Source organism: Cypionkella sp. (assembly GCF_030652235.1).
Lineage (GTDB): Bacteria > Pseudomonadota > Alphaproteobacteria > Rhodobacterales > Rhodobacteraceae > Cypionkella.
The window spans coordinates 1-56,886 of sequence record NZ_JAUSBA010000051.1; the positions used below are offsets into that span (position 1 = coordinate 1).

General features: G+C 59.5%; 53 protein-coding genes, 1 tRNA gene and 1 pseudogene (1 of these 55 only partly in view). 35 read left to right on the plus strand and 20 right to left on the minus strand.

Annotation, left to right across the window (positions count from 1 at the left end):
- The first annotated feature begins 503 nt into the window (after positions 1-503).
- From Q7V03_RS17840 to pgi, 4 genes are all read left to right on the plus strand, one after another.
- Positions 504-1,019, plus strand: coding sequence for an MgtC/SapB family protein (locus tag Q7V03_RS17840; protein WP_304926946.1), 516 nt, complete (start codon positions 504-506; stop codon positions 1,017-1,019).
- Between the two features lie 131 nt (positions 1,020-1,150).
- Positions 1,151-2,605, plus strand: a complete 1,455-nt coding sequence (zwf, locus tag Q7V03_RS17845; RefSeq protein WP_304926947.1) for a glucose-6-phosphate dehydrogenase — start codon at positions 1,151-1,153, stop codon at positions 2,603-2,605.
- Positions 2,602-3,273 carry a 6-phosphogluconolactonase gene (pgl, locus tag Q7V03_RS17850; protein WP_304926948.1) on the plus strand — a complete coding sequence of 224 codons (672 nt, stop codon included), beginning with the start codon at positions 2,602-2,604 and terminating at the stop codon, positions 3,271-3,273. Before zwf ends, pgl begins: the two co-directional genes overlap by 4 nt.
- A gap of 14 nt (positions 3,274-3,287) precedes the next feature.
- Positions 3,288-4,889 carry a glucose-6-phosphate isomerase gene (gene pgi / locus Q7V03_RS17855; RefSeq protein WP_304926949.1) on the plus strand — a complete coding sequence of 534 codons (1,602 nt, stop codon included), beginning with the start codon at positions 3,288-3,290 and terminating at the stop codon, positions 4,887-4,889.
- A 75-nt stretch (positions 4,890-4,964) separates the two neighbouring features.
- On the opposite strand, the gene Q7V03_RS17860 is transcribed toward pgi, so the two are convergent.
- Positions 4,965-5,315 carry a RidA family protein gene (locus tag Q7V03_RS17860; RefSeq protein WP_304926950.1) on the minus strand — a complete coding sequence of 117 codons (351 nt, stop codon included), beginning with the start codon at positions 5,313-5,315 and terminating at the stop codon, positions 4,965-4,967.
- Positions 5,316-5,481: 166 nt separating this feature from the next.
- On the opposite strand from Q7V03_RS17860, the gene Q7V03_RS17865 reads away from it, so the two are divergent.
- The 4 genes from Q7V03_RS17865 to Q7V03_RS23945 all read left to right on the plus strand — a co-directional run bounded on the left by Q7V03_RS17865 (position 5,482) and on the right by Q7V03_RS23945 (position 8,494).
- Positions 5,482-5,742 (plus strand): hypothetical protein, encoded by a 261-nt coding sequence (locus Q7V03_RS17865; protein ID WP_304926951.1) that lies wholly within the window; start codon positions 5,482-5,484, stop codon positions 5,740-5,742.
- A gap of 1 nt (position 5,743) precedes the next feature.
- The gene (locus Q7V03_RS17870; protein WP_304926952.1) at positions 5,744-7,000 is read left to right on the plus strand and encodes a sialate O-acetylesterase; all 1,257 of its coding nucleotides are present in this window, start codon (positions 5,744-5,746) and stop codon (positions 6,998-7,000) included.
- Between the two features lie 135 nt (positions 7,001-7,135).
- Positions 7,136-7,585, plus strand: a complete 450-nt coding sequence (locus Q7V03_RS17875; protein WP_304926953.1) for a hypothetical protein — start codon at positions 7,136-7,138, stop codon at positions 7,583-7,585.
- A 699-nt stretch (positions 7,586-8,284) separates the two neighbouring features.
- Complete coding sequence (locus Q7V03_RS23945) at positions 8,285-8,494, plus strand: HNH endonuclease (protein ID WP_370651164.1); 210 nt, start codon at positions 8,285-8,287, stop codon at positions 8,492-8,494.
- A gap of 113 nt (positions 8,495-8,607) precedes the next feature.
- On the opposite strand, the gene Q7V03_RS17880 is transcribed toward Q7V03_RS23945, so the two are convergent.
- The 3 genes from Q7V03_RS17880 to Q7V03_RS17890 form a co-directional block, all read right to left on the minus strand.
- A complete protein-coding gene (locus Q7V03_RS17880) occupies positions 8,608-9,579 on the minus strand; it encodes an ROK family protein (protein ID WP_304926954.1) in 972 nt (323 codons plus the stop codon).
- A 42-nt stretch (positions 9,580-9,621) separates the two neighbouring features.
- Complete coding sequence (locus Q7V03_RS17885) at positions 9,622-10,656, minus strand: LacI family DNA-binding transcriptional regulator (protein ID WP_304926955.1); 1,035 nt, start codon at positions 10,654-10,656, stop codon at positions 9,622-9,624.
- Positions 10,657-10,834: 178 nt separating this feature from the next.
- Positions 10,835-11,728 carry a LysR family transcriptional regulator gene (locus Q7V03_RS17890; RefSeq protein ID WP_304926956.1) on the minus strand — a complete coding sequence of 298 codons (894 nt, stop codon included), beginning with the start codon at positions 11,726-11,728 and terminating at the stop codon, positions 10,835-10,837.
- 87 nt (positions 11,729-11,815) lie between these two features.
- On the opposite strand from Q7V03_RS17890, the gene Q7V03_RS17895 reads away from it, so the two are divergent.
- Complete coding sequence (locus Q7V03_RS17895; protein WP_304926957.1) at positions 11,816-12,601, plus strand: phytanoyl-CoA dioxygenase family protein; 786 nt, start codon at positions 11,816-11,818, stop codon at positions 12,599-12,601.
- A 164-nt stretch (positions 12,602-12,765) separates the two neighbouring features.
- On the plus strand, positions 12,766-13,770 hold the full coding sequence (locus tag Q7V03_RS17900; protein ID WP_304926958.1) for a tellurium resistance protein: 1,005 nt from the start codon (positions 12,766-12,768) through the stop codon (positions 13,768-13,770).
- Between the two features lie 41 nt (positions 13,771-13,811).
- On the opposite strand, the gene Q7V03_RS17905 is transcribed toward Q7V03_RS17900, so the two are convergent.
- Positions 13,812-14,507, minus strand: a complete 696-nt coding sequence (locus tag Q7V03_RS17905) for a type 1 glutamine amidotransferase (RefSeq protein WP_304926959.1) — start codon at positions 14,505-14,507, stop codon at positions 13,812-13,814.
- Positions 14,508-14,645: 138 nt separating this feature from the next.
- Here Q7V03_RS17905 and guaB point away from each other — a divergent pair, with 138 nt between their 5' ends.
- Positions 14,646-16,094 (plus strand): IMP dehydrogenase, encoded by a 1,449-nt coding sequence (guaB, locus tag Q7V03_RS17910; RefSeq protein ID WP_304926960.1) that lies wholly within the window; start codon positions 14,646-14,648, stop codon positions 16,092-16,094.
- Between the two features lie 47 nt (positions 16,095-16,141).
- On the opposite strand, the gene Q7V03_RS17915 is transcribed toward guaB, so the two are convergent.
- Positions 16,142-16,750 (minus strand): exopolysaccharide biosynthesis protein, encoded by a 609-nt coding sequence (locus Q7V03_RS17915; RefSeq protein ID WP_304926961.1) that lies wholly within the window; start codon positions 16,748-16,750, stop codon positions 16,142-16,144.
- Positions 16,751-16,873: 123 nt separating this feature from the next.
- Between Q7V03_RS17915 and Q7V03_RS17920 the strand changes: the two genes are divergently transcribed.
- The 6 genes from Q7V03_RS17920 (at position 16,874) to Q7V03_RS17945 (ending at position 25,705) form a co-directional block, all read left to right on the plus strand.
- Positions 16,874-18,028 (plus strand): RsmB/NOP family class I SAM-dependent RNA methyltransferase, encoded by a 1,155-nt coding sequence (locus Q7V03_RS17920; RefSeq protein ID WP_304926962.1) that lies wholly within the window; start codon positions 16,874-16,876, stop codon positions 18,026-18,028.
- Between the two features lie 239 nt (positions 18,029-18,267).
- The gene (locus Q7V03_RS17925) at positions 18,268-20,439 is read left to right on the plus strand and encodes an ATP-binding protein (protein ID WP_370651167.1); all 2,172 of its coding nucleotides are present in this window, start codon (positions 18,268-18,270) and stop codon (positions 20,437-20,439) included.
- 212 nt (positions 20,440-20,651) lie between these two features.
- Positions 20,652-21,719, plus strand: coding sequence for a recombinase RecA (recA, locus tag Q7V03_RS17930; RefSeq protein WP_304926964.1), 1,068 nt, complete (start codon positions 20,652-20,654; stop codon positions 21,717-21,719).
- 135 nt (positions 21,720-21,854) lie between these two features.
- Positions 21,855-24,509, plus strand: coding sequence for an alanine--tRNA ligase (gene alaS / locus Q7V03_RS17935; RefSeq protein WP_304926965.1), 2,655 nt, complete (start codon positions 21,855-21,857; stop codon positions 24,507-24,509).
- Between the two features lies 1 nt (position 24,510).
- Positions 24,511-24,804 carry a DUF1330 domain-containing protein gene (locus tag Q7V03_RS17940; protein WP_304926966.1) on the plus strand — a complete coding sequence of 98 codons (294 nt, stop codon included), beginning with the start codon at positions 24,511-24,513 and terminating at the stop codon, positions 24,802-24,804.
- 106 nt (positions 24,805-24,910) lie between these two features.
- Entirely contained in the window at positions 24,911-25,705 is a 795-nt protein-coding gene (locus Q7V03_RS17945) for a class II glutamine amidotransferase (protein WP_304926967.1), read from the plus strand.
- Between the two features lie 51 nt (positions 25,706-25,756).
- Here Q7V03_RS17945 and typA read toward each other — a convergent pair whose 3' ends face one another.
- The 6 genes from typA to Q7V03_RS17975 form a co-directional block, all read right to left on the minus strand.
- The gene (typA, locus tag Q7V03_RS17950; protein ID WP_304926968.1) at positions 25,757-27,574 is read right to left on the minus strand and encodes a translational GTPase TypA; all 1,818 of its coding nucleotides are present in this window, start codon (positions 27,572-27,574) and stop codon (positions 25,757-25,759) included.
- Between the two features lie 75 nt (positions 27,575-27,649).
- Positions 27,650-28,252, minus strand: a complete 603-nt coding sequence (locus Q7V03_RS17955; protein WP_304926969.1) for a YitT family protein — start codon at positions 28,250-28,252, stop codon at positions 27,650-27,652.
- A 97-nt stretch (positions 28,253-28,349) separates the two neighbouring features.
- Positions 28,350-29,564 carry an NADP-dependent isocitrate dehydrogenase gene (locus Q7V03_RS17960; RefSeq protein ID WP_304926970.1) on the minus strand — a complete coding sequence of 405 codons (1,215 nt, stop codon included), beginning with the start codon at positions 29,562-29,564 and terminating at the stop codon, positions 28,350-28,352.
- A 96-nt stretch (positions 29,565-29,660) separates the two neighbouring features.
- Positions 29,661-30,245: an HD family hydrolase gene (locus Q7V03_RS17965; RefSeq protein ID WP_304926971.1), complete on the minus strand. Its 585-nt coding sequence runs from the start codon at positions 30,243-30,245 to the stop codon at positions 29,661-29,663.
- A complete protein-coding gene (locus tag Q7V03_RS17970) occupies positions 30,242-30,502 on the minus strand; it encodes a hypothetical protein (protein ID WP_304926972.1) in 261 nt (86 codons plus the stop codon). Before Q7V03_RS17970 ends, Q7V03_RS17965 begins: the two co-directional genes overlap by 4 nt.
- A complete protein-coding gene (locus tag Q7V03_RS17975; protein WP_304926973.1) occupies positions 30,503-31,162 on the minus strand; it encodes an alpha/beta hydrolase in 660 nt (219 codons plus the stop codon).
- A 159-nt stretch (positions 31,163-31,321) separates the two neighbouring features.
- Here Q7V03_RS17975 and Q7V03_RS17980 point away from each other — a divergent pair, with 159 nt between their 5' ends.
- From Q7V03_RS17980 to Q7V03_RS18030, 11 genes are all read left to right on the plus strand, one after another.
- Positions 31,322-31,798, plus strand: coding sequence for an Rrf2 family transcriptional regulator (locus tag Q7V03_RS17980; RefSeq protein ID WP_304926974.1), 477 nt, complete (start codon positions 31,322-31,324; stop codon positions 31,796-31,798).
- Complete coding sequence (locus Q7V03_RS17985; protein ID WP_304926975.1) at positions 31,795-32,838, plus strand: cysteine desulfurase family protein; 1,044 nt, start codon at positions 31,795-31,797, stop codon at positions 32,836-32,838. Before Q7V03_RS17980 ends, Q7V03_RS17985 begins: the two co-directional genes overlap by 4 nt.
- Before the next feature lie 40 nt (positions 32,839-32,878).
- Positions 32,879-34,393 carry a Fe-S cluster assembly protein SufB gene (gene sufB / locus Q7V03_RS17990; protein ID WP_304926976.1) on the plus strand — a complete coding sequence of 505 codons (1,515 nt, stop codon included), beginning with the start codon at positions 32,879-32,881 and terminating at the stop codon, positions 34,391-34,393.
- A 42-nt stretch (positions 34,394-34,435) separates the two neighbouring features.
- The gene (sufC, locus tag Q7V03_RS17995; RefSeq protein ID WP_304926977.1) at positions 34,436-35,191 is read left to right on the plus strand and encodes a Fe-S cluster assembly ATPase SufC; all 756 of its coding nucleotides are present in this window, start codon (positions 34,436-34,438) and stop codon (positions 35,189-35,191) included.
- Positions 35,191-36,477, plus strand: a complete 1,287-nt coding sequence (gene sufD, locus Q7V03_RS18000) for a Fe-S cluster assembly protein SufD (RefSeq protein WP_304926978.1) — start codon at positions 35,191-35,193, stop codon at positions 36,475-36,477. Before sufC ends, sufD begins: the two co-directional genes overlap by 1 nt.
- A complete protein-coding gene (locus Q7V03_RS18005) occupies positions 36,478-36,966 on the plus strand; it encodes a Yip1 family protein (protein WP_304926979.1) in 489 nt (162 codons plus the stop codon).
- Entirely contained in the window at positions 36,956-37,537 is a 582-nt protein-coding gene (locus Q7V03_RS18010) for a YIP1 family protein (protein ID WP_304926980.1), read from the plus strand. The genes Q7V03_RS18005 and Q7V03_RS18010 overlap by 11 nt, the downstream gene beginning before the upstream one ends.
- A 2-nt stretch (positions 37,538-37,539) precedes the next feature.
- Positions 37,540-38,760, plus strand: coding sequence for a cysteine desulfurase (locus Q7V03_RS18015; RefSeq protein WP_304926981.1), 1,221 nt, complete (start codon positions 37,540-37,542; stop codon positions 38,758-38,760).
- Between the two features lie 44 nt (positions 38,761-38,804).
- Positions 38,805-38,881, plus strand: a tRNA-Arg gene (locus tag Q7V03_RS18020).
- 153 nt (positions 38,882-39,034) lie between these two features.
- Positions 39,035-39,718 carry a ribulose-phosphate 3-epimerase gene (rpe, locus tag Q7V03_RS18025; RefSeq protein ID WP_304926982.1) on the plus strand — a complete coding sequence of 228 codons (684 nt, stop codon included), beginning with the start codon at positions 39,035-39,037 and terminating at the stop codon, positions 39,716-39,718.
- Between the two features lie 87 nt (positions 39,719-39,805).
- On the plus strand, positions 39,806-40,597 hold the full coding sequence (locus Q7V03_RS18030) for a LuxR family transcriptional regulator (RefSeq protein WP_304926983.1): 792 nt from the start codon (positions 39,806-39,808) through the stop codon (positions 40,595-40,597).
- Positions 40,598-41,030: 433 nt separating this feature from the next.
- Here Q7V03_RS18030 and tsf read toward each other — a convergent pair whose 3' ends face one another.
- Both tsf and rpsB read right to left on the minus strand, forming a co-directional pair.
- Positions 41,031-41,927, minus strand: coding sequence for a translation elongation factor Ts (gene tsf / locus Q7V03_RS18035; RefSeq protein ID WP_304926984.1), 897 nt, complete (start codon positions 41,925-41,927; stop codon positions 41,031-41,033).
- An 88-nt stretch (positions 41,928-42,015) separates the two neighbouring features.
- Positions 42,016-42,774 (minus strand): 30S ribosomal protein S2, encoded by a 759-nt coding sequence (gene rpsB, locus Q7V03_RS18040; RefSeq protein WP_304926985.1) that lies wholly within the window; start codon positions 42,772-42,774, stop codon positions 42,016-42,018.
- 283 nt (positions 42,775-43,057) lie between these two features.
- On the opposite strand from rpsB, the gene Q7V03_RS18045 reads away from it, so the two are divergent.
- Genes Q7V03_RS18045 through Q7V03_RS18055 form a run of 3 tightly spaced genes read left to right on the plus strand, consistent with a single transcriptional unit; the run spans position 43,058 to position 45,612 of the window.
- Positions 43,058-43,948: a PfkB family carbohydrate kinase gene (locus Q7V03_RS18045; RefSeq protein ID WP_304926986.1), complete on the plus strand. Its 891-nt coding sequence runs from the start codon at positions 43,058-43,060 to the stop codon at positions 43,946-43,948.
- The gene (locus Q7V03_RS18050; RefSeq protein WP_304926987.1) at positions 43,945-44,865 is read left to right on the plus strand and encodes a pseudouridine-5'-phosphate glycosidase; all 921 of its coding nucleotides are present in this window, start codon (positions 43,945-43,947) and stop codon (positions 44,863-44,865) included. The genes Q7V03_RS18045 and Q7V03_RS18050 overlap by 4 nt, the downstream gene beginning before the upstream one ends.
- 57 nt (positions 44,866-44,922) lie before the next feature.
- On the plus strand, positions 44,923-45,612 hold the full coding sequence (locus Q7V03_RS18055; protein WP_304926988.1) for a DUF502 domain-containing protein: 690 nt from the start codon (positions 44,923-44,925) through the stop codon (positions 45,610-45,612).
- Between the two features lie 91 nt (positions 45,613-45,703).
- Here Q7V03_RS18055 and Q7V03_RS18060 read toward each other — a convergent pair.
- Positions 45,704-45,856, minus strand: a pseudogene (locus Q7V03_RS18060) (3-hydroxybutyrate dehydrogenase); the annotation flags it as partial.
- 252 nt (positions 45,857-46,108) lie between these two features.
- Here Q7V03_RS18060 and Q7V03_RS18065 point away from each other — a divergent pair.
- A complete protein-coding gene (locus Q7V03_RS18065) occupies positions 46,109-47,935 on the plus strand; it encodes an extracellular solute-binding protein (protein WP_370651165.1) in 1,827 nt (608 codons plus the stop codon).
- A gap of 3 nt (positions 47,936-47,938) precedes the next feature.
- Positions 47,939-48,055, plus strand: a complete 117-nt coding sequence (locus Q7V03_RS18070) for an entericidin EcnA/B family protein (protein ID WP_304926989.1) — start codon at positions 47,939-47,941, stop codon at positions 48,053-48,055.
- Positions 48,056-48,058: 3 nt separating this feature from the next.
- Here the strand turns inward: Q7V03_RS18070 and Q7V03_RS18075 are convergent, their stop codons facing one another.
- The 3 genes from Q7V03_RS18075 to Q7V03_RS18085 form a co-directional block, all read right to left on the minus strand.
- On the minus strand, positions 48,059-49,471 hold the full coding sequence (locus Q7V03_RS18075; RefSeq protein ID WP_304926990.1) for a bifunctional serine/threonine-protein kinase/universal stress protein: 1,413 nt from the start codon (positions 49,469-49,471) through the stop codon (positions 48,059-48,061).
- Complete coding sequence (locus tag Q7V03_RS18080) at positions 49,472-50,212, minus strand: metallophosphoesterase (protein WP_304926991.1); 741 nt, start codon at positions 50,210-50,212, stop codon at positions 49,472-49,474.
- A 313-nt stretch (positions 50,213-50,525) separates the two neighbouring features.
- Positions 50,526-51,155, minus strand: coding sequence for a helix-turn-helix domain-containing protein (locus Q7V03_RS18085; RefSeq protein WP_304926992.1), 630 nt, complete (start codon positions 51,153-51,155; stop codon positions 50,526-50,528).
- Positions 51,156-51,291: 136 nt separating this feature from the next.
- Between Q7V03_RS18085 and Q7V03_RS18090 the strand changes: the two genes are divergently transcribed.
- Positions 51,292-51,939 (plus strand): DsbA family oxidoreductase, encoded by a 648-nt coding sequence (locus Q7V03_RS18090; RefSeq protein WP_304926993.1) that lies wholly within the window; start codon positions 51,292-51,294, stop codon positions 51,937-51,939.
- Between the two features lie 3 nt (positions 51,940-51,942).
- A complete protein-coding gene (locus Q7V03_RS18095; protein WP_304926994.1) occupies positions 51,943-53,139 on the plus strand; it encodes a multidrug effflux MFS transporter in 1,197 nt (398 codons plus the stop codon).
- Positions 53,140-53,200: 61 nt separating this feature from the next.
- Here Q7V03_RS18095 and mfd read toward each other — a convergent pair whose 3' ends face one another.
- Positions 53,201-56,647 carry a transcription-repair coupling factor gene (gene mfd / locus Q7V03_RS18100; RefSeq protein WP_304926995.1) on the minus strand — a complete coding sequence of 1,149 codons (3,447 nt, stop codon included), beginning with the start codon at positions 56,645-56,647 and terminating at the stop codon, positions 53,201-53,203.
- Positions 56,648-56,650: 3 nt separating this feature from the next.
- Positions 56,651-56,886 carry the 3' portion of a component of SufBCD complex gene (locus Q7V03_RS18105; RefSeq protein WP_304926996.1) on the minus strand. The gene runs 289 nt beyond the window's last position, so only the last 236 of its 525 coding nucleotides appear in the window; the start codon falls outside the window, past its right edge; the stop codon is at positions 56,651-56,653.

The window sequence follows — 56,886 nt, forward strand, 5'->3', positions numbered from 1 at the left end:
TTCAAGGCAAGCTCAGCCGCTGCAGCCCAAAAAAAGAAGGAGTGAAACTCGCCCTTGACCCAAGCATGACCCAAAATCCATAATCAAAGGTGGGTCAATTCTCGATGAAAAACCCGGGTCACTTCTCAGTGCAAATCAACAAACAAGGGGTTTTCGTGCCTCCGATGGACAAATTATGGCCGGCGCCACAGCTGTCACCACCAGCGCGCCCGAAAAAATCAGCGGAAATCATGCAGTTTCTGACCGGAAAGCATCGGATTTCAATGAAAATGGCCGATTTGGTGAATCCGAAGTGTCATATTGCTGGTTGGGCCACTCCGGTCCTTATATAATTCAATCACTTACGTCTCAAATTGTGCTTTTCAGGATGGTGACTACACTGATCGGTCGTTAACCACTTGTTACAGTGGTTAAAAATACGTCATAAAACAGTTACAAACAGGGTGTGCTGCGATAAACAGCCTTCACGCCATGACCCGAACGCGTTTGCAACAGTAGCACAGGTGGTGTCAGGCATTGGTTGTCTGGGCGCAGGTATCATCTACCGCGATGGCCTGAATGTGCAGGGGCTGAACACGGCGGCAACCTTGTGGTGCTCGGAGGGCGGTGGCTTGCTGGCGGGGATCGGGGCTTGGCCGTTTGCGCTGTTGCTGACCGGCATGGTGGTGTTTATGAACCTTGGGCTGCGGCCTTTGGTGCGGTTTCTCAAGCGGCATACCAAGGCCAGGGTGCCGTTGACGCGATCTTATCGGGTGATCTTAAGCTGTGCGCTCGATCAAGAGGCTGCGATGCGGGCGCTGTTGCTGCGCCGCCTCAGCTTGGGCGGGTTGCATGTGCATGAAATTGCTGTGCAAGCACAAGAGGCTGGGCTAGAGATTTCGGCGTTGGTCGGCGTTGGTCGGCGTTGGTCGGCGGCGAAGACGCGTCCGATCATGCGGTGGAACAGGCCGTGCAACGTGTGGCGGCAGAGGCTGGTGTGGTGCGGGTGCGGTGGATGGTCGCCGATGAGGTCTGAATAGCGCTGCTGCCATGCAGCAATGGCTTTCGGGCGGGGTGCAAGCAGTGCTAGACTTGCGGCGATCGCGGCGCTAAAAGGGCGTCGTTAGCGCTAACAGCGCTTCTGTTCTGACCCAAGCTGCGAGGTAAGCCAATGGTTTCGCGAGTCATTCCGGTAGATGCCTTTGATCTGGTGATCTTTGGCGGCACCGGCGATCTGGCCAAGCGCAAGATCCTGCCGGGGCTGTATCGCCGCTTTATGGCCGGGCAGATGACCGAAAACAGCCGGATCATTGGGGCGGCGCGCGCCGATCTGACCGACGAGTCGTTCCGGGCCTTGGTGGCGGAAGCGATTGCGGAATTCGTGCCGAAGGATCGGCAGGATGCGAAGGTCATCGCGCAATTTCTTGAAAAGATTGGTTATGTCTCGATTGACGCCACGGGCGAGGGCGGTTGGGTCAAGCTGAAGGGGCTGATGCGCGAAAATGTGGTACGGGCGTTTTACTTTTCGGTGGCGCCCAGTCTGTTCGGTGACCTTGCCGAGCGGTTGCATCTGCATGGGATTGCGGACGCCTGGAGCCGGATCGTGGTGGAAAAGCCGTTTGGCCGTGATCTGACCTCGGCCCGCGCACTGAACGCGGTGTTGGCTGCGCATTTCACCGAAGCGCAGATTTACCGGATCGACCATTACCTTGGTAAGGAAACCGTGCAGAATCTGATGGCGGTGCGGTTTGCCAATATTCTGTTCGAGCCGCTGTGGAAGTCGGAATACGTCGATCATGTGCAGATCACCGTGGCAGAAACCGTAAGCGTCGATGGCCGTGGGGCGTATTACGACAAATCGGGGGCGATGCGCGATATGGTGCAGAACCATATGATGCAGCTGTTGTGTCTGATCGCAATGGAGCCGCCGTATCACTTTGACCCCGATGCAGTGCGCGATGAAAAGCTGAAGGTGATCCGGGCGCTCGATCCTGTGAAGCCTGAGGATATCGTGCGCGGGCAGTATCTGGCGGGCAATGGCGAGGGCGGCTATCTGGAGCATAGCGAGAATCCGGCGAGCAAGACCGAAAGTTATATCGCGCTGAAGGTGAAAATCTCGAACTGGCGCTGGCAGGGCACGCCGTTTTATCTGCGCACCGGCAAGCGCTTGCGGGCGCGGGCGTCGGAGATTGCGATCACCTTCAAGCAGCCGCCGCATTCAATCTTTGACGATGCCAAGGGCTGGTTGGAAAACGTGCTGGTGATCCGGTTGCAGCCCGATGAAGGCATGAACCTGAAGGTGATGATCAAGGAACCGGGGCCGGGCGGTATGCGTTTGATGCAGGTGCCCTTGGATATGGCCTTCGCCGATGCTTTGGGGCCGGATGCCGAGGATGTACCCGATGCCTATGAGCGGCTGATCATGGATGTGATCCGCGGCAACCAGACCCTGTTCATGCGCGGCGATGAGGTGGAAGCGGCTTGGGCCTGGACCGATCCGCTGATTGAGGGCTGGGAGGCACGCGGGGATAAGCCACAGGGCTATGATCCGGGATCTTCGGGGCCGGAGGATGCATTGATGCTGATGCACCGCGATGGGCGGCGCTGGCGGGAGATTAAAGTTTGAATTTTATCGCATATCCAGACCGCGAATTCATGATGCTGGACGTGGCAGGCAAAATTGCGGGCCAGCTTTCAGAACAATTGAACATGTATGGCCGGGCGTCGCTTTCGGTGCCGGGCGGGACGACGCCGGGGCCGATTTTCGATATTCTGTCGGGAGTGAACCTTGACTGGGCCAATGTCGCGGTGATGCTGAATGATGAGCGCTGCGTGGGCGAAGACAGCCCTCGGTCTAACACGCGGTTGTTGAAGCAACGCTTGCTGGTCAACAAGGCGGCAGCCGCACAGCTTATTCCTTTATATGCAGAGGCTTCCGAGCCGGAGTTGATGTTGAAACACCTGGCGGAAGGCATCGCCCCGCATTTGCCATTGACGGTTTTGCTGCTGGGCATGGGCAATGATATGCACACCGCTAGCCTGTTTCCCGGCGCGGATTTGCTGGCCGAGGCTTTGGCCGCCAATGCGCCGATCCTGATGGCGCTGCGGGCCGAGGCGGCGGGTGAACCGCGTATCACGCTGACCGCCCCGGTGCTGCAAGAGGCGAAGAATATCCATATCTTGATCACCGGGCCGGAAAAACGCGCGGCGATTGAGGCTGCGGCTGGCTTGCCTGCGCTGGAGGCTCCGGTGCGGGTGGTGCTGGATAATGCAACGGTTCATTGGGCCGAATAAAAGCGGAGTAGGTCATGTCGGAAAAATGGCAAGCATTGAGAGATCACGCGCTAAGCGTGGCGCGGCGGCCGATCCTGTCGCTGTTCGAGCCCGCGGGGCGGGCGCAGGCGTTTAGCGTCGATGCGGGCGATGCGCGGTTGGATTACTCGAAAACCAACATCGACGAGCAGGCCAAGGCGATGCTGTTGACGCTGGCTGAGGTTTCCGGCGTGGCAGACAAGCGCGCGGCGATGTTTGGCGGCGAAAAGATCAACGTCACCGAAGGCCGCGCCGTGCTGCATACGGCGTTGCGCGGCGGCATTGAGGCCAAGGTGATGTGCGACGGCAGTGATGTGATGCCAGAGATTCGCAAGACCAAGGCGCGGATGGCGATTTTTGCGCGCGAGGTGCGGACAGGGAAATACACGGGTCAGGGCGGCAAGATCACCGATGTGATCAATATCGGCATTGGCGGATCTGACCTTGGGCCTGCGATGGTGACTTTGGCGCTGGCACCCTATCACGATGGGCCACGCGTGCACTACGTCAGCAATGTCGATGGCGCGCATATCGCCGATGTGGTGAAGGGGCTGAACCCGGAAACCACTTTGGTGATCGTGGCGTCAAAAACATTCACCACGATTGAGACGATGACCAATGCCGAAACCGCGCGGGCTTGGATGGCGACCAAGGTGAAAATCCCGGCGGCGCAGTTTGCAGCTGTGTCTACGGCTGCCGACAAAACCGCGGCGTTTGGCATTGATTCTGCCCGGGTGTTTGGCTTTGAAGACTGGGTCGGCGGGCGCTATTCGGTCTGGGGGCCGATTGGTTTTGCGGTGATGCTGGCGATTGGGCCTGAGGCATTTGAGAATTTCCTCGCCGGTGGTCGTGCGATGGATGAGCATTTTGTGGCCGCGCCGTTTGCACAGAATATGCCGGTGCTGCTGGCCTTGGTCGGCATCTGGCACAACCAGATTTGCGGTTATGCCTCGCGCGCGGTTTTGCCGTATGATCAACGGCTTAGCCGGGTGCCCGCCTATTTGCAGCAGTTGGAAATGGAAAGCAACGGCAAGTCAGTGGCGATGGATGGCTCGGACCTGCCCACCCATTCCGGCCCGGTGGTGTGGGGCGAACCCGGCACCAATGGTCAGCACGCGTTTTATCAGCTGATCCATCAAGGCACCCGCGTTGTGCCGTGCGAATTTATGATCGCCAAAGCCGGGCACGAGCCGGATTTGGCGCATCAGCATTTGCTGTTGGTGTCAAATTGTCTGGCGCAGTCGGAAGCCTTGATGCGGGGGCGGTCGTTGAATGAAGCCCGCGCGATCATGGAGAACAAGGGTGCTGTGGGCGAGGAACTAGAGCGGCAGGCGCGGCATCGGGTGTTCCCCGGCAATCGGCCTTCGACCACGCTGGTCTATCCAAAGCTGACTCCGTTCGTGCTGGGCCAGATCATCGCTTTGTATGAGCATCGGGTGTTTGTGGAAGGCGTGATTTTGGGGCTGAACTCGTTCGACCAATGGGGAGTCGAGCTGGGCAAGGAACTGGCTTTGGCGTTGCAGCCGATCCTTGAGGGTGGCGATGTTAGTGGCAAGGATGGCTCGACGCAGGCACTGGTGGCGTATTTGCGCTCTTAGGTCATCCTCTGCGCTCAAATATCCTCAGGGCATCAGCCTGATAAGGCGAGGGGGGCTGAATGCCCCCCTTACTTTTTACTTCAACGCAGCGGTGACGATGACTTCCACCAGATAATCGGGTGTCGCCAGTTTCGCTTCGCCGGTGGCGCGCGCCGGGGTATTGCCTGCGGGCACCCATGCATCCCAAACCGCATTCATCTCGCCAAAGGTTGCGATATCGGCCAGCCAGATCTGCACCGACAGGATGCGGGTTTTATCGGTACCAGCTTCGGCGAGGATGCGGTCAACCTCGGCCAGACAATCTTGGGTCTGCTGGGTGACCGACGCACCGGGGGTGCCAACCTGGCCCGCCAGCCAGACGATGCCGTTATAGGCCACGGCCTCGGACATCCGCGCGCCTACGCCGATACGTTTGATCTCGCTCATGGTGTTTCCTTTCCTGAAAGCTGCTGATTGCTAGCCTAGGTGGCGGCAAAGGGGAAGGGTTGCGCCATGCTGCGATGCAGCGTGCGGTTGGGTCAGGGGATGGCAAGGAATTGCTGGTGTTTTGAAGGCGGGCCCATGGCGGGCGTTCAAGGTTATGGAGTTTCTCATGCGCAATGATTTTTCCTCGCACGCACCCTCGGCGACGATGGCGGCGACGGGCAGTTTTGTGGTCGTGCCGAGTGCGACGCCGTTTGTCGCAGGCTCGATCCGGGCGGTGACGATTTCGGGGGCGGGCACGATCGCGTGGTTGGACAGTTTGGGGGTGCAGCAGGACACCTCGGTGCTGCCAGTGGGGACCTATACGATGACCGCCAGGGCGATTTTGGTGGCGGGCACCACCGCAACCGGGATCACGGGGTGGTTTTGAGATGCTGGGGTTGAGTGCGGCGCTGACGGTGCCTCGGGTGGCCTCAAAGCCGCTGAAGGTGATGCCGGCGGGGGTTTTCGCGGAGGAGCGGGTGAAGTTTTATGATGTGGGGCATGTGTCGGGCGTGGTGAATGCACCGGTTTATAGCCCTGGGGCGGGCCGTTACGATATGGGGTCGCTGGCGCAGGTGTCGTTGTCGGTACCTGCACTGGCGGGGCAGATCTGGGTCTATGTGACGCTGAACAAGGCAGATGAGGAAAACGGGATTGGCTGGCGGGTGCGGGGGATGGCACCGCCCTACGACCCTTTGGCGTCACGGGTGCGTTCGGGGCAACAGGTGTTCAAACTGCCCGCCAATATTGGCAGCACTTTGGTGAATGTGGTGGTTGGCACGGGCTTTGCGGGAAGCTTGCAGGCGGTGCAGGTTGTGGCGATCGAAACTGTTCTGGCGCAACCGTTTGATTTCTATGTCTGCTTGGGGCAAAGCCAGATGGCTGCGACCACCAATGCGTTGGGATTGGCTGCCGAGTTGGATCATTGCTCGGACCCGACATTGCTGTATTTTCCGGGCGCGACCTATGCGGGGCATGGCACTGTGATCGGGCAGGTCGAGGCATTGCGCGCGCCGTTGCAGGCCAATGCGGAGAGCCTTGGCGGCGGGACGGTAACAGCGGGGATGCGCTCGAACGGGGTGTCGCCGGCGATTGCCTTTGCCAAGCGCATACGGCAATCGACGGCCGCGGGCCGCAATGTGGTGATCGTGCAGGCGGCGGTGTCCTCGACTTCGCTTGTTGGAACGGCGGCGGCGTGGAATCCGGTAGGGAGCAATCCGTTTGCGTATAATCACGCGGTGAGTGTGATTGCGGGGGCGATGGCGGCCTCGCCTGTAGGGTCAAAAATCAGGGGCGTGCTTTGGGCGCAGGGCGAGAGTGATCTGGCCGCGCTTGCCGCTTATCCAGCGGCTTGGGCGGCGATGCGGGCAGCGTTTGAAGCGACGTGGAGCGCGAATAACTGGGTGACGGCCCCCGTGCCGTGGCTGATTGGCACCACACCGCCTGATGCGGTACATCCCAGTGTCCCGGCGTTCATTGATATGCAAAGCCAGATGGATGCCCTCAGTGGCCATGGCTATGCCCAACCGCGCTGCCGGGTGGTCAACCGTTTGCCGGGGATCGAGCCGGATGGGGTGCATGCCACGGCGCAAAGCAATCGCTGGTTGGGCCATGCGATGGCAGAGCGGTTTCTTGCGGCGCAGTAGATGCGCGGGCGGATGCGCAAATCGCGGTGAAGTCAAGCGGGGTGCGTTGCGTGGGGGCAAAGGATGGCTTAGGACGGCGCAAGCCGGATACTGCATTGACCTGCCGGATACTTCTTTGACTTGAAAGGAAAGCCCATGTCCCTGCGCGCCCTTGGCCTGTTCGCAACGCTCGCCCTGACCGCCTGCGGCTCGAGCAGCGATATGCAGCTTTATCCGACCGCCGGACCCTTTGCCTTGCAGACCCCACCGCCAGTGATCCATGCCAAGGCTGAGACGACCGAGGAAACCTCGGGCGCATTGAGATTTAAGCTACCGGACCGGACTAAATGCAACGGCACGTGGTCGGCCCTTGCGCCGAAAGTGGTCTCAAAGACGCGCGGCGTCTCGTTGACCCTGCGCGGCGGCCCGGGTGGAAAATACGACAACAGCACGGAATCGGTGGGCGGCATCAACACGGGTGAGATTTACGCAGTTTGCAAAGATGGCACTGTCGTGCAAGGCAGATTCGTGATGGGGTCTAGCACCACCAGCGGCACCGGCACAGCCACCGATACCCGTGGCAACACCTACAAACTGCTGTTTTGAGCCTTGGCGCTTTTTGACTGAATGTGGTGGTCCTATGGGGGCCGCCATTTTTATGCAGCGCTTTGGAACTTGCCACGAGACTCGATGGACCACAGTGCCCGCAATGTCCGTTTGCTTTGCAATTCAGCCAGTTGCAGAATTACGCAAACCTGTCGCAAGCCGTTGAAGTATATTATTTATTTTGCAGGTGATGTGAATCGGTTTGACATCACACCCCATTGTAATAATGGTATTTATCTTCTTGTATTCCGTCAAAATGACCCTGTCAGGCATAAAGTCGTACAAGAATTCGTACAGGGTAAGTTCGATTGCCCGGGCCAAAATAGCTGCTGTGCGGATGCACAGATACGCGTTGAACAACCGTGTTAAAATGGCAAGCCAAAGCCACTCCATGACGCGGGCCGTAATGTAGACGGGGGCGGCATCTTATCACCACCTCCCCCACCGCCACTCATGGGTCGATCGGTATCAGCTTCACCACAAAAATCATATATGGGCCTAGGCGGCTCTCAGTTTGCAGATGGAAGGCCAAAAACCGTCGCGTCCTGCGTGTCCTAGGGTCGAGGCGAACATCACGAATCATCAACAGGAGGCTCGTTCGCGGGCCTTTTCCTTGATCGCTGAAGGCACGAAGACAGACGCTGGCTGCATTGAGACGCCAACGCTCGACGCCCGAAAGTGCGGTTTCATGGGCGACAGATGGCGGCCTATCGCTTCGTCTTCTGCATCCTGAATGGGGTCTTGGCGGGTTATGACGATGTTGTTCGCCATCGCTGCAACAATCGCCGTTGCATCAATCCTGACCACCTGGAGGTTGGGTCGAGGGGCGATGGTTCCAGGCCGCGCTCGCAGCCGCCTGCCACAACCCAGTTCTCGGGCCAGTCGCAAGGCGACTCAAGGAGCGTGTAAAGCCGCACAAACTCATCATCATCGCAATCGCACGAAGGCTGATCACAATCGCTAACGCCATCGTCAAAACCTGCACACCTTGGCAGGTTCAGCCCAACGAATAGACACAGTTGCTAGCTCCGGCCATCGCTGGCAAGGTAGGCGGCACAACCGGTGAGGGCAGCAAAATCATCCTCGACGGCGAAGACCGCGAAGCTTTGCATGAATTCAGCGAAACGACCCTTGGTGCGGAAGGCGGCGCTTAGGTTCATCTCATCCATATAGGGCACCATGGCGCGGGCGACGCCGCCGATCAGGTAGATGCCACCGAAGGGCAGGTGGATCAGCGCGAGGTTGCCAAGCTCTTGGCCGAGCAAGTGCATGTAAAGCTTGGCGGTTTCGCGCGCCAAAGGCTCTCCCGCAGCCAGGGCGTCCATGATAGCGGCGGCTTTCAGGGTCTGCGGCTGGCCCGACTCAGAACAGATGAAGGCATGCACGCGCTCCAGCCCGCGACCGGCCAGAACGTCTTCGACCCCGGCGTAGCCATGCGCATGTGGGCCGTTGGTGGCAATAAAGCGCGACAGGCGGAAGTCTTGTTCGGTCTGCACCGGCATCGCGATATGGCCACATTCCGAGGGCGCGACCAGACGGCCCCAAGCGGTGTCATGCACCGGGGCTGCGTTCATGCCAGTGCCGACACCGACCACCAGCATCGCCGCGCCTGCGACTTGCGTGCCGGGGATCAGCGGACGCAGGAATTCGGGTGCTATGTGTCCCAAGGCGTGGCCCTGCGCTTGCAGATCGTTGAGGATGGCGGTTTGCGCCGCCCCCGTTGCGCGAATCAGCAGGGCGGCGTCGATCACCCAAGACAGGTTGGTCATCACCGCCACGCCGTCACGCACCGGGCCAGCGGCGGCGACGCAGGCGCCATCCACCGATTTCAGGCCTTCCTCGGCCATATAGCGGGTCAAAACCGGCTCCAGGCTGGTGAATTCGGCATTGGCATAGCGGCGGATGCTGGCTTGGCGCACGACTTTGCCGTCGGCCAAGGCGACGCGGGTGTTGGTGCCACCGATATCGGCAACGAGAGCGAGAGGGGTGGACATAAGTGACCTCATTGTCTTAACTTTGGCCCGCAGGCAATTGATTTAGATCGATTTACGCGGAGCAGGGCCGGTAGACTGGCCGATGATCAGATCAGCCTCTAGCAAACGATGCAGCGGGCCTTGGGTGGGGTCTGCGATCAGCGCCAGCAGCATCTCGGCGGCGATCCTTCCGGCATCGCGCACCGAAGACCGGGTGGCGGTGAAAATCGGCACGTCATCGCCATTGCGCAGATAGCTGAGTTCGTCGTCAAAGATGATCACCGAGACATCTCGCCCCAATTTCAGCCCCCGCCCTTCAATCGCGCGGCGCACCCCCATGCCCGACAACATCGAGGCTGCAACGAAAGAGGTCGGCGGATTTTCCAGCGCAAGCATACGCTTGGCGGCGCGGTAACCGGAAAGCTCGGTCATCTCATCGCTGGCCATCAACGCGGCATCGGGCGCAATCTCACGCCCGGCCAGCGCATCGACATAGCCGGTGCGGCGGCGGATGGCGAAATCCATATCCTCTTTGCCGTTGACCAAGGCGATGCGGGCATGGCCGAGATCGAGCAGAAATTCGGTGGCGCGCAGGAAGGCGCGGCGATTGTTGACATCGACCCAGGAATAATCGGACTCAATCCCAGTGGCGCGGCCATGGGTGACGAAGGGCAGACCCAAATCTTGCAGACTGGCGATGCGCGGATCATAGGTGCGCACGGCGTGGACGATGACGCCATCGACGGCCCCGCGGGATTTCAAATCGCGGTAAGCGGCGGATTCGGCCTCATCGGCGACCACCGAAAGCAGCATGTCATAGCCGTTGGCTGCGTAAATCTCGCCCGCGCCCGCGATGAAATCGGCAAAAATCGGGTTCATGATCTCAGATTTCGTCGCCACCGGAAACACATGGCCCACCGCCATCGCGCGGCCCGTCGCCAGCCGAATGGCGCGGGTGTTGGGGCGGTAATTGTAGCGCTTGGCAGCGGCGACGATACGCTCGCGCGTCACGTCGTTGACCTCGGGGTAGCCGTTCAGCGCGCGGCTGACGGTTGTGGGCGAGAGGTTCAGCTTTTGCGCCAGTTCTTTAAGATTCATCGGGGTTTGGGTGCCCATAGGGTCAGGTTGCGCAGGGACACTAACCGCGCGGGCCGGGGCGGTCAAAGTGTTTGAGGTTTGATTTGCGCAATCGTTGCATATTTTTAGGGCTACGATTATTTTTCAGTGGGTTGCAAGTAGGTTGAAAGCTTCAAAGCGGTATCAAATGCACGGGAGATTAGCCCTGTAACGCCGCTGGCAGCGCGTGTGGGATCAACGCGCTCAGTTGCTGCGCTGCGGCAGAGGGTGGGTTCTGCGCGAGATGGGCGAGGATCAGCGGCTCGGTCCCGGCATCGCGGATCGGGCGGGTGACCAGCGGTTTGCCATCGGGGCTGAGGCGGGCGGCGGGATTGGTGTAAGACAGCCCTAGCCCCAGACCATTGGCGGCATAGCTGCGCATCAGATCCATCGAGGCGGTGCGGTGGCGGATTTGCGGGGTGAGGCCCGCTTGCGCAAACAACCCGCGCATATGGCCCAGCGACAGGCCTTGATCGGTCAGGATCAGCGGTTCGGTCGCCAGTTGGGAGAGCGTCAAGCTGGCGTTTTGGGTGAGCGGGTGATCGGTCGGCAAGATGGCATGCGGGGCGATGCGGGCAAGGGTTTGGCGGGCGATGTCGGATTGCAGGCCAAGATCCCACGTCAAAGCGAGATCGACTTTTCCTTTGCGTAGAGCATCTGAAAGTGTTTCAAAATCCATCACTTGTGGAGTTATCTTAAGATGCGGTGCGAGCTTTTCTGTGTAAGTGAGGATGGGTGCCAAACAACTCGGCGCAAGGTCTTCGAACACCGCAATCCGGATATCCTCGGCGGCGGCATTGGGATCGGTGAGACGGGTGAGGGCGGTAAGTTGCGCCTCGGCCAGATCCAGCCAACCGCGCCCGAAGGCGGTGGGGGTCAAACGGCCTCCGGCGCGGCGCAGGAACAGCGGGCGTTGCAGCAGGGCTTCGAGTTGCGCGAGGGCGACGGAGAGTGCCGGCTGGCTGACATGCAGCGCCTCGGCTGCCGCCGTCATGCCGCCGTGACGGGCGACGGCGGTGGCATATTCCAACTGGCGCAGGGTAAGGGATAGCACTGGATTATGACCTGTATTGAAAGGTATTATTTGCGGCTATGATTATGTCGCGCCATTCTGCAAGCCAAGCGAAATCAGGAGGCCAGTATGGTAGACGTGACCGACGAGATGATTGAGGCGTATCAGCGCGACGGTGTGGTGCTGGTGAAGGGACTTTGGGCCGATTGGGTCGCGGAATTGCAGGCGGGTGTGGCGCGTAACATGGCCGAACCGGGGCCGTTTGCGGCGGAGAATTTGAAGCCGGGCGAGGCGGGGCGGTTTTTTGACGATTACTGCAACTGGGATCGGATTCCGGAATTTGAGCAGGTGATCAAGCAGTCTGAGGTGGCCGAGGTTGCGGCCAAGCTGATGGGGTCGGATCGGGTGCAGATGTTTCATGATCATGTGTTGGTCAAGGAGCCGGGAACCTCGCGGGCGACGCCTTGGCATACGGATGGGCCGTATTATTTTGTCGAAGGACGGCAGAATGTGTCGTTCTGGTCGCCACTGGATCCGGTGACACAGGCGTCGTTGCGGTGTGTCGCGGGGTCGCATCTGTGGCCGAAGGACGTGTTGCCGACGCGGTGGTTGGCGGAAACCTCGTTCTATCCGAACCCCGAGCTTTACATGCCGGTGCCGGACCCAGATGCCGAAGCGATGCCGATCAGGGAGTGGCAGATGGAACCCGGCGATGCGGTGGCGTTCAATTATCGCACCCTGCATGGCGCGCGGGGCAACGAGGCGGGGACGCGGCGGCGGGCGTTTTCGCTGCGGGTTTTGGGCGATGATGCAAGATATGTGGAGCGGCCGGGGCGGACTTCGCCGCCCTATCCGGGGCATGAGATGGTCGCGGGGCAGGTGTTGCGGGAGGATTGGTTTCCGTTTTTGAAGTGAGGGTTTGGGGTGGTCCCAACTCGGGACCATTTTCGAATACTGATAATTCAAAGGCTTGCGGGGCCGACTTCAGGATCTGTTAAGCTTTGACTGCGCTGATTGGTCTCTGCGATCAGGCTTGTGGGACGGGGGTGAGGGTGGGACAAGGGGGCAAGGAGATTGCCATGACCCAAAGCCCGAAAGTGCAGCGCCGCCCGAAGGCCTATCCGCCGCCAGAATTTCCGCCGCGCAAACCCAAGGTGTTCGCCAAAATGCCGCCTGCGGTGTTTCCGGTGGTGCTGGGGATGCTGGGGCTTGGGCTGGCATTGCGCCGCGCGGCGGAGGTTTTGGGGCTGCCGGGGGGCATGGTTGAGGCGGCTTTGGGCGCGGTGCTGGCGTTTTGGGCGTTTGCCACGCTCGCGCTGCTCTCGAAGATCGCGCGGCGGCCTGCGGTGTTGCTGGAGGATCTGAAGATATTGCCGGGGCGGGCCGGGATGGCGGCGTGCAGTATGAGCGCGATGCTGGCGGCGGCGGTGCTGGTGCCCTATGCGCCGCAGGTGGCTTATGGGCTAATGGTGGCAGCGCTTGCGGTGCATGGCGGGCTGGCGGGGCTGATCATCTTTAGCCTGCTGCGTTTGCCGAAAGAGCAACGCGTGGTCAATCCGGCGTGGCATCTGAGTTTCGTAGGCTCAATTGTGGCGGCGATTCCGGCGCTGGCTTTGGGGCGGATGGAACTGGCGCAGGGCCTGCTGTGGGGCGCGATGCCGATAGCGGCGCTGATCTGGGGGGCGTCGCTGGCGCAACTGATCGGGCGGATACCGCCTGCACCGCTGCGGCCTTTGCTGGCGATCCATCTGGCACCTGCGGCGTTGTTCACATTGGTGGCGACGGGCTTGGGGCAGCAGGTGCTGGCACAGAGTTTTGCCGCGTTTGGGGCGGTGATTTTTCTGGCGCTGTTGTTGGGGCTGCGCTGGGTGACGGCGGCGGGGTTTTCGGCATTGTGGGGCAGTTTTACCTTTCCGCTGGTCAGCTATGCTGCGGCGCTGATCGGGTTGGGTGGCCAGCTGGAGCAGATCGGGCTGGGGTTGCTGGCGGCTGCGGTGCCGGTGGTTGTGATGATTGCCGGGAAGGTGATTGCGATGTGGCCGACTGGGAAATTGGCGGCCAAGACCAACGCAGCCGAGGCGTGAGGTCGAGGCTTGGGGAAGCCTGCCGCCTAGGGCCCAGTCACCTAGATCAATGCGACCCAAGCCCGGGCGATGGCGAGGCCGTGGGCGTCTGCGGCAAGGCCGTGGCGCTCGGCTGCAGCGGCGAGGGCGGCGGTGGAGCCGGGGCTTTGCGCCTCGATCACCTCGGGGAAGCGGCGGGCCCAATCGGCGACGACGGCGCGGCTGGCCTCAAAATGAAACTGCGTGGCATAGCCTGCGCGACCGACTTTGTAGGCCTGAACCGTGGCGGCAGGGTTGGTGGCGAGATGCACGGCCTCGGGCGGCAGGGTGAAATGGTCAGCGTGCCATTCAAAGATCGGGAAACTGGTGGGCAACAGGCCTAACACTGGATCGGCGCGGCCTTGATCGGTCAATGCGATCTGACACCAGCCGAATTCCGGGTTTGTGCCGATGGTGTTTTCAGCGCCTGCGCCTCGGGCCATGGCTTGTGCGCCCAGACAGATGCCGAGAGTGGCTTTGCCGGAGAGTGCGGTGTCGTAGAGCAGGGCTGCGAGATCGGGCAGGTAGGGGTGGCTGTGATCGGATAAAGCGGTCTGTTCGCCGCCAAAAGAAATCAGCGCATCAAAGCTGTCGGGCTTGGGCAGTTTGCCATCCAGCCATGGCTTATACAGGTCGATCACGGCGGCGGCCTCGTGCAGGGCCACGCCGACTTGGCCGTGATGGGTGATGGCGGTGTTCTCAATAATGGCGACGCGCATGGATTTCCCCCGATTTGGCGCACCATGCCGAAGCGGGATTTTGGCCGCAAGGGTTGTTTCACCCTTGCCATTCCCGCTGACCCGTGAAAATGGGAACCGTCAAACGAACACTCCCCTTAGACCCCGTTGGAGGTGAACATGGAGATTCGCGAGGCGCTCACATTTGATGACGTTTTGCTGGTGCCGCAGGCGAGCTCGGTACTGCCATCGGAGGCGGATACGTCCACCTTTGTCACCCAAAGCATTCGGATGAACATTCCGCTGCTGTCGTCCGCAATGGACACGGTGACCGAAGGCCGGATGGCAATTGCGATGGCGCAGGCGGGCGGGATTGGGGTTATTCACCGCAATCTGGACCTTGAGGCGCAGGCGCGGGAAGTCAGCCGGGTTAAGCGGTTTGAGAGTGGCGTGGTGTATCAGCCGATCACGCTGACACCGGATCAGACCCTGGGCGATGCCAAGCTGCTGATGGAGCGCTATCAGATCACTGGCTTTCCGGTGGTAGACAAAGAAGGCCGGGTTTTAGGCATCGTGACCAACCGCGATATGCGGTTTGCCTCGGATGACAAGACGCCAGTGCATGCGATGATGTCGTTTGAAAATCTGGCGCTGCTGCGCGAGCCGATTGACCGCGACGAGGCGATCAGCCTGATGAAGGCGCGGCGGATTGAGAAGCTGCTGGTGACCGATGGCGCGGGCAAGTTGACCGGGCTGTTGACGCTGAAGGACACCGAGAAATCGGTGCTGAACCCGCAGGCTTGCAAGGACGAGTTGGGGCGGCTGCGGGTGGCTGCTGCGTCAACCACTGGCGATGCTGGGTTTGAGCGGTCGATGGCGCTGATTGAGGCCGGGGTGGATATGGTGGTGATTGACACCGCGCATGGCCACTCGGCGGGGGTTGCGCTGGCGGTGGAGCGGATCAAGAAAGCCTCAAATACGGTGCAGGTTGTGGCGGGAAATGTCGCCACGGCTGAGGCGACGCGGGCGCTGATCGGGGCTGGCGCGGATGCGGTGAAGGTTGGGATTGGTCCGGGATCAATCTGCACGACGCGGATTGTTGCGGGTGTGGGTGTGCCGCAACTGACGGCGATCATGGATGCAGCGGCCGCGGCGGGCAATGTGCCGGTTATTGCCGATGGTGGGATTAAATTCTCGGGCGATTTTGCCAAGGCGATTGCGGCGGGGGCGTCTTGTGCGATGGTTGGAAGCGCCATTGCGGGCACCGACGAGGCTCCGGGTGAGTTGATCTTGTTCAACGGGCGGTCTTATAAATCGTATCGTGGCATGGGGTCTTTGGGCGCAATGGCGCGCGGCTCGGCGGATCGGTATTTCCAGAAGGATGCCGCCAGCGACAAGCTGGTGCCGGAAGGCATCGAGGGTCAGGTGCCGTATAAGGGCACAGCAGCGCAGGTCATTCACCAGATGGTTGGCGGCCTGCGGGCGGCTATGGGTTATACCGGCTGTGCGACGGTGGCCGAGATGCGGGCGAACTGTACGTTCGTGCGGATCACCGGGGCGGGCTTGAAAGAAAGCCATGTGCATGATGTGCAGATCACCCGCGAAAGCCCGAACTACCGGGTGGGGTGAGGCGATAGGATCGACTGAAATGGCCCCGTTGCGGGGCCATTTTGCAGTCAGGTGCGGGTGCTGAACGCCATATAAATCACGGCGCTGATCACTGCCCAATAGACGCCCACCAAGACGATCACGGCACTTACCGCGATGACGGCGGCGGCGAGGATGAAAGCCCCGTCATTGCCAAGCAGACCCAGAGCGGCAATCAGGATCGCCAGGGCGGGCAGGAAGTTGCCCAAGGGGATCGGCAGCATCACCAACAGGCTTAGGAACATGCCGATGGCGCCGATGATCCGCTGGGCGTTCTCGCTGCTTAGGCTGAGCAGACGGGGGTGCAAGATACGCTCGACGCGGGCGAGGTGGGGCGCGGCACGGGTCAGCAGCGCCAAAAGGTTGGCGCGTAACAGCGAGCGGTCGGCGATGAAACCGGGCAGCCAAGCCGGGCGACCCAGCAGCATCTGCAAGGTGAGGTAAACCAAGGGCAGGCCAGTCACCGCCGAAGTGCCGGGCAGGCCGGGCAACAGGTTTGGCAGCGCGAACAGGATCAGCAGGGTGGCGCGGGCGTGGGTCTTGATCCCGTCCAGCAGATCGCCAAGGCTTACACGCTCGCTGTCGCCCGATTGGGCAAGGCGCAGCAGTTGTTGGGAAAGTGGGATGGGGGCTGTCATGTCACCTCTTAGCTCTGGCGGAAGATGGGGCGTGGGGGGCGAAATTGCCAGTGCACTTCGGCTTGGTTGCGGGATTTTCGCGCGCGCTGTAGGGAAGAGCGAACGGCGCAAAAAGGGCAGCATATGACACCGCAAGCAAGGCTTTCCGCCGCGATCGACGTGCTGGACCGAATTTTGGCGGGGGCTGTGGTCGAGCAGGCCTTGACCAACTGGGGCCGGGCGAGCCGCTTTGCAGGCTCGGGCGACCGCGCAGGCGTGCGCGATCTGGTGTTTGATGCATTGCGCTGCAAGCGGTCTTATGCGGCGCTTGGCGGGGCTTTGACGGGACGCGGGCTGGTGCTGGGGGGACTGCGGGATCGGGGCTTGGACCCGGCGGAGTGGTTTAGCGGAGAGGGCCATGCGCCCAGTGTTTTGACCGATGCCGATGCAGGCTTTACGCCCGCGGGCACTGTGGCCTTGGATTGCCCTGAATGGCTGGCGGGGCCGCTGCAAACTGCCTTGGGTGATGATTTTACGGCCGTGATGCAAGCGCTGCGGCACCGGGCTCCGGTGTTTTTGCGGGTGAATTTGGCGAAGGCCACGGTTGCGGTTGCCATAGAGGCTTTGGCGGCGGAAGGTATTCTTTGCAAGTTAAACCAACTTGCAAAGACTGCGCTGGAAGTCACTGAGAACGCAAGAAAAATTCAAAATTCACAGGCCTATCTCTCCGGCTTGGTGGAATTGCAGGATGCCGCCAGCCAAGCGGTGATTGCAGCCTTGCCTTTGGCGGATGGGCAGCGCGTGCTGGATTATTGCAGCGGCGGCGGTGGCAAGGCGTTGGCGATGGCGGCGCAAGCCCCGGTGACACTGGTGGCACATGATGTTGATCCCCGCCGGATGCGCGATATTCCGGCGCGGGCAGCGCGGGCGGGGGCGAAGATCACTGTGGTGGAAACTGCCGCGCTGGGAAAGGGTTACGATGTGATCCTGACTGATGTGCCCTGCTCGGGCTCGGGCAGCTGGCGGCGCGATCCGCAGGGAAAATGGGCGCTGACCGAGGCGCGGCTGACAGCGCTGTGTCAGATTCAGGCACAGATTTTGGACAGTGTAGCCGGGCTTTTGGCCCCCAATGGCACGCTGGCCTATGCCACCTGTTCGATGCTGAACGCCGAGAATGAGGATCAGATCACAGCGTTTCTGGCGCGACATCCCGGTTGGAGCAACCCGTTGCAGCGGCGGTTTTCTCCGCTGCAGGGCGCAGATGGGTTTTTCGTGGCACTGTTGACGCGTGACGTCTGAATTTGTACACAACTTAGGCGTGATTTTCGCTTTATATGTGAGGCGGTTAAGCCCCTCTTAACACTTTGCCCGCCAAATGAGGCGAAACGTATCCCGGATCGGAGGGCAAAGTGGCCAGTTCGACGACTAGTTTTGCCAAGGTGTTTGGACCCGGTAAGCTGCAACACTTTGGCCTTTGGGTGTTGATCGCCGCCGCCTGTGGTTGTGCGGTGGGCATCCTGTTGTCGGCGCAACTGGTGATGCAGCTGATGTTTCTCGCGGCAGGGTTGACCTTTGCGGTACTGGCGATGTTGCAACAAGGCTCTGGCTGGTGGGCGGCACGGGCACAAAGCCAGCTTGAGGTGCGGCTGATCGCACTGGTCGGATTGGATGCAACCCCCTGTTTTACCAGCGATCCCCATGGTCAAATCGGCTACCAGAACGCGGCCACTGGCGCGCGCTTTGGGGCTGTGACCGGTGGCAGCTTGATTTCGGTGCTGAAAGATCATTTTGCCGCCCCCTCGGCGGTGCTGTATCGGCTGCAGACCCGCGCCAGTCACAGTGGTTCTGCGCGCGAAGATGTGGCGACTCGGCGCGGTCATCTGCGACTGTCGGTGCATCGGCTGACCGAGGCGCGCTATTTGTGGCGGCTGGAAGAATTTCAGGATCGCGCGACGGCAGCGCGTGGCGCGGAAACCCTGAGCCTGCCGATGTTGACGGCCAATAAAGCCGGCGTGGTGCTGTTCACCAATGACGCGATGCGCAGGCTTTTGGGTGGGCGCCCCAAACGGCTGGACCGGGTGTTCACCTCGGCCACGCTACACTCGGGCGAGGAGGTTGAGGTTTCGGCGGCCACCGGCCCGGTGCGCGCAATTCTGGCCGAGGTTGATGGCTTGGGCGAGCGGCGCGAGATTTACTTGTTGCCGGTGGCGCGGCACCCCAATGACGCCAGTATGTCGGCGGATTTTGAACATGTGCCGGTGGCGCTGCTGAAATTTGAGGTGAACGGCGCGTTGCGGCAGGCCAATAAAGCAGCGCGCGATCTGCTGCATTTGGGGGACGCGCCCGAGATGCTGCACGATCTGTTCGAAGGGCTGGGCCGCCCGGTCTCGGATTGGCTGTCAGATGTGGTCAATGAGCGCATCCCTGGCGGGGCCGAAGTGCTGTGCGCGCGGCGTCTGGGCGGCGAGGTGTTTTTGCAGGTGACCCTGCGCCGCATCGTCGATCTGGGCCGCCCCGGCGTGCTGGCGGTATTGCAGGACGCAACCGAGTTGAAAACGCTGGAAGCGCAGTTTGTGCAAAGCCAGAAAATGCAGGCGATTGGTCAGCTTGCCGGTGGGGTTGCGCATGATTTCAACAACTTGCTGACCGCGATCTCAGGCCATTGCGATCTGCTGCTGTTGCGTCACAACAGCACTGATCCCGCCTATGCCGATCTGATCCAGATCCACCAAAACGCCAATCGCGCGGCGGCTTTGGTCGGGCAGTTGCTAGCGTTTTCACGCAAACAAACCCTGAAACCCGAACGGATTGAGCTGCAGGATGTGCTGTCGGATCTCGCACATCTGCTCAACCGTCTGGTCGGCGAGCGGGTGCGCTTGCGGCTGGCGCATGCGCCGGATTTGGCGGCGATCCGGGCCGACAAGCGACAGCTGGAACAGGTGATCATGAATCTGGTCGTCAATGCCCGCGATGCGATGCCCGACGGCGGCACCATCCGCATTGAGACCGAGGCGCTGACCCTGCGCGACGAGATGCGGCGGGATCGCGCGGTGGTGCCCGCGGGTGAATATGCGCTGATCCGGGTCAGCGATTCGGGCGTGGGGATGCCGCCCGAGCGGTTGCAGAAGATCTTCGAGCCGTTCTTCACCACCAAACGCGCGGGCGAGGGCACCGGGCTGGGCCTGTCCACCGCTTACGGCATCGTCAAGCAATCGGGTGGGTTTATCTTCGTCGATTCGACCGAAGGCGAGGGCACGGTGTTTCAGCTGTATTTTCCGATCTTTGCAGGGGCGGCACCGGGTGAGGTGGTGGCCAGCTTGCCGAAAAAAGTCGTGCTGCGGCAGGGCGAGGGCGTGGTGCTGCTGGTCGAGGATGAAGCCCCGGTGCGCGCCTTTGCCAGCCGGGCGCTGCGGATGCGCGGCTATACGGTGCTGGAGGCCGAAAATGCCGAAGACGCGCTGAAACAACTGGAAGACCCTGGGCTAGAGGTCGATATTTTCGTCACCGACGTGGTGATGCCGGGTATGGATGGCCCAAGTTGGGTGCGCGAGGCTTTGAAAGCGCGACCGCATGTAAAGGTGATTTTTGTGTCTGGCTATGCTGAGGAGGCTTTGTCGGAGGGTCAGGCGCGAATCCCGAATTCGACCTTCCTGCCAAAGCCGTTTTCGCTCAGCGATCTGACCGCGACGGTGCAGGGCCAGTTGCATTGAACCGGGGCGATTCTTTTGCCGCGGCTGAGTGCGGGTTGAAAAAAATGTTCTGCCTCCGTTCGCTGGTAACCAATCCTTAATCCTGTTGCGAAAAACTGGGCTTGCGACAATTCGATTGAAATGTTCCTGCTTTACCCTCATACAGGGTAAACAAACAAAGAACATCTTGGGCGATTGCCGCCTGAAGACAACCATGGGATAAGGGCAAAGCAATGGCAGCGGCAAATCTGATCGAGTTGAACGGGAAGCGCGATATGGACAAGGCAAAGGCGCTGGAAAGCGCTCTGGCACAGATTGAACGGCAGTTCGGCAAGGGCTCGATCATGAAGCTTGGCCAGAACAATCCGGTGATGGAAATCGAGGCGACCTCGACTGGATCGCTGGGGCTGGACATCGCTTTGGGGATTGGCGGTCTGCCGCAGGGCCGGATTGTGGAGATTTACGGGCCAGAAAGCTCGGGCAAAACCACGCTCTCGCTGCATGTGGTGGCTGAATCGCAGAAAAAAGGTGGGGTTTGCGCCTTTGTCGACGCCGAACACGCGTTGGACCCGCAATATGCCAAGAAACTTGGCGTCAATCTCGACGAACTGCTGATCAGCCAACCCGATACGGGTGAGCAGGCACTGGAGATTGTCGATACGCTGGTGCGCTCAGGGGCCGTCAGCCTGATCGTCGTCGATTCGGTGGCGGCACTGGTGCCGAAATCCGAGATTGAAGGCGATATGGGCGATATGCAGATGGGCTCGCAGGCGCGTCTGATGTCACAAGCGATGCGCAAGCTGACCGGCAGCATCGGCAAATCGAACTGCATGGTGATCTTCATAAACCAGATTCGGATGAAAATCGGCGTGATGTTCGGCTCGCCCGAAACCACCACCGGCGGCAATGCGCTGAAATTCTACGCAAGCGTGCGTCTGGACATCCGCCGAACCGGGGCGATCAAGGACCGCGACGAGGTTGTGGGCAATGCAACGCGGGTGAAAGTGGTGAAGAATAAGGTCTCGCCACCGTTCAAGGAAGTTGAATTCGACATCATGTATGGCGAGGGCATCTCCAAGGTTGGTGAGTTGGTCGATATCGGCGTGAAGGCCGGCGTGGTTGAGAAATCCGGCAGCTGGTATTCCTACAAGGATGAGCGGATCGGGCAGGGGCGGGAGAATGCCAAGTCGTTCCTGAAGCAAAACCCGGCGATGGCGCTGGACATTGAAGAAAGAATCCGCGCCGCCAATGGCTTGGATTTCTCAGTCACCCCAGATGCGGGCCCGGTTCTCGACGACTGATCTTTGACCAAGCAGTTGAAAATGCGGCCGGAAACAGCAAGTTTCCGGCCTTTTTGCATCCCTAGTGGACAGCCCCCGCAGGGGCGGATAAACGGGGCGGGACCAGTTTTTCTCGCTTTTTGGAGGCCCAAGCCTATGGCTTCGTTGAATGACATCCGCTCGACCTATCTCGATTTTTTCGTGCGCAACGGCCACAAACGCGTGGACAGTTCGCCCTTGGTGCCGCGCAACGATCCGACGCTGATGTTCGCCAATTCCGGCATGGTGCAGTTCAAGAATTGCTTCACCGGGGTGGAAACCCGCGATTACAAACGTGCGACCACGGCACAGAAATGCGTGCGCGCGGGTGGCAAGCACAATGATCTGGACAATGTCGGCTATACCGCGCGGCATCATACGTTTTTTGAGATGCTGGGAAATTTCAGCTTTGGCGATTACTTCAAAGATCAAGCCATTGCTTTTGCATGGGAATTGCTGACAAAAGACTTTGGGCTGAACAAAGACAAGCTGCTGGTCACGGTCTATCATACCGATGACGAGGCGGCTTCGATCTGGAAAAAGGTCGCAGGCCTTTCCGATGAAAAGATCATCCGCATCCCAACCGATGATAACTTTTGGCGGATGGGGCCGACCGGGCCGTGCGGGCCGTGCACCGAGATTTTTTATGATCACGGCGCCCATATCTGGGGCGGCCCGCCCGGCAGCGCTGAAGAAGATGGCGACCGTTTTATTGAGATCTGGAACAACGTGTTCATGCAGAACGAACAGTTTGCCGATGGCACGATGCGCCCGCTGGATATGCAGTCGATCGACACGGGCATGGGGCTGGAGCGGATTGGCGCGTTGTTGCAAGGCAAACACGACAATTATGACACGGATTTGATGCGCAGTCTGATCGAGGCGTCGGCGCATGCGACCAATTCTGACCCGGATGGGCCAGCGAAAACCAGCCACCGGGTGATCGCAGACCATTTGCGCTCGACCTCGTTTCTGATTGCCGACGGCGTGATGCCCAGCAACGAAGGCCGTGGCTATGTTTTGCGGCGGATCATGCGGCGGGCGATGCGGCATTTGCATATGTTGGGCGCGCAAGATCCGGTGATGCACCGTTTGGTGCCGGCATTGGTGCAGCAGATGGGTGCGGCTTATCCCGAACTGGCGCGGGCGCAAAGCCTGATCGAAGAAACCCAGTTGTTGGAGGAGACGCGGTTTAAAACCACGCTGGATCGTGGCTTGCGGCTGCTGAATGATGAATTGGATCGCCTGCCCGAAGGTGGCGATTTGCCGGGCGGTGTGGCCTTCAAGCTTTACGACACCTATGGCTTCCCACTGGATCTGACGCAAGATGTGCTGCGCGAACAGGCGCGCTCGGTGGATGTGGCTGGGTTTGATGCCGCGATGCAGGAACAGAAAACAAAAGCGCGGGCGGCTTGGTCTGGCGCGGGCGGTACGGCGGATGCGAAGATCTGGTTTGAGATTGCCGAGGCGCATGGTGTGACCGAATTCCTAGGCTATGACACCGAAACCGCCGAGGGTCAGATTGACGCGTTGGTGCGGGATGGCGCGCAGATTGGCGCGGCTGAGGTTGGCGCGTCTGTGCAGGTCGTGGTGAACCAGACGCCGTTTTATGCCGAAAGTGGTGGGCAGGTCGGCGATACCGGGCTGATCCGCACCCAGACGGGTTTGGCGGAAGTGACCGACACGCGCAAATCGGCGGGGGTGTTCATGCACATCGCCACCGTGCTGGAGGGCACGATTTTGCGCGGCCAACCAGCGAAACTAGAGGTGTCGCATGGGCGGCGGGGTGCTATCCGGGCCAACCACTCGGCCACACACCTGCTGCATGAGGCATTGCGGCGGGCTTTGGGCGATCATGTCGCACAGCGCGGGTCTTTGAACGCGGTGGATCGTTTGCGGTTTGACTTTAGCCATTCTGCGGCGATGTCTGAGGGTGAGCAATCGTCTGTTGAGGCGGAAGTCAATGAATTCATTCGGCAAAACTCTGTTGTGGATACAAGGATCATGACGCCGGATGATGCGCGGGCCCTAGGCGCGCAGGCGTTGTTTGGTGAGAAATACGGCGATGAGGTGCGGGTGGTCTCGATGGGTTTGCGCGATGGGTCGGGCAAGGGCGGCGAGGGGCGTACCTATTCGCTGGAGCTTTGCGGCGGCACCCATGTCGGGCGGACAGGGGATATCGGTGCGTTTGTGCTGCTAAGCGACTCCGCCTCGTCTTCGGGCGTGCGCCGGATTGAGGCTTTGACCGGGCAAGCGGCACTGGATCATCTGCGCGCGCAGGATCAGCGCTTGGCCACGGTGGCTTTGGCGCTAAAAACCCATCCGGGCGATGTGCTGGAGCGGGTGAAAGCTTTGCAGGATGAGCGCCGGGCTTTGGCCAATGAGGTGGCGCAGTTGCGGCGTGAATTGGCAATGGGCGGCAAGTCTGGTGGGCCAGAGATCAAGGAAATCAATGGGGTAAAGCTGATTGCTCAGGTGCTTACGGGCGTCTCGGGCAAGGATTTGCCGGGGTTGATTGACGAGATGAAGGCGCAGATTGGCTCGGGTGCGATTGTGCTGATCGCCGATACCGGGGCGAAACCTGCGGTCGCGGCGGGGGTGACGGCGGATCTGACAGCGCGGATTTCGGCAGTGACCTTGGCCAAAGCGGCGGTTGAAGCTTTGGGCGGTAAGGGTGGCGGGGGTCGTCCGGATATGGCGCAGGGTGGTGGCGCGGATATCACGCTGGCCGATGCGGCGATTGCAGCGGTGCATGCCGCTTTGGAGGTGTGACATGGCGACGGCACTTTGGATTGCACATGTTGAAGTGATCGACGCCGAGGCTTATGGCAAATATGCCGTGTTGGCGGGGCCGATCCTGGCCTCGTTTGGCGGAAAATTCCTCGCCAGATCAGGGCGTTATGTTCAGCTTGAGGGCAACGACCGCGCCCGCAATGTGGTAGCGCGGTTCCCGAGCGTTGAGGCGGCGGTTGAGTGTTATCATTCGCCCGCCTACCAGTCGGCGCTTGCCCATGCCAAGGGTGCCTCGCATCGCGATCTCGTCGTGGTGGAGGAGCTGGGCGAATAGTATCTCGTCTTGTGTAAATTTTACGGAAAAATGCACTGCAATATATGCATATTGTAGTATGTTTTCCTTAAGAGGCCAGTCAGGTCCGGGAATGTGAGGGCGGATTATGTGCCGTTGGGCAGCTTACGCGGGCGCGCCGATCTTTTTGGATGAGATCATCAGCCGTCCGGGACATTCTTTGATCCACCAAAGCCATGGCGCGACGCAGTGCCATTCGACCATCAACGCCGATGGTTTTGGCGTGGCGTGGTATGGGGATCGGGCTGAACCGGGGCTTTACCGCGATGTTCTGCCCGCTTGGTCTGATCCGAACCTGCGCAGCCTGACGGCTCAGGTGAAATCGGGGCTATTTTTGGCGCATGTGCGGGCCTCGACCGGCACCGCGACCAGCCGCAACAACTGCCATCCGTTCGTGCATGGGGTGTGGTCGTTTATGCACAATGGCCAAGTCGGCGGTTATGAGCAGTTTCGCCGCGATGCTGATATGATGATTCCCGACAATCTGTATGCGGCGCGTAAGGGGGCGACGGATTCCGAAGCGCTGTTTTTGGTGGCACTGGCTGAGGGATTGGACAGTGACCCGCGTGGGGCGTTGGAGCGCGCCTCGGCGCGGTTCATCGCGGTGGCCAAGGCCAAGGGGGCGCTGCCGCATCTGCGGATGACGGCGGCTTTGTCGGATGGCAAGCGGCTTTATGCGGTGCGCTATGCGACGGATGATGCCGCCCCGAGTCTGTATTATCGCTGGTCCGAGACGCGTGGCGGCATGGCAGTGGTGTCAGAACCACTTGAGGCCGAGGAGGGCGGTTGGAATGAGATTGCATCGAACACCTTCTGCACGTTTGAAGGTGTGGATGTGAAAGTGGATACATTTATGCCGTGCCGACTGGCGCTTGCGGTTTAGAATCTTCAACTTCAGAAGAAAAAACCCGCCTTTCGGCGGGTTTTCATTGGTTCAGGCCGAGCGCGAGTGGCGTTTGCGATCGTTTGGATCAAGGTAGCGTTTGCGCATCCGCACCGATTTTGGCGTCACTTCGACCAGCTCATCATCGTCGATATAGGCGATGCACTGCTCAAGGCTCAACTTGACCGGGGTGGTCAGGCGCACGGCCTCATCCGTGCCAGAGGCGCGGACGTTGGTCAGTTGTTTGCCCTTCAGCGGGTTCACTTCCAGATCGTTGTCGCGGGAGTGTTCGCCGATGATCATGCCCGTGTAGACCGGTTCCTGCACGCCAATGAAGAAGTGGCCGCGGTCTTCCAGCTTCCACATCGCATAGGCGACCGAAATCCCGGATTCCATCGAGATCAACACGCCCTGACGGCGGCCTTCAATCGGACCCTTGTGGGGCGCCCAATCGTGGAACACCCGGTTCAGCACGCCAGTGCCGCGGGTGTCGGTCATGAACTGACCGTGATAGCCGATCAGACCGCGCGACGGCACATGTGCGATCAGACGGGTTTTACCAACGCCTGCTGGCTTCATCTCGACCAGATCGCCCTTGCGGGGACCGGTCAGCTTTTCGATCACAGCGCCGGTGTATTCATCGTCAACGTCAATGGTGACTTCTTCGATCGGTTCAGATTTCACGCCGTCGATGTCTTGAAACAGCACTCGGGGGCGGCTGATTGACAGCTCAAAACCCTCACGGCGCATGTTTTCGATCAGCACGCCCATTTGCAATTCGCCACGACCCGCAACCTCAAAGGCGTCGCCGCCGGGGGTGTCGGTGACTTTGATTGCGACGTTGATCTCGGCTTCTTTCATCAGGCGTTCGCGGATGATGCGCGACTGTACCTTGGAGCCTTCTTTGCCAGCCAGTGGGCTGTCATTTATGCCGAAGGTGATCGAAATCGTTGGCGGATCAATCGGTTGCGCTGGGATTGCGGTCTCAATCTCCAAAGCACACAGCGTGTCAGCCACGGTGGCTTTGGTCATGCCAGACAGGGTGACAATGTCGCCAGCCTCTGCGGCGTCAATCGGCGTCATCACCAGGCCACGGTAGGCCAGCACTTTCGAGACGCGGAATTGCTCGATCTTGGTGCCATCGCGCGACAGGGCTTTGATGGTTTCGCCCGCGCGCAGGGTGCCTGCTTCAACGCGGCCTGTCAGGATACGGCCGATGAACGGGTCCGCCGACAAAGTGGTTGCCAGCATTTGGAACGGCTCGGCGCGGCGGGCGATCTGCGCGGGTTCCGGGACGTGCTTGATCACCAATTCATAAAGCGCGTTCAGATCCTTGCGCGGGCCGTCGAGTTCAACATCGGCCCAGCCGGAGCGGCCCGAGGCGTACAGCACCGGGAAGTCGAGTTGATCATCGTCAGCGCCTAGGTTTGCGAACAGATCGAACACTTCGTTCAGCGCGCGCGAGGGTTCGGCGTCGTGCTTATCGACCTTGTTCAGCACCACGATCGGGCGCAGGCCCAACGCGAGGGCTTTCGCGGTGACGAATTTGGTTTGCGGCATCGGGCCTTCAGCGGCGTCGACCAGCAGCACCACGCCATCAACCATCGACAGGATGCGTTCAACTTCGCCACCGAAATCGGCGTGGCCGGGGGTGTCGACGATGTTGATCCGCGCTCCGCCCCATTCAAGGCTGGTGCATTTCGCCAGAATGGTGATGCCACGCTCGCGTTCAATGTCGTTGCTGTCCATCGCGCGCTCGGCAACCGCTTGGTTGTCGCGGAACGAGCCGGACTGTTTTAGCAATTCATCAACGAGGGTGGTCTTGCCATGGTCGACGTGCGCGATAATGGCGATGTTGCGAAGCTCCATCGGGGAGGTCTCTTTCTATTGTCAGCTTTTGCGCGGCGATAGCCTAGATGGGCCGGAAAGGCCAGAGGAACCTTGTCAGGTTGCGATGTATCGGTCGCGGCGGTGGTTGATTGCGAGGAATAGGTTGAAAACAGCGGCACCAAGGAAGGACCAGCCTAGAATATGCCAGTCAAGAAACAGCAGTGAGACAGTGAATAGCACGGCATCGAAAATCAGTTGTGCATAGCCGGCTTGGAACCCGGTGCGGTCTTGCAGGATCAGCCATAGGATCGAGATGCCGCCAAAGCTGCCGCCGTGGCGGACAACGGCGAGGGCGGCGATGCCAAACAGGATGCCGAACAGTATCGCGGCGAAGGCGGGTTGGATGTGCGAGAACGTAAGCCAACGTGGCAGGATGGCGATGGCCAGCGACAGCAGCGCGACGCAGAGAAAGGTTTTCAGGGTGAAAGCCAGCCCCATGCGGTGGTAGCCGAACCATAGGAACGGCAACGAGATGCTGAAATACACCGCCGAGAACGGATAGCCGGTGGCATAGCTGATCAGGGCTGCGACTCCGGTGGTTTGGCCTGCGATGAAACCCATGTACGTTAAGATGTGCATGCCGACGGCGGCCATGCAGACGCCGAAGGCGATGCCTTGGGCGTCTTCGATGGCGGAATGGCGGTTGGCGTCGGTCATGACGCTTTGTAATGCAGCCGCGGTATTTGTGTCAATAATGCTGACGTATAATTACCATAAGAAAAAGGCCCGGAACCATCGTCCGGGCCTTTGTGGGTTAGCCATGCAGGGCTTTGTTCAGATATTCATCGACCTTTTCCAGATAGCCCATCGTGGTCATCCATTTCTGATCGGGGCCAACCAGCAAAGCCAGATCCTTGGTCATCCAGCCATCTTCAACCGCATCAACGGTGACTTTTTCCAACGTGCTGGCAAAGCGCATCAGCTGCTCGTTGCTGTCCAACTTGGCGCGGTGCTTCAGACCGCCGGTCCAAGCGTAGATCGAGGCGATCGAATTGGTCGAGGTCGCCTTACCCTTCTGATGCTCGCGGAAGTGCCGAGTGACGGTGCCATGCGCGGCTTCAGCCTCGACCGTCTGGCCATCGGGCGTCATCAGGATTGAGGTCATCAGGCCAAGCGAGCCGAAGCCTTGCGCAACCGTATCGGACTGCACATCGCCGTCGTAGTTTTTGCAGGCCCAGACATAGCCGCCCGACCATTTCATCGCCGACGCCACCATATCGTCGATCAAACGGTGTTCGTAATGGATGCCAGCAGCCTTGAATTGGTCTTCAAATTCCTCGGCATAGACTTTTGCGAAGATGTCTTTAAAGCGGCCATCATAGGCTTTCAGGATGGTGTTCTTGGTCGACAGATAGACCGGCCAGCCTTTCAGCAAACCATAGTTGAGCGACGAGCGTGCGAAGTCGTGGATAGAATCGTCAAGGTTATACATGCCCATGAACACGCCCGAGGACGGCGCTTGATAGACCTCTTTCTCGATCACCGTGCCATCATCACCGACGAATTTCATCGTCAGCTTGCCAGCACCCGGGAAGCGGAAATCGGTCGCCTTATACTGATCGCCGAAAGCGTGACGGCCAACCACGATTGGTCTGGTCCAGCCGGGTACCAGACGGGGCACGTTTTTGCAGATGATTGGCTCGCGGAAGATCACGCCACCCAAGATGTTACGGATGGTGCCGTTGGGCGATTTCCACATCTGTTTCAGGCCAAATTCCTCAACCCGCTGCTCATCCGGGGTGATGGTGGCACATTTGACGCCGACACCGTATTTCTGGATCGCATAGGCCGAGTCTATGGTGATCTGGTCATTGGTGCGATCACGCTCTTCAATGCCCAGATCGTAATACTTCAGATCAATATCGAGGTAGGGCAGGATCAGCTTTTGCTTGATGAAATCCCAGATGATCCGGGTCATCTCGTCGCCGTCGAGTTCGACGACGGGATTCGCTACCTTAATCTTGGTCATGTCGGCCCCTTGTGGTTGGTTGTGCTTGCGCAGGGTTTAGGTGAAAATACTGTGAAAGGGAAGATGGTATGCGACGGTATACCGAAATGTCTCGGCCTATTTGAAGAAGCTTTGGGTCTTCGCGCGCACCCAATCCCATAGCCTTGGCGCGCCCTTGGCGATTTTGCTGCCAACGCGGGATTCTAACTGCTCGGGCGTGACGTTGTAGGTGATCCAAGTGCCACCGCCCGATTGCAGGTTGGCCATCACCGGCTGCACGCGGTCCAGGGATTTGGCGAAGATGGCGTCGGGGGTTTGGGCTGCTTCAAACTCATCCCAGATCGCGCGAAGGTCGGAGCTTAGGTCATTGGGAAGCAGCCCGAAGATGCGATCTGCGGCGCGGGATTCGGCGGCTTGGGTGTCTGTAGAGGCATGAGCAAGGCCATTCGCGGAATGGATCGGCACGTCGCCGACATCAATTTCCACCAGATCATGTACCAGCAACATCTTGATCACGCGCGAGATATCAACGTTGGGGGTGGCGTGGTCGGCCAGCACCAGCGCGTAAAGCGCCAGATGCCAGGAATGTTCGCCCGAATTTTCCCGCCGCGAGCCATCGCACAACGTCGTAGCCCGCAGCACCGATTTCAGGCGATCTGCCTCATTCAGAAACGCGAATTGCGCCTCCAGCCGGGCCGTCAATGGCCGCTCTGCATATGCGGGCCGGGCGGCGGCGTTGTGCCTTCGCGTTTGGCTTTCAGCAAAGCGTCGATGTATTTGCGCCCGCGCTGTTCAGCGACGCGGACGCGGTAGGCGGTTAAAAACGCCTCCTGCATGGTGGGCGAGGCATCCAGCAGCACTTTGGAGACCTTGTCGGGCAAGCGGTGGTCGTCGAGTTCTTCCATCGCGGCGATCACGTCGCGGGCAAGCGCATCGCCCATATCCTCGACGACGCCCATTTAGCGGGTCACTTCTGTCAGACGACGCTTCACATAGCCCGACACGGTGTCGATCATCGGCTTCATATGCGCTTCTTCATCCTTGAAGAAGTGATCGGCGCCCTCAATCTGGGTATGGGTGACGGTGATGCCCTTCTGCTCGTGCAGTTTGTTCACCAGATTGATGGTGTCTTTCGGCGGAGCCACCTTGTCTGCGGTGCCGTTGATGATCAGGCCAGACGCCGGGCAGGGGGCGAGGAAGCTGAAATCATAGAGGTTCGCCGGTGGGGCGACCGAGATGAAACCGGTGATTTCCGGGCGGCGCATCAGCAGTTGCATGCCGATCCACGCGCCAAACGAAAAGCCCGCGACCCAGCAATGCTTGGCGTTCTGGTTCATGCTTTGCAGGTAATCGAGGGCGGAAGCCGCATCCGACAGTTCGCCAATGCCCATGTCATATTCGCCTTGGCTACGCCCAACACCGCGGAAGTTGAACCGCATCACGGTGAAGCCAAGGTTGTAGAACGCGTAATGCAGGTTGTAGACAACCTTGTTGTTCATCGTGCCGCCGTAAGCCGGATGCGGGTGCAGCACGATCGCAATCGGCGCATCACGCTCTTTCTGCGGATGGTAACGTGCTTCGAGGCGGCCTTCTGGGCCGGCGAATATAACTTCGGGCATGTAAGCTCCGTGCCTGTTTCCCGAACGAATTGTTGACGAATTCGCTCGGATATACTAGAACCATTCTAAAGCGGCAAAACCGCTCATGGACTGGGGTTGAGTTAAGCGGACGCACCCCCGACGTCAATGGATAGTCACGAAATTGGGTGGGTGCTGGGCATGAAACTATCGACCAAGGGGCGTTACGCGATGGTGGCGCTGGCCGATCTGGCTTTGGCCGAGGTTAAAGGCAGCGATGATTTGATGTCGCTGGCGGCAATTGCCAAGCGGCAGGACTTGTCTTTGCCCTATCTGGAACAGTTGTTCGTCAAGCTGCGCCGCGCGGGTTTGGTGGAGGCGGTGCGCGGTCCGGGCGGCGGTTACCGCTTGGCGCGCAACCCGGATTCCATTCGGATTTCCGAGGTGATGGAAGCGGTTGAGGAGAACGTCGATGCGATGCATTCGGGGGCGGGGGCCTCGGGTGGCGTGTCTGGTTCGCGGGCGCAAAGCCTGACCAATCGACTGTGGGAGGGGCTTTCGGCGCATGTCTATGTATTCTTGCACCAGACGCGGCTGTCGGATGTGATCGGCAATGCGATGACGCCATGCCCGGCGGTGCCCGCTTTGTTCCGGGTGGTGGATGTGGTCGAGGAATGAGCCGGATTTATCTTGATTGGAACGCGACCACGCCGCTGCGCCCGGAAGCGCGCGCGGCGATGATTGCGGCGATGGAGGTGGTGGGCAACCCGTCTTCGGTGCATGCCGAGGGGCGGGCGGCGAAGGCGTTGATGGAACGCTCGCGGCGGAAGATTGCTGCTGCGCTGGGGGCAGAGGGCGCAGATATCGTGTTTACCTCGGGGGCAACCGAGGCTGCGGCCTTGGCCTGCGCGGGGCGGGGGCTGAATTGTGCGCAAGTGGAGCATGAGGCGGTTTCGGCTTGGTGCGAGGCGGGGCTGGCGGTGGATTCGAACGGCCGGGTGACAGTGTTGGAGCCTGCCCGCACCGCGTTGCAACTGGCAAACTCCGAAACCGGCGTGGTGCAGGAATTGCCTGCTGGTTTGGCGGTTTCTGATTTGACGCAAGGCTTTGGCAAGCTGCCGTTGGCGTTCAATTGGCTGGGATGCGAGATGGGTTTGATCTCGGCGCATAAGCTGGGTGGCCCGAAAGGCATCGGCGCTTTGGTGCTGCGACCCGGCTTGGATGTGGCGTCACAACTGAAGGGCGGCGGGCAGGAGATGGGGCGGCGGGCTGGCACCGAAAACCTGATTGGCATCGCGGGATTTGCAGCGGCGGCAGAGGCGGCTGCGCGGGATTTGGCGGATGGGATTTGGGAGCGGGTGGCGGAAATTAGAAATATTCTAGATTCAGCATTGTCCGCCATGGGATTTGATATTATTTCAGTCGGGAATAGGGCGAAGCGGTTGCCGAACACGTTGAACCTGATCGCGCCGGGCTGGAAGGGCGAGACGCAGGTGATGGCGATGGATCTGGCGGGGTTTTCGGTATCGGCGGGCTCGGCCTGTTCCAGCGGCAAAGTGCGCGCCAGTCGGGTGCTGAAGGCGATGGGCTATGATGAGGCGGCGGCGGGTCAGGCGATCCGCATCTCGCTAGGACCGGATGTGACAGAGACCCAAGTGCTGCGCTTCGCCGAAGCCTGGGCGCGGGACTACAAACGGATACGTTCGCGCGTCGCGTGAACTTCAGGCGGCAACGCCATGGAATAAAAGGAAGATAGTGATGGCCGATTTAGATCTGGAAGTGCGTGATGGGGTGGATCGGGAGACGATCGAGACCGTTCATGCGATGTCTGGCACCTACAAATACGGCTGGGCGACCGAGATTGAGATGGATTACGCGCCGAAGGGTGTGTCGGAAGACATCGTGCGGCTGATTTCTTCGAAGAATGAAGAACCCGAGTGGATGCTGGAATGGCGTCTGACCGCGTATCGGCGTTGGGTTCAGATGGAAGAGCCGCATTGGGCGATGTTGAACTATCCTAAGATCGACTATCAGGATCAGTATTACTACGCCAAACCCAAGAGTATGGCGGTGAAACCGAAATCGCTGGATGACGTCGATCCCAAGATCTTGGCCACCTATAAGAAGCTCGGCATCCCGTTGAAAGAACAGCTTATTCTGGCCGGAGTTGAGGGCGCAGAGACGATGGGCGAGCGCAAGGTCGCTGTGGATGCGGTGTTCGATTCCGTGTCGGTTGGTACCACATTCAAGGCGGAATTGGCGAAAGCCGGGGTAATTTTCTGCTCGATTTCGGAAGCGATCAAGGAACATCCCGAACTGGTGAAGAAATACATCGGCTCGGTGGTGCCGCAGTCGGATAACTTCTTTGCGACACTGAATTCGGCGGTGTTTTCCGATGGTTCCTTCGTTTATATCCCGCCGGGCACCCGTTGCCCGATGGAGCTTTCGACCTATTTCCGCATCAATGCCGAGAACACCGGGCAGTTCGAGCGCACGCTGATCATTGCCGATAAAGGCAGTTACGTCAGCTACTTGGAAGGTTGCACGGCGCCAAAACGCGACACCAATCAACTGCATGCAGCGGTTGTGGAACTGGTGATTTTGGAAGATGCCGAGGTGAAATACTCAACAGTGCAGAACTGGTATCCGGGCGATGAAAACGGCCTTGGCGGCATCTATAACTTCGTGACCAAACGCGCCGATTGCCGGGGCGATCGGGCGAAAGTGATGTGGACGCAAGTGGAGACCGGTTCGGCGATCACTTGGAAATACCCGTCTTGCATCCTGCGTGGCGATGATAGTCAGGGCGAGTTTTACTCGATCGCGATTGCCAACAATGCCCAGCAAGCCGACACTGGCACCAAGATGGTGCATTTGGGCAAGCGCACAAAATCGCGTATTGTTTCCAAGGGCATATCGGCGGGCAGGGCGCAGAATACCTATCGTGGCCTGGTGTCGATGCACCCGAAAGCCACCGACAGCCGCAACTATACCCAATGCGACAGCCTGCTGATCGGCGATAAATGTGGGGCCCACACCGTGCCCTACATTGAGGTAAAGAACAATTCCAGCCGGGTTGAGCACGAGGCGACGACCAGCAAGGTGGATGAGGATCAGTTGTTCTATTGCCGCTCGCGCGGGATGGACGAGGAAGAAGCTGTGGCGCTGGTGGTGAACGGTTTCTGCAAGGAAGTTCTGCAAGCCCTGCCGATGGAATTTGCAATGGAAGCACAAAGTTTGGTTGCGATCAGCCTTGAAGGCTCGGTTGGCTAAAGTTTGGCAGCTCTGTTGCGTGAAAAGATGAATGAGGGAAAAATGCTCGAAATCAATAACCTACACGTCAAACTTGAAGAAGAAGATAAAGTCATTCTGCGCGGAGTTAACCTAAAGATCGGCGCTGGCGAAGTGCATGCGATCATGGGGCCGAATGGGTCGGGCAAGTCGACGCTGTCATATGTGCTGTCGGGCCGCGATGGCTATGAGGTGACCGAGGGTTCGGCCAAGCTTGAAGGTCAAGAGCTGCTAGAGATGGAGCCAGAAGCGCGGGCTGCGGTGGGGCTGTTTTTGGCGTTCCAATATCCGGTGGAGATCCCCGGTGTTGGCAATATGACCTTTCTGCGCACCGCAGTGAACGCGCAGCGAAAAGCACGCAATGAGACGGAGATCTCGGCGGGTGATTTCTTGAAACTGGTGCGGGAAAAGGCGAAGGCACTGCAAATTGATGCTGAAATGCTGAAGCGTCCGGTCAATGTCGGCTTCTCGGGCGGCGAGAAAAAGCGCAACGAGATCCTGCAAATGGCGATGCTGGAACCGAAGATGTGCATTCTGGATGAGACGGATTCTGGGCTGGATGTCGATGCGATGAAGTTGGTTGCGGAAGGCGTCAATGCTTTGCGCGGGGCAGGGCGTTCATTCTTGGTTATCACGCATTATCAAAGGCTTCTCGACCATATCAAACCTGATTTTGTGCATATCATGGCGGCGGGGCGGATTATCAAAACCGGCGGGCCAGAGCTGGCGCTGGAAGTTGAGAACAACGGCTATGCAGACCTTTTGGCGGAGAGTGTCTGATGGCGGTTTTGCAATCGAAGCACGATGCGCTGCAGGCGCGGATTGCCGCTTTAAGCTTTGCACCGCAGGGCTGGCTGGGGGCCGCGCGCAGCGATGCTTTGGCGCGTCTGACCGCGATGGGGCTGCCTGGCAAACGTGATGAATATTGGCGCTACACCGACCCGACCGGGCTGAACGCGGTCGAGGCCGCCCCGGTCACTCTGTTCGATCCGGGTGACGAACCCGCACCGTTCAGCGGCGTGGATCGGTTGAAAATCGTGTTTGTCGATGGTGTGTTTGATGCCAGCCAGTCGGATGCACTGGCGCTGGAGGGCGTGCAGATTGAGCGGACGTGTGACGCGGCTGAGGCCGATATTCACTGGGCGAGTGCGCTTTATGGCGTGCTGGAAGCCCGTGGCCAAAGCCCGGTGCAGCGGCCATTCGCGGCGTTGAATTCGGCTTTTGCGGATGATGGCCTGTTGATCCGCGTAACGCAGACGCCATCTAAACCTATTTCTTTGATTTATCACCATAAATCAATGACTTCTGACGTGATTCTGCATCACTGCATTAAGGTTGAATCCGGTGCGGAAGTGACCATTCTCGAGAATGGGGCTGCTGCTGCGCGCTTCAACCATGTGATGGAAATTGAGGTCGCCGATGACGCGCGCTTTCACCACATCCGGGCGCAGGGCCGGGCGCATACACGGCAAGCGGTGACGCATCTGTTTGCCCGCATTGGCCGCAATGCTGCATTCAAATCCTTCACCCTGACCGCAAACGGCCGTCTGACCCGCAATGATGCGGTGCTGGAACTGCTCGGCGCGGATTCGGTGGCGCATGTCGCTGGGGCGGCTTTGGGTGACGGCGATTTTCACCACGACGACACCGTATTCATCACTCATGCCGCCGAGCGCTGCGAAAGCCGCCAAGTGTTCAAGAAAGTGCTGAAAAACGGCGCGGTTGGGGTGTTTCAGGGCAAGATTCTGGTGAAACAGGGCGCGCAGAAGACCGATGGCTATCAGATCAGTCAGGCGCTGATGCTGGATGGCGACAGCCAGTTTTTGGCCAAGCCCGAACTGGAAATCTACGCCGATGACGTGAAATGCAGCCACGGTTCGACCTCGGGCGCGATTGATGAAACCGCTTTGTTCTACCTGCGCTCGCGCGGGGTGCCGTTGCGGCAAGCGCAATCGCTGCTGGTGCTGGCGTTCTTGGCCGAGGCGATTTCGGAAATTGAAGATGAGGTGATTTCCGACGATATCCGGCAGCGGTTGCAAAGCTGGCTGGCGCGTCACGAGCATTAAATGTCAGTCACAACCGATATCGTGCAGGCATGGCGGCAGCCGAAAGCGGTGATGCGGCGGCATTTGCAGCGGCCCAAATCTGAGCCGTTCGCCTTCAGCCTGCTGGTGGCATTTTTGCTGCTGGCTTTCGTGTCGCTGTGGCCGTTCCTGTCGCGCCAAACCGTACTGCAGCCCGAGGTGCCGATGGTGCAGCGGCTGGTGGCTTCGGGGTTGGCACTGCTGGCTTTGGTCCCCTTCTTTTATCTGCTGGCAGCCGTAAGCCATTGGATCGCAAAGGCAATGCGCGGGCAGGGCAGCTATTTCTCTGCGCGTCTGGCGCTGTTTTCGTCGCTTTTGGCGGTGACGCCGGGGATGCTGTTGCAGGGGTTGGTCGCCGGGATGATCGGGCCGGGTTTGCAAGCCAATCTGGTGGCGGTCGTGGTCGGCCTGGGCTTTCTCTGGATCTGGATTTCGATGTTGCGGGAAGCGGGGCGTGGCGATGCAGGCTGAACTCAGGCATGTCATGCAGTTGACCGTGCAAAACCCACGCGCGGCGGCGCGACATTTGTTGGGCTTGCGGTTGCCGCTTTCAACGGTCTGGCTGATGACGGCGTTGATGGCGGTGCTCTCAGCCCTGCTTGCCACGGTGTCTTTGCTGCTGGCACCCGATCAGGCTGAACCCAGTATGATCGAGCCTAGCATCTTGGCCATGTTGCAAAATCCGCTTCAGGTGGCGGCTCTGCAAGCCGTCGTGATGGTGATCATGGCGATGCTTGCGCAAGGCGTGGGGCGGATGTTTGGTGGGCTTGGCGGCTTTGCCGATGCACTTGTGTTGATCGCATGGACCGAAGCGTTGCTGTGTTTGCTGCAACTGGCGCAGATCGTGATGATGGTGGTGTCGCCCTCGTTGGCTTCCGCCATAGGTTTGTTCGGTATGGTATTGTTTGTGTGGGTTTTATCCAACTTTATCGCCGAGATGCACAGCTTTGCTTCGGCTGCAAAAGTACTGTTTGGCATTATCGGAACGGTGCTTGCCGTCTCGGTCTTGCTCGCGATCGCGCTGGTGGGAATGAAAGGCTGATCATGTACGATATCGCGAAAATTCGCAGCGATTTCCCGATCTTGTCGCGGCAGGTCAATGGCAAACCGTTAGTTTACCTGGATAATGGGGCTTCGGCGCAAAAGCCGCAAGTGGTGATTGCTGCGATAAACCAAGCCTATTCGATGGAATATGCCAATGTTCACCGGGGCTTGCACTACCTTTCTAATCTTGCGACTGACAAGTATGAGGCCACGCGCAGCAAGATCGCGCGGTTTCTGAACGCAGGCTCCGAGCATGAGATTGTCTTCACCACGGGGGCGACCGAGGGCATCAATCTGATTTCCTACGCTTGGGCGGCACCGCGGTTTCAGGCAGGTGATGAGATCGTGCTGTCGATCATGGAGCATCACGCCAATATCGTGCCGTGGCATTTTCTGCGTGAACGTTTGGGCGTGGTGCTGAAATGGGTCGAGGTTGACACCAAGGGTGATCTAGACCCGCAAGCGGTACTGGATGCGATCACCCCGCGCACCAAACTGATCGCAATTACCCATATGTCCAATGTGTTAGGAACCGTTGTTGATGTCACTGCGATCTGTCGGGGCGCGCAAGAGCGGGGAGTTCCGGTGCTGGTCGATGGCAGCCAAGCGGCGGTGCACAGTACGGTGGATGTGCAGGCCATTGGCTGCGATTTCTATGCCATAACCGGACATAAGTTATACGGGCCAAGCGGTTCCGGCGCGATCTTCATCAAGGCCGACCGGATGGTCGAGATGCGGCCATTTCTTGGTGGCGGCGATATGATCCGCGAGGTGACTCGCGACAGCGTGACCTACAACGACCCCCCGATGAAGTTTGAGGCTGGCACGCCGGGCATCGTGCAGCAAATCGGGCTGGGCGTGGCGCTGGACTATCTGACCGGTCTTGGTATGGCGAATATCGCCGCCTATGAGCTCGGTTTGCGCGATTATGCGAGGGCGAAACTGGCTGGATTGAACGGGTTGACCGTGCAGGGAACGTCGGACACCAAAGGCGCGATTTTCTCTTTTACGCTGCAAGGTCAAGCCCATGCGCATGATATCTCGACTGTGCTGGACAAGCGCGGCATTGCGGTGCGGGCGGGCACGCATTGTGCTATGCCGTTGATGCAGCACTATGGGCTTGGGGCAACATGCCGGGCGTCGTTCGGGCTTTACAACACCACAGCGGAAGTCGACGCGCTGATCTCGGCCTTGGAGTTGTGCCACGAACTTTTTGGCTAATTTCGCGTTGCAGCCCAAGGCAGTAACAGTTATAGCAATCGTAGGCACCCATAGCTCAGCTGGATAGAGTGTCGCCCTCCGAAGGCGAAGGTCGCACGTTCGAATCGTGCTGGGTGCACCAAATCTCTGATATCAAAAAACATTAAGGAGAATGTCCCCAGTTACAACAATTTATCCTGTAATCAATATTATGTAATATGTATCCGATCTAGTACTGGACCAAACTGCGTGAATTGGGCTATGAACCAGCAACTTGCCCCAGATGGAATATGCGATGACCTTTAGCCGCCAGATCAAGATCGCGCCCTCTATCCTTGCTGCCGACTTTGCCAACTTTGGCGCGGAGTGTCGCGCGATTGAAGATCAGGGTGCGGATTGGGTGCATGTCGATGTGATGGATGGGCATTTCGTGCCGAACATCACCTTTGGCCCGGCGACCTGTGCGGCGATCCGGCCGCATATCAAGGGCTTCATGGATGTGCATTTGATGATCGCTCCGGTGGACTCTTATATTGAGGCATTTGCTGAGGCTGGCGCGGATCTGATCTCGGCGCATCTGGAGGCTGGGCCGCATATTCACCGCACCTTACAAGCCATTCGCGCGACGGGGAAAAAGGCTGGACTGGCGATCAATCCAGGCACGGGTATTGACGCTGTGGCGCATCTACTTGATCTGGTCGATATGGTCTGCGTCATGACGGTGAACCCGGGCTTTGGCGGGCAGAAGTTCATCCATTCGCAGCTGGATAAAGTGCGGGCCCTGCGCAAAATGATTGGCGATCGCCCGATCCATATTGAGATTGACGGCGGCGTGACCGTAGAGACAGCGCCTTTGGTGGTGGCAGCTGGCGCGGATGTACTGGTCGCGGGATCTGCGGTGTTCAAGGGCGGCTCGGTGGGTAATCCTGCACCTTACGGGGTGAACATTGCGGCAATTCGGGCGGCGGCCATCGCCTAGCGCACAACCCTGCCCTGCATTCTGCTCGACTTGCGGCGGAGAAGTGCCTAACAATCGCACCGGGGATACAGCCAGACAGGACAGATCGTGACAGCAGGTTATGCGCTGTTGGTGAGTATTGCGCAAAGCACCAGTGCCGACGATGTCTGGCGGCTGGCGACGCGGTATTTTGCCTCGCTGGGGTTCGGGCTGGTGAACTATGGCTTCACCCGGTTTCGATCGACCCGCACGATTGGCGATCCGGATGACGCGCTGTTTCTGACCACGGGGTCTGAGGCCTATGCCAGGGGCTATTTCCGTAATGGCTTCTATGCCAAAACGCCGGCGTTTCGTTGGGCGCAGAACAATGAAGGAGCCTGCACCTGGACTTGGGTGCGCGAAGCGATGCTTGCGGGCAAGCTGACGCCTGAGGAAATCGAGACGGTGAAGCACAACGTGGCTATGGGCATAACTGCTGGGATTTCCATCAGTTTTCCGGAAACCTCGGCGCGGGCCAAGGGTGCGCTGGGGCTGATCGCCGATCCGGGGATCAGCGTGGAAGCCGTAGATGCGCTGTTTGCCGAGAAGCATGATGAATTGCTGGCCGTCGCCAATATGCTGCATCTGCGGCTGATCCAACTGCCGTTTTCCAACCGTCGCCGGGCCTTGACCACCCGCCAGCGTGAGGCTTTGGAATGGATTGCTGATGGCAAGACCAGTCAGGATGTGGCGCTGCTGATGGGCGTGTCGGCCGCGATGATTGAGAAACATCTGCGGCTGGCGCGCGAGACTTTGTCGGTCGACACCACCGCGCAGGCTGTGGCGAAAGCAGCCCTAATGAACCTGATCTTTCAACGCAATCCAACCGATGCCAGCCCTGTTCCGGTGGCCGCAAGGTAAGGATTCCCCGACTAGGCTTCCCTTAGGTAAGCTGACATTCTGTCACAGTTCCGTGAGTAAAGGCTTCGGCCTTTGGGACGTCAGGCGATGTCAGTTTGCATTTTCAAACACCGGCATCCCTGCGCAGATTGGGGGCCTTCCCCCGCCCGAGACTGGCTTTGCGGCTTATTTTGCCCGTAGTGCCAAAGCCGTGCTGGTCCTCATCCCCGTGGTGCAGCACAGAGCGGCACAGCCCCCAGAGCTGTGCCGTTTTTCTTTTTGGTGTTGATTTTACGCTGTGCCAATGCACTTTGTAAAAGCCCGAGATTCTTCCCCGTTGGGAATGACTTGTGTTTTGGCGGCTATTTTAGGACGAATTCCACAATATATAGTGGTTGAAAGCAAAAGGGCTGGTGTTGCCACCAGCCCCCTGCCCTAAAATCTGCCGAAAAGATCAGGCCGAAACCATCTTTGCGACTTCTGCAGCGAAATCTTCTTTTTCTTTCTCGATGCCTTCGCCGACGCCCATACGGACGAAACCGATGATTTCAACGCCGGCTTGCTTTGCAGCTTCAGCGACGGTGATTTCTGGGTTCATCACGAACATCTGGCCCATCAGGGTGTTCTCAGCCAAGAATTTCTTCATACGGCCGGGAATGATGTTGTTCTGGATCACCGCATCGGGTTTTGGTTTGGCGGAAGCTGCATTTTCTTCCAGCGCTTTGGAGGTTTGCACCGCCAATTCACGCTCGACCACAACCGGATCAAGATCAGCTTCGGACAAGGCAAGGGGGTTGGTGGCGGCGACATGCATCGCGACTTGCTTGGCGAAGGTATGTTCACTGCCTTTGATAGCCACCAGAACACCGATGCGGCCAAGGCCGTCAGCAACCGAGTTATGCACATATGCTGCCACATGATCGCCTTCGATCGAGGCCATGCGACGCAGGTTCATGTTCTCGCCGATGGTGGCCACCGCTTCGGAAATCACGATGTGAACCGGCTGACCCGCCAGATCGGCATTCTTCAGATCTTCAAGATTTTGCGCGCGGAAAGCGGTTTTGGTGATGTTGTGCACCATCGCCTGGAAGTCAGCGTTCTTGCCCACAAAGTCAGTTTCCGAGTTGATCTCGACAGCCACGCCACGCCCGCCAGAAACGGCGATGCCAACCAGACCTTCGGCGGCGACACGGTCAGCTTTCTTGGCGGCTTTCGCCAAACCCTTGGTGCGCAGCCAATCGACCGCAGCTTCCATATCGCCATTGGTTTCAACCAAGGCTTTCTTCGCGTCCATCATGCCTGCGCCGGTGGAATCACGCAGTTCTTTAACCATTTGAGCGGTTACGGTCATGTTCAGTCTCCTGAAATTCAACAAATGAGTGCGGCGGGAACCGGGCCTAAGCCGTATCCCCGCCGTGTATCAGTCGCGTAAAGCCCTATCAGGCGTCAGCGATCGCTTCTTCTTCCGGTGCGTTTTCCAAAGCGCCAAGGTCGATGCCCGCAGCGCCCATTTGGGCCGACATACCATCGAGAGCAGCTTTAGCGATCAGCTCGCAATACAACTGGATTGCACGCGCGGCGTCGTCGTTGCCGGGGATCACGTGGGTCACGCCTTTGGGCGAGTTGTTGGTGTCGACGATGCCGACAACCGGGATGCCCAGTTTTTGCGCTTCCAAGATCGCCAAATCTTCTTTGCCAACATCAATGACCACGATCAGATCCGGGGTGCCGCCCATTTCGCGGATGCCGCCCAAGGACGCTTGCAGTTTGGACTGGTCGCGTTCCATCATCAAACGCTCTTTCTTGGTCAGGCCTTCGCCGCCTGCGCCCAAGAGTTCGTCGATGGTTTTCAAGCGCGCGATCGACTGGGAAACGGTTTTCCAGTTGGTCAGCGTGCCACCCAGCCAGCGGTGGTTCATGTAGAATTGTGCGCAACGCTCGGCAGCTTCGGCCACCGGCTTTTGTGCCTGGCGCTTGGTGCCAACGAACAGAATACGGCCGCCCTTGGCGACGGTGTCGCGCACGACTTTCAGCGCCTGATCCAGCAAAGGAACGGTCTGCGTCAGGTCGAGAATGTGGATGCCATTGCGGTCGCCGTAGATATACGGGCCCATTTTGGGGTTCCAGCGTGCGGTCTGGTGGCCGTAGTGAACGCCTGCTTCAAGCAGCTGACGCATGGAGAACTCGGGTAGAGCCATGTCTTATCCTTTTCCGGTTTCAATCCTCGGTGAAGCTGTCTCAGACCTTACGGTCCAACCGGCGGAGTTTACGGGATTTCTCCCCGCAAAGCCCAAGCCTCACCTGTGAAGTGAAGCGGCTTTAGACGAAGGTCGGCAGGGATGCAAGTGGATTGGGCAAAAATCAGCGCTTCATAGAATTTGCACGATGTAGCGCCAACAGCAAGCTGGCTTAACACCGGCAAAGGGGCAAGCCCAAGCGCGCCGTCTTGAGTTTCCGCGCCAACTTTGCGATGACAGCCGCATGACACCTGACATCCTCTGCATCGGGTCCGTATTATGGGACATCATTGGCCGCTCGTCGATTGCGATGCGGCTTGGCTCGGACGTACCGGGGCGGATCACCCGGCTGCCCGGTGGTGTGGCTATGAACATCGCGATGACGCTGAGCCGCTTTGGTCTGACCCCTGCCCTGCTTTCTGCGGTCGGCCAAGACGAAGAAGGCCATGAGTTGATCGCCGCCTGTCAGCGCATGGGCATGGTGACAGATCACCTTTACCGATCAGAAGACCTGCCGACCGACCGTTATTTGGCGATTGAGGGTGCGAATGGCCTGATCGCCGCGATTGCCGACGCACATTCGCTGGAGGCGGCGGGGGATAAGATCTTGCGGCCCTTGGCGGATGGTCGCTTGGGAACCGTGGATGCGCCTTGGTCCGGCATGGTCGCGTTGGACGGCAATCTGACTGTTGCACTGTTGTCCGAGATCGCCCATTCGCCGCTGTTCGCCTGCGCCGATCTGCGCGTCGCCCCCGCAAGCCCCGGCAAAGCCGAGCGTCTGTTGCCATTGCTGAACCACCCCCGCGCGACACTTTATGTGAACCTCGAAGAAGCCGGTTTGATCTGCCATGCCCGCTATGAGACTGCCTTTGATGCCGCAGAGGGGCTGCTTTCGCATGGTGCCGCGCATGTGCTGGTGACGCATGGCGGCAAGCCCTGCGCCGAAGGCCGCAAGGGTGCAGGGGTGATCACCGCCGCCCCGCCGCCGGTGATGGTCACAAGGATTACCGGTGCGGGCGACACATTCATGGCCGCCCATATCGTCGCAGAACGCCAAGGCAGCCCGCGTGAGGCCGCACTTGCCGCCGCCTTGGCCGCCGCCGCCATCTATGTTTCAGGAGAACAACCGTCATGACCCTCGATTTGCTCAGCTTTTCGCCCGAAGTCGCCGCCGCACGTGCCGCAGGTACTGCCATTGTAGCGCTGGAATCCACCATCATCACCCATGGCATGCCGTTCCCGCAAAACGTCGAAGCCGCCCGGGCGGTTGAGGCCGAAATCCGCGCGCATGGCGCCACACCCGCTACGATTGCGGTGATGGGCGGGCGTATCCTGATCGGGCTGACCGATGCGCAACTCGATGCTTTGGGGCAAGCGCCCGAGGTGATGAAAATCTCGCGCGCCGATATTGCGGCGTGTATTGCCAAGGGGGCTGTCGGGGCGACGACGGTGGCGGCCACGATGATCTGCGCCAAGCTGGCCGGGATTGATGTGTTTGCCACCGGTGGGATCGGCGGCGTGCATCGCGGGGCGGAAACCTCGTTCGATATCTCGGCTGATCTGCCGGAACTCGGTGAAACTGCTGTCACGGTGATTGCAGCGGGGGCGAAAGCCATCCTCGATCTGCCGAAAACGCTGGAATATCTGGAGACCAAGGGCGTGCCAGTGATTGCCTTCGGGCAAGATGCGTTTCCGGCATTTTGGTCGCGCGATTCCGGGCTGAAATCGCCGTTGCGGATGGATACGGCGGCAGAGATTGCGGCGGCGCAGTTGATGCGGACGCGGTTGGGTCTGCCGGGGGGGCAACTGGTCGCCAACCCGATCCCGCTCGCCGATGAAATTCCGCGCAACGAAATCAATCCAGCGATTGAGCAGGCGCTGACCGAGGCTGCCGCCCAAGGCATCGCCGCAAAAGAAGTCACCCCCTTCCTGCTGCACCGCATTTTTGAGCTGACCGCTGGCCGCTCGCTGGTCTCCAACATCGCCCTTGTTTTGAACAACGCACGGCTGGGGGCGGCGATTGCGCGCGAAATCGTGGCGCAGCGCGGCTAAGGCCATTGTGATGATGTGGGCGGCTGCTTAGGTTGCCGGGGAAACCAAGGAGCCTTCATGTCTGACCCACATCCGCGCCGCTCGATGCTTGCCGGCTTTCGGTCCTCGTTCCTGACGGGCCTTGTCGTGGTGCTGCCGGTCGGTTTGACGATCTATGTCGTCTGGGGGGTGATCGGCTATATTGATGGCTGGATCCTGCCGCTGATCCCCACCAATTATCAGCCCGAGGCTTTCCTGCACGGCTGGTTCGGCCCTGAGGTGGATTTTCCGGTGCGCGGTGTGGGCGTGCTGGTGTTTTTGGTGTTCACCGCCCTCGTCGGCTGGCTGGCGCGCGGGTTGATCGGGCGCACGGTGATGCGGCAGGCCGAAATGGTGGTGGACCGGGTGCCGCTGGTGCGCTCGATCTATTCGGGGGTGAAACAGATCACCGAGACGTTCTTTGCCAAGTCTGAGAAAAGTTTCGACCGCACCTGTCTGGTTGAATTTCCCCGCGAAGGTTATTGGGCGGTGGGGATGGTGGCGACCACCCCGAAGGGCGAGATTGCCGCCAAACTGCCGGGCGGCACGCCGATGGTGGCGGTGTTTGTCGGCCTGACCCCGATGACCTCGGGGATGCTGTTGTTCGTGCCCGAGCGCGATGTGATTTTTCTGGATATGAAGGCGGATGAGGCGGTGAAAATGATCGTCTCGGCGGGGTTGGTTTATCCGCAGCCGAAGGAAACTGTGGCGGCACTGGCTGCGAAATAGTTTTGGGTTGCATCCAGGCTATGCCTTGCTGTCCAGACGTGGACAAGGGCGCGGATTATGGGATTGCAAGGGCTTAGGCCGGTTATGTTAATGCGGCCAGATCGGCGGCCAAGGCGTGATCTTTTGCCCGGTCGGTGAAACTGTTCAGCACCACATCGGCCCCGGCACGAGCGAGTTCTTCGGCCACCCCCAGACCGACGCCAGAATTCGACCCGGTGATGATCGCGCGTTTTCCCTGAAGCATGGTGCCCCGCTTTTTGCTGTGATCGATGCTACATGCTGCATCCGCAAAGGGAAGCCCAAAGCCAAAAAAAACGCCCGCACGAGGCGGGCGTTAAGTTATTGAGGCAGGTTTCATACAGGCAAGAAACCTATCGAGCAGTAAGTATCTTATAGCCCTGTTGGCGGCGCACTCCAAGTTAAAAGTTTGAAAAGGTTGGATTGCCCGCATAGATTGGGGATCAGTAAAAACAGGCTGCGGGGGATTGTTGCCAGAATGAACCGGGATATTTTCGCACTTTTGCGCAGCTTTGGACTTGGTCTGGCGCTGATTTTGATCGGTGGAGTCGGGGGGGGATTCGCGCAGGCAGAACCCATGCACGCCATTGCTATGTATGGCGCGCCTGCGCTGCCACCGGATTTTGTGTCGCTGCCCTATGCCAACCCCGATGCGCCGAAGGGGGGCCGCATCGTGATGGGCGAGAACGGCAGTTACGATTCAATGAACCCGTTCATCCTGAAGGGCCGCGCGCCGAGTGGTATTTCTTTGTTCACCACTGAGACGCTTTTGGGCCGATCCTTTGACGAGCCGTTCTCGCTTTACGGGATTCTGGCCGAATCGGTCGAGACAGATGCGGCGCGCACCTACGTCGAATTTACTTTGCGTGAGGCTGCCCGATTCTCGGACGGCAGCCCGGTGACGGTGGAAGATGTGCTGTGGTCGTTTGAAACCTTGGGAACATTGGGCAATCCGCGCTATGCGCCGGTGTATCAGGCGGTGGCGAAAGCCGAGAAAACCGGTGTCCGATCCGTGAAGTTCACCTTCAGCGCCGAGAACCGCGAGCTGCCTTTGCTGCTGGGGCTGCGCCCAGTTTTGCAGAAAGCGCAGTGGGTGGGGCGGGATTTCAGCGCCACCACGATGGAGCCGCCGATTGGGTCTGGCCCCTATGTGGTCGATAGGTTCGAGGCTGGGCGCTTTGTCAGCTATAAGAAAAACCCGGATTGGTGGGGCAAGGCTTTGCCGTTTTACAAGGGGATGCACAATTTCGATGAGATCCGGGTGGAGTATTTCGGCAACCCGGATGTGCATTTCGAGGCGTTCAAATCGGGTGATCTGAGCAGCTACCGCGAGACCAATCCGATGAAATGGCAGCAGAACTACGGCTTCCCGGCTGTGGTGGCGGGCGATGTGGTGAAAGATGAGATCCCACATCAGCGGCCCTCGGGGATTGACGGCTTTGTGTTCAACACCCGTAAGCCAATTTTTGCCGATTGGCGGGTCCGCGAGGCGCTGCTGGACGTGTTCAACTTTGAGCTGATCAATCAGACCCTCAACGGCGGCGCGGTGCCGCGAATCACCAGCTATTACAGCAACTCCGAGCTTGCGGGCGATGTCGCCAACCCGGCGCAGGGGCAAGTGTTGGCGCTGCTTCAGACCTATACGGCTGATCTGCTGCCGGGTGCTGTTGAGGGCTTCGCACTGCCAGTCTCGGACGGCAAACCAAGCAACCGGGCGAATTTGCGCAAGGCCAACGCTTTGTTGGAAGCGGCGGGATGGACGGTGCAGGATGGGGTGTTGAAGGATGCCACGGGGGTGCCGTTTACGTTTGAAATCCTGCTGACCAACGGCGCGGATGATTATATCGCCGCCGCCAATATCTATATCGAGGCTTTGGCGCAGGTTGGGATTGCGGCCAAGCTGACCACGGTGGATGCAGCACAGTATACCGAGCGGACCAACCTTTATGATTTCGACATGACGCAGCAGATCATCGCTTTGTCGCTGTCACCGGGGACCGAGCAGTTGCGCTATTGGGGGGCGGCCAATGGCGCGGCACCGGGGTCGCGCAACTGGGCAGGGATCAATTCACCGGCGGTGGATGGCTTGGTGCAGACCATGCTGTCGTCAACGGATCGCACGGATTTTGTGACGGCGGTGCAGGCTTTGGACCGGGTCTTGACCTCGGGGCGCTATGTGGTGCCGGTGTGGTATCAAAATATTGGCCGCATCGCTCATGCCAAGCGGTTGCATTTCCCCGAAAAATTGCCAATTTACGGCGACTGGCCGGGGTTTCAGCCCGAGGTCTGGTGGTATCAGGAGTAGAGCATGCGCAAATGGATGATGATTGTGGTGCTGGCAGCACTTGCGGGCTGCGGCACGGTTGATGGCATGGGCCGCGATGTCTCGGCGGGTGCGCAGCGTGTGGGTGGGTGGTTCAACTAGGGTTTAGGCAGGGTCCGGTTGCTGATCGCGCAACCGGATCACCGTGACGGAACAGGCGGCTTCGGCCACCACTTTGGCTGACACTGACCCCAAGAACCGCCGCGTGCTGGAATGGCCGCGCGCGCCCATCAGAATGTGATCGACGCGAGCGACTTCGGCATGGTCGATGATGGCCGCGGCCGGGTCGGTGTTCTCGAGGATGGTGTAGGTGAGGCGATCATCGCTTAGATCGATGCCGTCGGCCCAGGTCTTTAACCCGACAAGGCGTGCGACATGCAGGTTGGTGCCGGCATCGTCGGTGGCGGGATCAATGCCCAGTCGTGCGGTTTTGATCACATTGATGCACGCGACGCGGGCGTCGGGGCGGTTGACCAGCATGCGTTTGATCTGCAAGTAGATCGCTTGCGACAGCGGTTCCATTTCGGGCGACAGATCAACGGCGACCAGCAGGATCGGCGCGCGCTCGATCTGGGCAGCAACCGAGGGTGGGGCCGCAAAAGCTTTCAGATTGCGCATCTTGCGCCAGCGGTTGAATACGGTCAGCGCGGAGTCGCGCTGCATCTTATGCCCGCGCGCGGTCAGGCGGATTTGCATCGGGTTTGCGAGGTCGAAGATCATCTGGGCTGCGGATTGGTAGCGGTTGGCGGGATCGACTTCCAAAGCGCGCAGGATGATTTCTTGCAGCCATTCAGGGATATCGGGGCGCAAAGCGCGCGGCGGCACCGGGTCGCGCCACAGACGTTGTTTGACTTGAGACAGCTTTTCGGGCTGGCCGAACGGCATTTTGCCCGTCGCCAACTCGTAAATCATTGCGCCCAAGGCGTAGAGGTCAGAGCGCAGATCGCCCCTTTGGCGCAGGTATTGTTCGGGGGCGATATAGGGGAAGGTGCCCATCGGGATGGTGAATTCTTCGGCAAGCAGATCGGGCAGTTGATCGTGGCGCGACAGGCCGTAGTCGATCAGCACCATCTCACCTGACGGGCGTTGCAGGAAATTGTCGGGCTTCAGATCAAGGTGGATCACATGCTGACGGTGGATGTCATGCACGGCTTCGGCCATCCGGGCGGCCAGTTCAATCACCTCGGCCAAGGGGCGCGGCGCGCGTTTGAAATACTGGAACATCGAGAGGCCGGGGATGCGTTCGGTGACGATATAGGGCATCACCGCGAAATCACCCTGCCCCATCACCCGCGGCACATGAATGCCGGACAGGCGCGGCATGATCATCTGCTCGACCTCAAACCCCACGATGGTCGGGCCGTCGTAGCCGTCTAGGATGGTTGGGATTTTCATCACCATCGGCGTGCGGTAAAGCGCGTGGGTGACATCCCAGATCGTCGCAAAGCCACCTTTGTGCAGCTGCTGCCCCAAAGTGAAGCCGTTGATTTCCAAGCCCGGATGCGGTCTGACAGCCATTCAAATTCCCTTCATCAGACGCTGCGCCAGCGCCTCTGGCAGACCCGCTTCGCGTGATTTGCGGGCGGTGGTGGTGGCATCATACCCGACACGGCGAAAGGTCAACTCGTTGCGCGTGCGATCCAAGATCGCATAGCTGGCAAGTGTGGTGCCATCGCGCGGCTGACCGACAGACCCGATCACGCCCAGCCAGCGCCGCGAGTGCAAAAGCGGCATCGGCTGGCCCGGAGCCAGCGTAAGATGTGTCACCCGCCCCACCAGATCACAGCTGTAAAGTGCGGCCCGGTGGACATGGCCGCAAAAGATCAGCCGCGCATCGCAGACCAGAAAGCTGGGCCGCGCGGTGGCGGCAGAGGTGATATAGAGCCAGTCGGCCGGATCATTCGCCGAGGCATGCACGAATAAGGTATCGCCATCCTGCACCGTCAACGGCAGTTCGGACAGGAACAGCTTTTGCCGGGCATTCAGACGGTTCACCGTCCAGTCGATCACTCGGCGGGCGTTGGCGTTCAGGATATTGTCGGCGGTGCCTATGGCGCGGTCATGGTTGCCACGCAGGGCGATCGCACCTTTCGCCACCAAGGATTCGACCTGATCAATGCACCAGCCGGGATCGGGGCCGTAGCCGACGATATCGCCGAGGAACACCAGCCGATCAATCTGACGCTGCGCAAGGTCTGCCAAGACAGCCTCAAACGCCTCGCGATTGGCGTGGATATCCGTCAGCAAGGCCAGACGCATCAACTTCCCCCCTCCTCGCCCCTCAGCAAGGATGGGCCACAGTGATATGGTTCAAAGCGCAGGGTCAAGGGAGCAGACGGTGTGAATTGCATCTTCATCTCGGCGCTGTGAGTTGGGAACTTGCCCGATTTGGCCGCAGACAAATCGAGGCGCGCCTGCCTGCCCCGTCAGGCGCGCCCCGATTCATAGCGACAGTTTGCGGCGGCACACCCCTTGCTCAACGGCGCTCCGCCTTACGAGCAACGCACCGGAAAACTCTGCACCGCAAAGTTTTCTTTCGGTTTGGGGCGTTTTGGTACCGCCATAGATCGGTTCACGCCAGTGAGGTGACCCAAAGAATGGTCGCATCGTCTTCGGACAGGCTGATCACGTTATGCCCCATCGAGGCATCGTAATAGGCACTGTCGCCGCGGCGCAGATCGACGGGTTCATAAAACTCGGTGTAAAGCCGGATCACCCCGGTGAGGACGTAGAGAAATTCTTCGCCCTCATGGCGCACCCAGCCGTCAAAATCCTCCATCGCGCGGGCGCGGATGGTGGCGCGGTAGGGCAGCATCTGCTTTTTGGTCAAAGACCCTGCCAGCAGTTCATGCTCGTAAGTGGTGGTGGCATGGGCTTGGCCTTCGCCGGATTTTGTCACCACGATGCGGCCAGACACTTGCGGCGCTTGCGCGGGCGTGAACAGTTGCGGCACCGAGATTGCCATGCCCTGTGCAAGCTTTTTCAGCGCGTCATAAGTCGGCGACATCTGGCCGTTTTCGATCTTTGACAGGGTGGATCGCGCCAAACCCGCCTGGACCGAGGCTTGCTCCAGCGTCCAGCCCTTGGCCTTGCGCAACTCGCGCACACGGATACCCAGATCGAGCGGCTCTGGCACAGTCTGGCCAGCGTCGTGACCCGACTCGCGGGCAATGCGGATCATGCGTTTGGGGTCACTGGACATGGCTTTCCCATACGGCATAGCAGCCTTGCGTGCAACCAATGCAACGGGCTGTGCGTGGATGGCGGATTGCGGCGGCAGGTGGATGGCGGTATCCATCTGAACCATTCGGTTTGAATGGCCCTTTCGGAGCCTTACGATGATCCGCCTTGATATTTTCTCTGATCCGGTGTGCCCGTGGTGTCTGATCGGCAAAGCCCATCTGGACCGGGCTTTGGAAGCCCATGCTGATCATCCGTTTGTGATTGCGTGGCATCCGTTTCAGTTGAACCCGGATATGCCTGCAGAAGGCGTTGAAAAGCGGCCCTATCTGGCCAAGCGTCTGGGCGGTGAGGCCAAGGTCGATGCGATCCATGATCGGTTGCGTCAGATTGCCAAAGAGGCCGGGGTGGCGATGGACCCCGACAAGCCCGAAATGCTGCCCAATACGATGAACGCGCACCGCTTGATCCATTGGGCGGGGATTGAGGGCAAGCAGGCGGCGATGGTTTCGGCCTTGTTCCGGGCCTATTGGCGCGATGGCCGTGATATTGGCGATAGCGAGGAACTTTGCGATATCGCCGAAGAAATCGGCATGGACCCGAAGGCTGTGGCGCGGCTGTTGGCAACCGATGCCGATATCGATGATCTGCGCGCCCGCGACGTGGATGCGCGCAAAAAGGGCGTCACGGCGGTGCCGACGTTTCTGATTGCACAACAATATGTCGTCTCTGGCGCACAACCTCCCGAGGTTTGGGCACAGGTGATTGAAGAACTGGTGGCGAAAGCTGCTGAGGAAAGTAAGTAAAACATGACCCCAACCAAACGTATCTCGCAGGGCGAGTTTATCGCCCTGACCGCCGCTTTATTTGCCATGGTGGCGATCTCGATTGACGCGATGCTGCCCGCGCTGCCGCAAATCGCCGGGACTTTGTCGCCGGATGCGCCCAATCGCGCGCAGTTGGTGATCACCAGTTTCGTGTTTGGCATGGGGCTGGGCACGTTGTTTGTCGGGCCGTTGTCGGATTCCTATGGCCGCAAACCGGTGATCTATGCAGGTGCGGGCCTTTATGCGCTGACGGCTTTGGCGTGCTATTTCGCCAATTCACTCGACACATTGCTGATCGCGCGCGTGCTGCAAGGCATGTCGGTGGCTGCTGCCCGCGTGGTGTCGATGGCAATCATGCGCGATCAGTTCAAGGGCCGCGAGATGGCCAAGATCATGAGTTTCGTGATGATGGTGTTCATCATGGTGCCTGCGGTCGCGCCCTTGATGGGGCAAGGTATCATTGCGATTGCGGGTTGGCAGAGCATTTTCCTCGTCTACATCCTGATCGTCGCGGTGGTCATGCTGTGGTTCGGTCTGCGCCAGCATGAGACTTTGGCTGTGGAACACCGACGCCCTTTGGATTTTGGCGTGCTGGTGGCGGCGACGAAGGAATTGTTCACCCACCGCATCGTGGTGATCTCGATTGCAGCCCAGACGCTGACGATGGCGGCTTTGTTTGCCAGCCTGTCCTCGATGCAAGGCATCTTTGAGCAACGCTTTGACCGTGCCGAAAGCTTTCCCCTGTGGTTTGCTTTCATCGCCTTGGGTTCGGCTTCGGGCAGCATCATCAACTCGCGTGTGGTGATGCGTATCGGGATGCGCCCGGTGATCATGGCGGCCTATGCATCGGTGCTGGGGCTGACCTTGCTGCTGCTGGCGCTGATGGCTACGGGCACGATGCCAGAGCTTCTGGCGTTTCCGTTGCATATTGTTTGGAGCATTGGCCTGTTTTCGATGATGTCGATGACGATGGGCAACCTGAATGCGCTGGCGATGGAGCCTGTCGGCCACATCGCGGGGCTGGCGGCTTCGGTGATGACTTCGGTGGCGACCGTGGCCTCGGTGGTGCTGGCGGTGCCGGTGGGGTTGATGTTTGACGGCACGGCCTTGCCGCTGATGGCAGGGGTGGCGGTGTTTGTCGCGGGCGCGCTGGCGCTGATGCAGGTGATCAAGCGCTGATCTATAGGTTCGATCTGTGATAGCGCGCCCCTGACCGGGCGCGCTTTTTCATGGCTAAGGGTCAGCCCTTGGGTTTGACGATCTTTTCCGCCAGATCGCGGGCGATGTTGAACGCGCCCTTGATACGGTCGGATTCCGACTTCATCTCGCCCATCAGCACGATCTTGTTGCCGTTGATCTTCACCGCCGGGCCTTGGGCTTTGATGAATTCCACCAGTCCCGCGGGGTTGGCGAATTTGTCATTGTGGAATTGCACGGTGGCGCCTTTGGTGCCTGCATCAATGCGAGAAATCCCGGCGCGCTTGCACATCGACTTGATGCGCACGATCAGCATCAGGGTGTTCACTTCCTTGGGGATCGGACCGAAACGGTCGATCAATTCGGCAGCGAAGCCTTCAAGTTCAACCTTGGTGGCAAGACTGGACAGGCGGCGATAGAGGCCTAGACGGATATCCAGATCAGGGATATAGGCTTCGGGGATCATCACAGGAACGCCAAGATTGATCTGCGGTGACCATTGATCGTCAACGGCGCTCAGGCCTTGGAGTTCGCCGGATTTGATCTTGGCAATCGTCTCTTCCAGCATGGCTTGGTAGAGTTCATAGCCGACTTCTTTGATGTGGCCGGACTGTTCTTCCCCCAGCAAGTTACCCGCGCCGCGCAGATCAAGGTCGTGGCTGGCAAGGTTAAAGCCGGCACCCAGACTATCCAGCGACCCCATCAGGCGCAGGCGCTTGTTGGCCTGCGGCGTCAGTGGTGCGCGGGGTTTTGTAGTGAGATAACAATAGGCTCTGGTTTTCGAGCGCCCGACCCTGCCCCTGATTTGGTACAACTGTCCAAGACCAAACATATCGGCACGGTGCACAATCATGGTGTTGGCGCTGGGGATATCCAGACCGGATTCGACGATAGAAGTGGCGATCAGCACATCATATTTGCCGTCGTAGAATTCGTTCATCCGCTCATCCAGATCACCCGCAGCAAGCTGGCCGTGGGCGATGACATAGCTGACCTCCGGCACATGGGTTTTCAGGAAATCCTCGATGTCATGCAGATCAGAGATGCGCGGGACAACGTAGAAGCTTTGACCCCCGCGGAAGCGTTCGCGCAGCAGGGCTTCGCGGATGGTGATGGTGTCGAATTCGGAAATATAGGTGCGGATCGCCAGACGATCGACCGGTGGCGTGGCGATGATCGACAGATCCCGCACGCCTGTCAGCGACAGTTGCAGCGTGCGCGGGATCGGTGTTGCGGTCAGGGTCAGCACGTGAACCTCGGAGCGCATTTCTTTCAGGCGTTCTTTGTGAGTCACGCCGAAATGCTGTTCCTCGTCGATCACCAACAGGCCAAGGTTTTTGAAGCGGATGGCTTTGGCCAGCAAGGCATGGGTGCCGATGACGATATCGACCCTACCCTCGGCCATTTCGGTGCGGGTGATGTTGGCGTCTTTGGTCGAGACGAAACGGCTGAGCGGCTTGATGTTGATCGGGAAGCCGCGGAAGCGTTCAACAAAACTGCGGTAGTGTTGGCGGGCCAATAGGGTCGTGGGGCAGATCACCGCCACCTGCATTCCTGCAAGGGCGGCGACAAACGCCGCGCGCATCGCCACTTCGGTTTTCCCGAACCCGACATCGCCGACAATCAGGCGATCCATCGGGCTGCCTTTTTCGAGGTCGGCCACCACATCACCAATGGCGGAAAGCTGATCGTCGGTTTCGGTATAGGGGAAGCGGGCGGCAAAAGCCTCCCATAGGCTGTGCGGCGCTTCCAAGATCGGCGCGTGGCGCAGCGCCCGCTCCGCCGCCATGCGCATCAGTTTATCGGCGATTTCGCGGATGCGTTGCTTGAGTTTAGCCTTCTTCGCCTGCCATGCGCCGCCACCGAGACGGTCGAGCAGGCCTTCTTCATGGCCGTAGCGGCTGAGCAGTTCGATATTCTCAACCGGCAGATAAAGTTTCGCGTTTTCCGCATATTCCAAGGCGACGCAGGCATGTGGCGCGCCAAGGGCGGTGATGGTTTCCAAGCCCAGATAGCGGCCAACGCCATGTTCGACATGCACCACCAGATCGCCTACGCTTAAAGTGTCGACTTCGCGCAAGAAGTTATCAGCCTTGCGTTTTTTGCGCGGTTTGCTGACCAGACGGTCGCCCAGCACATCCTGTTCCGAGATCACTGCAAGGCCGGGGGCGGTAAAGCCGGCCTCCAACGCCCAGATCATCAGGTAGAGGCCACCGCGGCCTTCGGGCAGATCGCGGAAGTCTTTGATTTCCTTTGCGCCATGCAGACCTTGATCGTCCAGCAAGCCTTTCAGCCGTTCCCGCGCGCCATCAGACCAAGACGCAATCACCACCTGCGCATCCTGAGACAATGCTTTAATATGCGCTGACAGTGCGCTGAAAAGGCTTACATTTTCCTGCTGGCGCTCGGGTGCAAAGCTGCGGCCAATGCGGCCTTGTGCGTCCAGCACCCCCGGCCCCGGGGCTTTTGGCAGCGGCGACAGTTGCACGACGCGGTGATCGGCCACGGCGGCTTCCCATGCGGTATCGTCAAGATACAAAAGCCCCGGCGCGGAAGGCTTGTAGACCGAATCCATCCGACCCTTGGCATTCATCGCCTCGTGGCGGGCATCGTATTGATCGGCAATGCCGTCCCAGCGCGACAGGCGGGCGGCGGTGACCTGATCATCCAGCAGCACGGAAGCCTTAGGCAGATAATCGAAAATCGTCTCAAGACCTGCGTGGAAGAACGGCAGCCAATGCTCCATGCCCTGATGTTTGCGGCCTGCGGAGACCGCCTCGTACAAGGGATCGTCCGAGCCGCCCGCGCCGAATTCGACGCGGTAGTTCTGCCGGAATCGCGAAATCGCGGCATCGTCCAAGATCACTTCGGACATCGGCGCGAATTCGACCGCTTTTAGCTTTTCGGTGGTGCGCTGGGTGACAGGATCAAAGCGGCGCGCGCCATCCAGCACGTCGCCGAAGAAATCCAGACGCACCGGGCCACCTTCACCCGGTGGAAAAATATCAACAATACCGCCGCGAATAGCGAAATCACCGGGTTCGGCCACGGTCGAGACGGGCGAAAAGCCCATCCGCGCCAGAAAGCCCTTAAGCTGCCGCTCGTCCACCCGGTCGCCGACGCGGGCGACAAAAGACGCGGTTTGCATCACCGCGCGGGCTGGCAGGCGCTGCATCGCAGCGTTCAGGGTGGTGAGCAGCACGAACGGGCCGTTAAATCCCGAGGCCAAAGCCGCAAGGGTCGACATGCGGCGGGCGAGAATCTCGGGGTTGGGCGAGATGCGATCGTAGGGCAAACAATCCCAAGCGGGCAGATCGAGCACGACGGTTTCGGGGGCCATCACGCTGAGCGCCGCGCGCATCGCCTCTAGGCGTTTGTCATCGCGGGCGATGTGAATAACCGGAGCTCCGCGCGCAAGTTCGCGGGCCAGCAGCTTGGCGTCAAAGCCCTCGGGCGCGCCGCCCAGAATGATCCGGTCAGCGCCCGCCATGACCTACCCCAACACGCCGATGTAAAGATTGGCATACATGCCGAACATCGAGGTCACGAAAATTGACACCATGCCAAGCGCTTGGGTGGCGATCCTGTGACGGATCAGGCGGCGGTGCAAAGCCTCACCGCTATTTTCACCGCCCACGATCAGACCCGCCGTGCGCAAAGACAGCACCGACAGAAAGCTCATTGGCAGCAGCAAGAACAGCACGGCTTGGGCGAATTCGACTTTATAAT

Bases quoted from the DNA above. Each gene is read 5' to 3' on its own strand.
- rpsB (WP_304926985.1), bottom strand. From the start codon at position 42,774: ATGGCTCTACCCGAGTTCTCCATGCGTCAGCTGCTTGAAGCAGGCGTT.
- alaS (WP_304926965.1), top strand. From the start codon at position 21,855: ATGGCTTCGTTGAATGACATCCGCTCGACCTATCTCGATTTTTTCGTG.
- Q7V03_RS17945 (WP_304926967.1), top strand. From the start codon at position 24,911: ATGTGCCGTTGGGCAGCTTACGCGGGCGCGCCGATCTTTTTGGATGAG.
- Q7V03_RS18055 (WP_304926988.1), top strand. From the start codon at position 44,923: ATGTCTGACCCACATCCGCGCCGCTCGATGCTTGCCGGCTTTCGGTCC.
- Q7V03_RS18075 (WP_304926990.1), bottom strand. From the start codon at position 49,471: ATGGCTGTCAGACCGCATCCGGGCTTGGAAATCAACGGCTTCACTTTG.
- Q7V03_RS17960 (WP_304926970.1), bottom strand. From the start codon at position 29,564: ATGACCAAGATTAAGGTAGCGAATCCCGTCGTCGAACTCGACGGCGAC.
- zwf (WP_304926947.1), top strand. From the start codon at position 1,151: ATGGTTTCGCGAGTCATTCCGGTAGATGCCTTTGATCTGGTGATCTTT.
- typA (WP_304926968.1), bottom strand. From the start codon at position 27,574: ATGGAGCTTCGCAACATCGCCATTATCGCGCACGTCGACCATGGCAAG.
- Q7V03_RS17920 (WP_304926962.1), top strand. From the start codon at position 16,874: ATGACACCGCAAGCAAGGCTTTCCGCCGCGATCGACGTGCTGGACCGA.
- Q7V03_RS23945 (WP_370651164.1), top strand. From the start codon at position 8,285: ATGGCGGCCTATCGCTTCGTCTTCTGCATCCTGAATGGGGTCTTGGCG.
- Q7V03_RS17925 (WP_370651167.1), top strand. From the start codon at position 18,268: ATGCAGCTGATGTTTCTCGCGGCAGGGTTGACCTTTGCGGTACTGGCG.
- rpe (WP_304926982.1), top strand. From the start codon at position 39,035: ATGACCTTTAGCCGCCAGATCAAGATCGCGCCCTCTATCCTTGCTGCC.
- Q7V03_RS18070 (WP_304926989.1), top strand. From the start codon at position 47,939: ATGCGCAAATGGATGATGATTGTGGTGCTGGCAGCACTTGCGGGCTGC.
- Q7V03_RS17895 (WP_304926957.1), top strand. From the start codon at position 11,816: ATGGTAGACGTGACCGACGAGATGATTGAGGCGTATCAGCGCGACGGT.
- Q7V03_RS17970 (WP_304926972.1), bottom strand. From the start codon at position 30,502: ATGGGCGTCGTCGAGGATATGGGCGATGCGCTTGCCCGCGACGTGATC.
- Q7V03_RS17885 (WP_304926955.1), bottom strand. From the start codon at position 10,656: ATGAATCTTAAAGAACTGGCGCAAAAGCTGAACCTCTCGCCCACAACC.
- Q7V03_RS17900 (WP_304926958.1), top strand. From the start codon at position 12,766: ATGACCCAAAGCCCGAAAGTGCAGCGCCGCCCGAAGGCCTATCCGCCG.
- guaB (WP_304926960.1), top strand. From the start codon at position 14,646: ATGGAGATTCGCGAGGCGCTCACATTTGATGACGTTTTGCTGGTGCCG.
- pgi (WP_304926949.1), top strand. From the start codon at position 3,288: ATGTCGGAAAAATGGCAAGCATTGAGAGATCACGCGCTAAGCGTGGCG.
- Q7V03_RS17955 (WP_304926969.1), bottom strand. From the start codon at position 28,252: ATGACCGACGCCAACCGCCATTCCGCCATCGAAGACGCCCAAGGCATC.
- Q7V03_RS18010 (WP_304926980.1), top strand. From the start codon at position 36,956: ATGCAGGCTGAACTCAGGCATGTCATGCAGTTGACCGTGCAAAACCCA.
- Q7V03_RS17865 (WP_304926951.1), top strand. From the start codon at position 5,482: ATGCGCAATGATTTTTCCTCGCACGCACCCTCGGCGACGATGGCGGCG.
- Q7V03_RS17980 (WP_304926974.1), top strand. From the start codon at position 31,322: ATGAAACTATCGACCAAGGGGCGTTACGCGATGGTGGCGCTGGCCGAT.
- mfd (WP_304926995.1), bottom strand. From the start codon at position 56,647: ATGGCGGGCGCTGACCGGATCATTCTGGGCGGCGCGCCCGAGGGCTTT.
- recA (WP_304926964.1), top strand. From the start codon at position 20,652: ATGGCAGCGGCAAATCTGATCGAGTTGAACGGGAAGCGCGATATGGAC.
- Q7V03_RS18050 (WP_304926987.1), top strand. From the start codon at position 43,945: ATGACCCTCGATTTGCTCAGCTTTTCGCCCGAAGTCGCCGCCGCACGT.
- Q7V03_RS18085 (WP_304926992.1), bottom strand. From the start codon at position 51,155: ATGTCCAGTGACCCCAAACGCATGATCCGCATTGCCCGCGAGTCGGGT.
- Q7V03_RS17985 (WP_304926975.1), top strand. From the start codon at position 31,795: ATGAGCCGGATTTATCTTGATTGGAACGCGACCACGCCGCTGCGCCCG.
- Q7V03_RS18090 (WP_304926993.1), top strand. From the start codon at position 51,292: ATGATCCGCCTTGATATTTTCTCTGATCCGGTGTGCCCGTGGTGTCTG.
- sufC (WP_304926977.1), top strand. From the start codon at position 34,436: ATGCTCGAAATCAATAACCTACACGTCAAACTTGAAGAAGAAGATAAA.
- Q7V03_RS17940 (WP_304926966.1), top strand. From the start codon at position 24,511: ATGGCGACGGCACTTTGGATTGCACATGTTGAAGTGATCGACGCCGAG.
- sufD (WP_304926978.1), top strand. From the start codon at position 35,191: ATGGCGGTTTTGCAATCGAAGCACGATGCGCTGCAGGCGCGGATTGCC.
- Q7V03_RS17875 (WP_304926953.1), top strand. From the start codon at position 7,136: ATGTCCCTGCGCGCCCTTGGCCTGTTCGCAACGCTCGCCCTGACCGCC.
- Q7V03_RS17975 (WP_304926973.1), bottom strand. From the start codon at position 31,162: ATGCCCGAAGTTATATTCGCCGGCCCAGAAGGCCGCCTCGAAGCACGT.
- Q7V03_RS18080 (WP_304926991.1), bottom strand. From the start codon at position 50,212: ATGCGTCTGGCCTTGCTGACGGATATCCACGCCAATCGCGAGGCGTTT.
- Q7V03_RS17860 (WP_304926950.1), bottom strand. From the start codon at position 5,315: ATGAGCGAGATCAAACGTATCGGCGTAGGCGCGCGGATGTCCGAGGCC.
- Q7V03_RS17915 (WP_304926961.1), bottom strand. From the start codon at position 16,750: ATGACAGCCCCCATCCCACTTTCCCAACAACTGCTGCGCCTTGCCCAA.
- Q7V03_RS17880 (WP_304926954.1), bottom strand. From the start codon at position 9,579: ATGTCCACCCCTCTCGCTCTCGTTGCCGATATCGGTGGCACCAACACC.
- Q7V03_RS18045 (WP_304926986.1), top strand. From the start codon at position 43,058: ATGACACCTGACATCCTCTGCATCGGGTCCGTATTATGGGACATCATT.
- Q7V03_RS18015 (WP_304926981.1), top strand. From the start codon at position 37,540: ATGTACGATATCGCGAAAATTCGCAGCGATTTCCCGATCTTGTCGCGG.
- Q7V03_RS17870 (WP_304926952.1), top strand. From the start codon at position 5,744: ATGCTGGGGTTGAGTGCGGCGCTGACGGTGCCTCGGGTGGCCTCAAAG.
- tsf (WP_304926984.1), bottom strand. From the start codon at position 41,927: ATGACCGTAACCGCTCAAATGGTTAAAGAACTGCGTGATTCCACCGGC.
- Q7V03_RS18095 (WP_304926994.1), top strand. From the start codon at position 51,943: ATGACCCCAACCAAACGTATCTCGCAGGGCGAGTTTATCGCCCTGACC.
- sufB (WP_304926976.1), top strand. From the start codon at position 32,879: ATGGCCGATTTAGATCTGGAAGTGCGTGATGGGGTGGATCGGGAGACG.
- Q7V03_RS18005 (WP_304926979.1), top strand. From the start codon at position 36,478: ATGTCAGTCACAACCGATATCGTGCAGGCATGGCGGCAGCCGAAAGCG.
- Q7V03_RS18065 (WP_370651165.1), top strand. From the start codon at position 46,109: ATGAACCGGGATATTTTCGCACTTTTGCGCAGCTTTGGACTTGGTCTG.
- Q7V03_RS17905 (WP_304926959.1), bottom strand. From the start codon at position 14,507: ATGCGCGTCGCCATTATTGAGAACACCGCCATCACCCATCACGGCCAA.